The sequence below is a fragment of the Thermoanaerobacterium sp. CMT5567-10 genome (genome assembly GCF_030534315.2).
Taxonomy (GTDB): domain Bacteria; phylum Bacillota; class Thermoanaerobacteria; order Thermoanaerobacterales; family Thermoanaerobacteraceae; genus Thermoanaerobacterium.
The window spans coordinates 576,715-634,385 of the sequence record NZ_CP130558.2 but is presented as its reverse complement, the minus strand read 5'-3'; the positions used below and the strand labels follow the sequence as shown (position 1 = coordinate 634,385).

61 protein-coding genes and 3 pseudogenes (1 of these 64 running past the window's edge) are annotated in these 57,671 nt (G+C 31.0%); 54 read left to right on the top strand and 10 right to left on the bottom strand.

Translation table 11 applies throughout. The features are described 5' to 3' along the window. Positions 1 to 194 precede the first annotated feature (194 nt). The 29 genes and pseudogenes from Q2T46_RS03370 to Q2T46_RS03245 all read left to right on the top strand — a co-directional run bounded on the left by Q2T46_RS03370 (position 195) and on the right by Q2T46_RS03245 (position 28,944). Positions 195 to 1,157: a hypothetical protein gene (locus tag Q2T46_RS03370; protein WP_303264261.1), complete on the top strand. Its 963-nt coding sequence runs from the start codon at positions 195 to 197 to the stop codon at positions 1,155 to 1,157. Positions 1,158 to 1,222: 65 nt separating this feature from the next. Further along, positions 1,223 to 2,770 carry an LA2681 family HEPN domain-containing protein gene (locus tag Q2T46_RS03365; RefSeq protein WP_303264262.1) on the top strand — a complete coding sequence of 516 codons (1,548 nt, stop codon included), beginning with the start codon at positions 1,223 to 1,225 and terminating at the stop codon, positions 2,768 to 2,770. A 283-nt stretch (positions 2,771 to 3,053) separates the two neighbouring features. Next, the gene (locus tag Q2T46_RS03360; RefSeq protein WP_303264263.1) at positions 3,054 to 4,517 is read left to right on the top strand and encodes a TIGR02710 family CRISPR-associated CARF protein; all 1,464 of its coding nucleotides are present in this window, start codon (positions 3,054 to 3,056) and stop codon (positions 4,515 to 4,517) included. A gap of 19 nt (positions 4,518 to 4,536) precedes the next feature. Next, positions 4,537 to 5,493, top strand: coding sequence for a type III-B CRISPR module RAMP protein Cmr4 (gene cmr4, locus Q2T46_RS03355; RefSeq protein WP_303264264.1), 957 nt, complete (start codon positions 4,537 to 4,539; stop codon positions 5,491 to 5,493). Continuing rightward, complete coding sequence (gene cmr5, locus Q2T46_RS03350; RefSeq protein ID WP_303264265.1) at positions 5,486 to 5,929, top strand: type III-B CRISPR module-associated protein Cmr5; 444 nt, start codon at positions 5,486 to 5,488, stop codon at positions 5,927 to 5,929. The genes cmr4 and cmr5 overlap by 8 nt, the downstream gene beginning before the upstream one ends. Further along, positions 5,907 to 6,683, top strand: coding sequence for a type III-B CRISPR module RAMP protein Cmr6 (gene cmr6 / locus Q2T46_RS03345; protein ID WP_303264266.1), 777 nt, complete (start codon positions 5,907 to 5,909; stop codon positions 6,681 to 6,683). Before cmr5 ends, cmr6 begins: the two co-directional genes overlap by 23 nt. A gap of 1 nt (position 6,684) precedes the next feature. Beyond that, complete coding sequence (gene cmr1, locus Q2T46_RS03340; protein WP_303264267.1) at positions 6,685 to 7,812, top strand: type III-B CRISPR module RAMP protein Cmr1; 1,128 nt, start codon at positions 6,685 to 6,687, stop codon at positions 7,810 to 7,812. Beyond that, positions 7,809 to 10,526 (top strand): type III-B CRISPR-associated protein Cas10/Cmr2, encoded by a 2,718-nt coding sequence (cas10, locus tag Q2T46_RS03335; protein WP_303264268.1) that lies wholly within the window; start codon positions 7,809 to 7,811, stop codon positions 10,524 to 10,526. The genes cmr1 and cas10 overlap by 4 nt, the downstream gene beginning before the upstream one ends. 3 nt (positions 10,527 to 10,529) lie before the next feature. Further along, positions 10,530 to 11,597 carry a type III-B CRISPR module-associated protein Cmr3 gene (cmr3, locus tag Q2T46_RS03330; RefSeq protein WP_303264269.1) on the top strand — a complete coding sequence of 356 codons (1,068 nt, stop codon included), beginning with the start codon at positions 10,530 to 10,532 and terminating at the stop codon, positions 11,595 to 11,597. After that, positions 11,594 to 12,739: a putative CRISPR-associated protein gene (locus Q2T46_RS03325; protein ID WP_192403798.1), complete on the top strand. Its 1,146-nt coding sequence runs from the start codon at positions 11,594 to 11,596 to the stop codon at positions 12,737 to 12,739. The genes cmr3 and Q2T46_RS03325 overlap by 4 nt, the downstream gene beginning before the upstream one ends. 399 nt (positions 12,740 to 13,138) lie before the next feature. Continuing rightward, positions 13,139 to 13,600: a type VII toxin-antitoxin system MntA family adenylyltransferase antitoxin gene (locus tag Q2T46_RS03320; protein WP_303264270.1), complete on the top strand. Its 462-nt coding sequence runs from the start codon at positions 13,139 to 13,141 to the stop codon at positions 13,598 to 13,600. Further along, positions 13,572 to 14,006, top strand: coding sequence for a type VII toxin-antitoxin system HepT family RNase toxin (locus Q2T46_RS03315; RefSeq protein ID WP_303264271.1), 435 nt, complete (start codon positions 13,572 to 13,574; stop codon positions 14,004 to 14,006). Before Q2T46_RS03320 ends, Q2T46_RS03315 begins: the two co-directional genes overlap by 29 nt. Before the next feature lie 165 nt (positions 14,007 to 14,171). Next, positions 14,172 to 14,258, top strand: coding sequence for a hypothetical protein (locus Q2T46_RS03310; RefSeq protein ID WP_303265820.1), 87 nt, complete (start codon positions 14,172 to 14,174; stop codon positions 14,256 to 14,258). 190 nt (positions 14,259 to 14,448) lie between these two features. Continuing rightward, positions 14,449 to 15,381, top strand: a complete 933-nt coding sequence (locus Q2T46_RS03305) for a hypothetical protein (protein ID WP_303264272.1) — start codon at positions 14,449 to 14,451, stop codon at positions 15,379 to 15,381. A 299-nt stretch (positions 15,382 to 15,680) separates the two neighbouring features. Further along, positions 15,681 to 20,303, top strand: a complete 4,623-nt coding sequence (locus Q2T46_RS03300; RefSeq protein ID WP_311062326.1) for an AAA domain-containing protein — start codon at positions 15,681 to 15,683, stop codon at positions 20,301 to 20,303. A 287-nt stretch (positions 20,304 to 20,590) separates the two neighbouring features. Next, on the top strand, positions 20,591 to 21,046 hold the full coding sequence (tnpA, locus tag Q2T46_RS03295; protein ID WP_303264274.1) for an IS200/IS605 family transposase: 456 nt from the start codon (positions 20,591 to 20,593) through the stop codon (positions 21,044 to 21,046). A gap of 557 nt (positions 21,047 to 21,603) precedes the next feature. Beyond that, the gene (locus Q2T46_RS15500) at positions 21,604 to 21,756 is read left to right on the top strand and encodes a transposase (protein WP_399388526.1); all 153 of its coding nucleotides are present in this window, start codon (positions 21,604 to 21,606) and stop codon (positions 21,754 to 21,756) included. After that, positions 21,689 to 21,883, top strand: a complete 195-nt coding sequence (locus tag Q2T46_RS03290) for a hypothetical protein (protein WP_303264275.1) — start codon at positions 21,689 to 21,691, stop codon at positions 21,881 to 21,883. The genes Q2T46_RS15500 and Q2T46_RS03290 overlap by 68 nt, the downstream gene beginning before the upstream one ends. Before the next feature lie 269 nt (positions 21,884 to 22,152). After that, entirely contained in the window at positions 22,153 to 22,866 is a 714-nt protein-coding gene (locus Q2T46_RS03285; RefSeq protein WP_303264276.1) for an ABC transporter ATP-binding protein, read from the top strand. Further along, complete coding sequence (locus Q2T46_RS03280; protein WP_303264277.1) at positions 22,863 to 24,461, top strand: putative ABC exporter domain-containing protein; 1,599 nt, start codon at positions 22,863 to 22,865, stop codon at positions 24,459 to 24,461. The genes Q2T46_RS03285 and Q2T46_RS03280 overlap by 4 nt, the downstream gene beginning before the upstream one ends. Before the next feature lie 82 nt (positions 24,462 to 24,543). Continuing rightward, a complete protein-coding gene (locus Q2T46_RS03275) occupies positions 24,544 to 24,675 on the top strand; it encodes a hypothetical protein (protein ID WP_303264278.1) in 132 nt (43 codons plus the stop codon). 163 nt (positions 24,676 to 24,838) lie between these two features. Beyond that, positions 24,839 to 25,624, top strand: a pseudogene (locus Q2T46_RS03270) (LuxR C-terminal-related transcriptional regulator). Positions 25,625 to 25,821: 197 nt separating this feature from the next. Then, a complete protein-coding gene (locus Q2T46_RS03265; protein WP_303264279.1) occupies positions 25,822 to 25,986 on the top strand; it encodes a hypothetical protein in 165 nt (54 codons plus the stop codon). Between the two features lie 46 nt (positions 25,987 to 26,032). Next, positions 26,033 to 26,488: pseudogene (locus Q2T46_RS15495) on the top strand (radical SAM protein); the annotation flags it as partial. 279 nt (positions 26,489 to 26,767) lie between these two features. Beyond that, on the top strand, positions 26,768 to 27,100 hold the full coding sequence (locus Q2T46_RS15490) for an inorganic diphosphatase (RefSeq protein WP_399388523.1): 333 nt from the start codon (positions 26,768 to 26,770) through the stop codon (positions 27,098 to 27,100). Between the two features lie 25 nt (positions 27,101 to 27,125). Next, positions 27,126 to 27,242, top strand: a complete 117-nt coding sequence (locus Q2T46_RS15485) for a TfoX/Sxy family DNA transformation protein (RefSeq protein ID WP_399388519.1) — start codon at positions 27,126 to 27,128, stop codon at positions 27,240 to 27,242. Positions 27,243 to 27,334: 92 nt separating this feature from the next. After that, a complete protein-coding gene (locus tag Q2T46_RS03255; protein WP_303264281.1) occupies positions 27,335 to 27,778 on the top strand; it encodes a hypothetical protein in 444 nt (147 codons plus the stop codon). A 23-nt stretch (positions 27,779 to 27,801) separates the two neighbouring features. Next, positions 27,802 to 28,413 carry a DUF6518 family protein gene (locus Q2T46_RS03250; protein ID WP_303264282.1) on the top strand — a complete coding sequence of 204 codons (612 nt, stop codon included), beginning with the start codon at positions 27,802 to 27,804 and terminating at the stop codon, positions 28,411 to 28,413. 60 nt (positions 28,414 to 28,473) lie between these two features. Then, positions 28,474 to 28,944 carry a hypothetical protein gene (locus Q2T46_RS03245; RefSeq protein ID WP_303264283.1) on the top strand — a complete coding sequence of 157 codons (471 nt, stop codon included), beginning with the start codon at positions 28,474 to 28,476 and terminating at the stop codon, positions 28,942 to 28,944. 119 nt (positions 28,945 to 29,063) lie between these two features. Here the strand turns inward: Q2T46_RS03245 and Q2T46_RS03240 are convergent, their stop codons facing one another. Then, positions 29,064 to 30,308: an IS110 family transposase gene (locus Q2T46_RS03240; RefSeq protein WP_303264284.1), complete on the bottom strand. Its 1,245-nt coding sequence runs from the start codon at positions 30,306 to 30,308 to the stop codon at positions 29,064 to 29,066. A gap of 284 nt (positions 30,309 to 30,592) precedes the next feature. Here Q2T46_RS03240 and Q2T46_RS03235 point away from each other — a divergent pair, with 284 nt between their 5' ends. The 18 genes from Q2T46_RS03235 (at position 30,593) to Q2T46_RS03150 (ending at position 43,641) form a co-directional block, all read left to right on the top strand. Beyond that, positions 30,593 to 31,237, top strand: a complete 645-nt coding sequence (locus tag Q2T46_RS03235) for a hypothetical protein (RefSeq protein WP_303264285.1) — start codon at positions 30,593 to 30,595, stop codon at positions 31,235 to 31,237. Next, positions 31,224 to 31,847, top strand: a complete 624-nt coding sequence (locus tag Q2T46_RS03230; protein WP_303264286.1) for a hypothetical protein — start codon at positions 31,224 to 31,226, stop codon at positions 31,845 to 31,847. The genes Q2T46_RS03235 and Q2T46_RS03230 overlap by 14 nt, the downstream gene beginning before the upstream one ends. Then, the gene (locus Q2T46_RS03225; RefSeq protein WP_303264287.1) at positions 31,834 to 32,577 is read left to right on the top strand and encodes an AAA family ATPase; all 744 of its coding nucleotides are present in this window, start codon (positions 31,834 to 31,836) and stop codon (positions 32,575 to 32,577) included. Before Q2T46_RS03230 ends, Q2T46_RS03225 begins: the two co-directional genes overlap by 14 nt. Before the next feature lie 65 nt (positions 32,578 to 32,642). Beyond that, positions 32,643 to 33,491 (top strand): 4Fe-4S binding protein, encoded by an 849-nt coding sequence (locus Q2T46_RS03220; RefSeq protein ID WP_399388516.1) that lies wholly within the window; start codon positions 32,643 to 32,645, stop codon positions 33,489 to 33,491. Between the two features lie 44 nt (positions 33,492 to 33,535). After that, a complete protein-coding gene (locus tag Q2T46_RS03215) occupies positions 33,536 to 33,694 on the top strand; it encodes a hypothetical protein (RefSeq protein ID WP_303264289.1) in 159 nt (52 codons plus the stop codon). A gap of 73 nt (positions 33,695 to 33,767) precedes the next feature. After that, positions 33,768 to 34,148 carry a hypothetical protein gene (locus Q2T46_RS03210; RefSeq protein WP_311062322.1) on the top strand — a complete coding sequence of 127 codons (381 nt, stop codon included), beginning with the start codon at positions 33,768 to 33,770 and terminating at the stop codon, positions 34,146 to 34,148. 162 nt (positions 34,149 to 34,310) lie between these two features. Next, entirely contained in the window at positions 34,311 to 35,195 is an 885-nt protein-coding gene (locus Q2T46_RS03205) for a MerR family transcriptional regulator (protein WP_303264291.1), read from the top strand. A 332-nt stretch (positions 35,196 to 35,527) separates the two neighbouring features. Beyond that, positions 35,528 to 35,740, top strand: a complete 213-nt coding sequence (locus Q2T46_RS03200; RefSeq protein ID WP_303264292.1) for a helix-turn-helix transcriptional regulator — start codon at positions 35,528 to 35,530, stop codon at positions 35,738 to 35,740. Then, positions 35,730 to 36,149: a DUF2178 domain-containing protein gene (locus Q2T46_RS03195; RefSeq protein ID WP_303264293.1), complete on the top strand. Its 420-nt coding sequence runs from the start codon at positions 35,730 to 35,732 to the stop codon at positions 36,147 to 36,149. Before Q2T46_RS03200 ends, Q2T46_RS03195 begins: the two co-directional genes overlap by 11 nt. Positions 36,150 to 36,306: 157 nt before the next feature. After that, the gene (locus Q2T46_RS03190) at positions 36,307 to 36,546 is read left to right on the top strand and encodes a hypothetical protein (protein WP_303264294.1); all 240 of its coding nucleotides are present in this window, start codon (positions 36,307 to 36,309) and stop codon (positions 36,544 to 36,546) included. A 375-nt stretch (positions 36,547 to 36,921) separates the two neighbouring features. Then, positions 36,922 to 37,296 carry a GntR family transcriptional regulator gene (locus Q2T46_RS03185; RefSeq protein ID WP_096231806.1) on the top strand — a complete coding sequence of 125 codons (375 nt, stop codon included), beginning with the start codon at positions 36,922 to 36,924 and terminating at the stop codon, positions 37,294 to 37,296. A gap of 1 nt (position 37,297) precedes the next feature. Next, the gene (locus Q2T46_RS03180) at positions 37,298 to 38,164 is read left to right on the top strand and encodes an ABC transporter ATP-binding protein (protein ID WP_303264295.1); all 867 of its coding nucleotides are present in this window, start codon (positions 37,298 to 37,300) and stop codon (positions 38,162 to 38,164) included. Next, the gene (locus tag Q2T46_RS03175; protein WP_311062321.1) at positions 38,145 to 38,816 is read left to right on the top strand and encodes an ABC-2 transporter permease; all 672 of its coding nucleotides are present in this window, start codon (positions 38,145 to 38,147) and stop codon (positions 38,814 to 38,816) included. The genes Q2T46_RS03180 and Q2T46_RS03175 overlap by 20 nt, the downstream gene beginning before the upstream one ends. 97 nt (positions 38,817 to 38,913) lie before the next feature. Continuing rightward, positions 38,914 to 39,537, top strand: a complete 624-nt coding sequence (locus Q2T46_RS03170; RefSeq protein WP_311062404.1) for a TnsD family Tn7-like transposition protein — start codon at positions 38,914 to 38,916, stop codon at positions 39,535 to 39,537. A gap of 117 nt (positions 39,538 to 39,654) precedes the next feature. Beyond that, positions 39,655 to 40,638, top strand: coding sequence for a hypothetical protein (locus Q2T46_RS03165; protein ID WP_303264297.1), 984 nt, complete (start codon positions 39,655 to 39,657; stop codon positions 40,636 to 40,638). A gap of 17 nt (positions 40,639 to 40,655) precedes the next feature. Then, complete coding sequence (locus Q2T46_RS03160; RefSeq protein ID WP_311062320.1) at positions 40,656 to 41,591, top strand: S-4TM family putative pore-forming effector; 936 nt, start codon at positions 40,656 to 40,658, stop codon at positions 41,589 to 41,591. A 51-nt stretch (positions 41,592 to 41,642) separates the two neighbouring features. After that, positions 41,643 to 42,608, top strand: coding sequence for a hypothetical protein (locus tag Q2T46_RS03155; protein WP_303264299.1), 966 nt, complete (start codon positions 41,643 to 41,645; stop codon positions 42,606 to 42,608). A 793-nt stretch (positions 42,609 to 43,401) separates the two neighbouring features. Continuing rightward, complete coding sequence (locus tag Q2T46_RS03150; RefSeq protein ID WP_303264300.1) at positions 43,402 to 43,641, top strand: hypothetical protein; 240 nt, start codon at positions 43,402 to 43,404, stop codon at positions 43,639 to 43,641. Between the two features lie 91 nt (positions 43,642 to 43,732). Here Q2T46_RS03150 and Q2T46_RS03145 read toward each other — a convergent pair whose 3' ends face one another. After that, positions 43,733 to 44,713: a hypothetical protein gene (locus Q2T46_RS03145; RefSeq protein ID WP_303264301.1), complete on the bottom strand. Its 981-nt coding sequence runs from the start codon at positions 44,711 to 44,713 to the stop codon at positions 43,733 to 43,735. Between the two features lie 281 nt (positions 44,714 to 44,994). Here Q2T46_RS03145 and Q2T46_RS03140 point away from each other — a divergent pair. Beyond that, positions 44,995 to 45,391: pseudogene (locus Q2T46_RS03140) on the top strand (UPF0236 family transposase-like protein); the annotation flags it as partial. A 344-nt stretch (positions 45,392 to 45,735) separates the two neighbouring features. Here the strand turns inward: Q2T46_RS03140 and Q2T46_RS03135 are convergent. The 8 genes from Q2T46_RS03135 to Q2T46_RS03100 all read right to left on the bottom strand — a co-directional run bounded on the left by Q2T46_RS03135 (position 45,736) and on the right by Q2T46_RS03100 (position 52,568). Next, entirely contained in the window at positions 45,736 to 46,539 is an 804-nt protein-coding gene (locus tag Q2T46_RS03135) for an ExeA family protein (RefSeq protein ID WP_013296615.1), read from the bottom strand. Between the two features lie 21 nt (positions 46,540 to 46,560). Next, the gene (locus tag Q2T46_RS03130; RefSeq protein ID WP_303264302.1) at positions 46,561 to 46,983 is read right to left on the bottom strand and encodes a Mu transposase C-terminal domain-containing protein; all 423 of its coding nucleotides are present in this window, start codon (positions 46,981 to 46,983) and stop codon (positions 46,561 to 46,563) included. Between the two features lie 176 nt (positions 46,984 to 47,159). Next, positions 47,160 to 48,179 (bottom strand): site-specific integrase, encoded by a 1,020-nt coding sequence (locus tag Q2T46_RS03125; RefSeq protein ID WP_303264303.1) that lies wholly within the window; start codon positions 48,177 to 48,179, stop codon positions 47,160 to 47,162. Continuing rightward, positions 48,166 to 49,131, bottom strand: a complete 966-nt coding sequence (locus Q2T46_RS03120; protein ID WP_303264304.1) for a tyrosine-type recombinase/integrase — start codon at positions 49,129 to 49,131, stop codon at positions 48,166 to 48,168. The genes Q2T46_RS03125 and Q2T46_RS03120 overlap by 14 nt, the downstream gene beginning before the upstream one ends. Next, a complete protein-coding gene (locus Q2T46_RS03115) occupies positions 49,128 to 50,384 on the bottom strand; it encodes a site-specific integrase (RefSeq protein ID WP_303264305.1) in 1,257 nt (418 codons plus the stop codon). The genes Q2T46_RS03120 and Q2T46_RS03115 overlap by 4 nt, the downstream gene beginning before the upstream one ends. A gap of 113 nt (positions 50,385 to 50,497) precedes the next feature. Continuing rightward, positions 50,498 to 51,298 (bottom strand): DDE-type integrase/transposase/recombinase, encoded by an 801-nt coding sequence (locus Q2T46_RS03110; RefSeq protein WP_303264306.1) that lies wholly within the window; start codon positions 51,296 to 51,298, stop codon positions 50,498 to 50,500. A gap of 231 nt (positions 51,299 to 51,529) precedes the next feature. Beyond that, a complete protein-coding gene (locus Q2T46_RS03105; protein ID WP_303264307.1) occupies positions 51,530 to 52,102 on the bottom strand; it encodes a DUF6431 domain-containing protein in 573 nt (190 codons plus the stop codon). Positions 52,103 to 52,346: 244 nt separating this feature from the next. After that, positions 52,347 to 52,568, bottom strand: coding sequence for a hypothetical protein (locus Q2T46_RS03100; protein ID WP_311062319.1), 222 nt, complete (start codon positions 52,566 to 52,568; stop codon positions 52,347 to 52,349). A gap of 67 nt (positions 52,569 to 52,635) precedes the next feature. Between Q2T46_RS03100 and Q2T46_RS03095 the strand changes: the two genes are divergently transcribed. From Q2T46_RS03095 to Q2T46_RS03070, 6 genes are all read left to right on the top strand, one after another. After that, positions 52,636 to 52,800: a helix-turn-helix transcriptional regulator gene (locus Q2T46_RS03095; RefSeq protein WP_303264308.1), complete on the top strand. Its 165-nt coding sequence runs from the start codon at positions 52,636 to 52,638 to the stop codon at positions 52,798 to 52,800. Between the two features lie 216 nt (positions 52,801 to 53,016). Continuing rightward, entirely contained in the window at positions 53,017 to 53,517 is a 501-nt protein-coding gene (locus tag Q2T46_RS03090; RefSeq protein WP_303264309.1) for a DUF1648 domain-containing protein, read from the top strand. Beyond that, complete coding sequence (locus Q2T46_RS03085; protein WP_311062318.1) at positions 53,514 to 53,663, top strand: hypothetical protein; 150 nt, start codon at positions 53,514 to 53,516, stop codon at positions 53,661 to 53,663. Before Q2T46_RS03090 ends, Q2T46_RS03085 begins: the two co-directional genes overlap by 4 nt. A 352-nt stretch (positions 53,664 to 54,015) precedes the next feature. Then, the gene (locus Q2T46_RS03080; protein WP_303264310.1) at positions 54,016 to 56,406 is read left to right on the top strand and encodes a BglG family transcription antiterminator; all 2,391 of its coding nucleotides are present in this window, start codon (positions 54,016 to 54,018) and stop codon (positions 56,404 to 56,406) included. A gap of 21 nt (positions 56,407 to 56,427) precedes the next feature. Continuing rightward, on the top strand, positions 56,428 to 56,739 hold the full coding sequence (locus Q2T46_RS03075; RefSeq protein WP_015311257.1) for a PTS fructose transporter subunit IIB: 312 nt from the start codon (positions 56,428 to 56,430) through the stop codon (positions 56,737 to 56,739). Positions 56,740 to 56,773: 34 nt separating this feature from the next. Next, positions 56,774 to 57,671 carry the 5' portion of a PTS fructose transporter subunit IIC gene (locus Q2T46_RS03070; protein ID WP_303264311.1) on the top strand. It continues 182 nt past the right edge of the window, so 898 of the gene's 1,080 nt are visible here — the first part of the coding sequence; it begins with the start codon at positions 56,774 to 56,776; its stop codon lies beyond the right edge, outside the window.

Below are 57,671 nucleotides of genomic sequence, written 5' to 3'. Positions count from 1 at the left end.
GAAAGGTAGAAAAGTTAGATGTTCAGACATATTTTCATGCATGTAATTATGGGTACAGTTTACAAGTTTATATAAAATAAGCAGAATAAAATTAAGGTTTTAAATCATTATAATCTATACAGTGCGGTAATTTAATAAAATGGTCAAAGAATTATTCTAAAATAGTTAGTTATTGTAAAGGAGTGAGTGGGTCTATGGAAATAGTATTATTAGCACGTGCGATTTTTTTTGGTTTATTGTTTGTTTTACTATCTTGTGTACTTTTACATCATTTATATATAATAATCTCTGAAATTATTAAAGAAATTAAGGTGGGGTTTCTGGAACTATTAATGAGTTTCAAAGAGCAAACTCATAATGAGTTATTCAAAAAGTTTTGTGGCATAAGAAACTATCGTATTAAGTTAAAAAAGATATTGACAGTATTTGATTTCTATATTGAAAAAATTATTCATAAACCTAAATATCTTTTAATAATAGATGGTATAATATTATTTTTGTTTTTGCTACAAATTATGAAATTAAAAATTATTCCCACAAGTGTTAAAAGCATTATAAAGAATATTCTTGTACTTATATATTTAATTGGAATGATATTGGTTACGGTAAAGCTAGCGAAGGAAGATTCTATATTATCAAAAATTCAGTCGTTTCTAATATTGGCAGTATTCGTACTTTCTTTTGCGTTAATACCGGTTATTTTATTTAGCAAATCCAAAATAGGCTTACAAGAAATTGTGGGCGCATTTATAATGTTCCTTAGCATGGTATTTTTTTGTGTTTTTGTAGCAATTAAATATTATTACAAAAAGATGGCATTTTTTGTTGTAATATTTGCATATTTCGTAATACTTTTCTTTGGATCAATTGCTTTTGGTGAATTTTACTGGAATAATTATCCGATAAAATTTTCTGAACTAATATCTCAGCTTAATAATCTTAATAATACTGATAATATATGGTCTGAGATTATGATAGTAGCAAAGATGGGTATAAGAGGTTTTTTTGAATTTCCATCTCAAGATACATTATGTAAAATAACTGTTTTCCAATTTATGATAGGTAAAATTATGGATTTAGTATTACTAGGATATATAGGAACTCAGATTTTGAAAATTAAGAATTATACAGAGAAAGCTAAGGAAAAGACTCCCTAAAATTAGGCTCAAAGAGGGAGAAAAGTGATAAAATTATAAGTATAAAAGTATAGGAGATAAAAACTATGGAATTATATGAATTACATAAAGAAATATGTAATCATATCGATAATGGTGAATTTGATAAGGCCATGGAGAAAATTGCTTTACTAGAAGTAGCAGAAGTAGATCCAAAATATAAAAGCTATATTTTAAGCGGCATTTATATAGATATCGGTTCAATAAAACATGATGAGGATTTGGTTAATAAAGGTATTGGCCTTATATTAGAAAACCTAAATGAATATGAACAACAAGAAAATATATTGCAAAGTGTATATTACAATTTAGCTAATGGATATTCTGCACTGTTTAATTTGAAGCGAATAAATAACTTAACGTATGGATTTATGAAAACTGATACTGAAGCACATAAGGCAATAAAATATTATAAAAAGTCCTTAGAATGTAGAAAGAAGTTAACTGACATAACAGTGCAAACTTATGTCAATTTAGGAAATACGTTTGATTCTATTGGAAGAAATTTAGAAGCTCTTTATTATTATGACAAAGCTTTGGCAATAAATCCGTATTTTGGAATGGCCTTGGCTAACAAAGGGTTGGCGTTGAAATATTATGCGGGAATAACAGGAGAACACTGGAGGATGTACTATATAGAAGCTTATAACTTTATTAACCTTGGCTTAAAGTATGGCGTACATAGTGAAGCTAAAAAGGAATTTTTGAGAAACTTACATGAAATAAAAAAATATGTAAATAATGTTGAACTAAGTGATTTAGAGAAGCCAAAAATGGATACTCAATCAGATTTTGAAAAGTTTTTAGTTGAATTTTGCATAAAACATAAACTATATTTAAATTTATGTAACTTTTGTCAAAAATGCCAGCTTTCTTTAGGGGATGACATTGTCATTAAAAATATGATAGTTGATATAGCAAAATCATCAGAAGACGATACATATCTGAAATTATCATCGTTTTTGAATGAAATAAAAGAAAATTACATTGCTGCAAGATTTTTACTTGTACAATCCGTTTATAGAGATAATGACTTAAGTTTTGCTGACAAAAATGTTGCTATTATAGATACTTTAGATTATGTAGAACATAATATTTTTATCCAGCTATTGAAATTTGCTTTTAGAAATATGTATGATATTTTAGATAAAGTCTCAATATTCTTAAATGAATATCTTGAGCTTGGTAAAAAAGTTGAAAACATTGATTTTAATAATATCTGGTATGAAAAGAAAGAACAAAATAAATTTAATATTAACAATAAAATTATAAAAACAAAAAATTATGCTTTAAATGCACTTTTTAATATACATTTGGAATTTAAAAATGGTGAATATAAAGATTTAAGGGAAATTAGAAATGCTTTGACGCATCGCTTTTTAAATGTATATTGGATGGGAAAATACAGTTTTGAAAATATGAATGAAGAGTATTTGGTTGATAAAACAATCCAGATTACACAAATAATTAGAAATGTGATTATATATTTGATTAGTTTTGTTTATATGGAAGAAGCAAAGAAGGGGAGAAAACTAAAAGGTAAACTAGTGACTCTAAATGCGTATACTATCCCAGATCATTTAAAAAACTTATAAGAGATTAGTATATAAACCTGAATCCTTTTGCTGGCAAGAATTTATATATGATAAAGAGATTGTGTAAGAAAAGGCAAACTTGCTTTAAGGACCATACTTAAAAGAGCGGAAAAACTGCATGGAGGACAAAAGCCTGTCCCATATTAACTTTACAGTATAATAATGTTACATACAGGGGTTATCTCAAAAGTAAATATAAAGGTCATAAAATAAAAGATGTGGCGGCCTGTGATGTGAGACAAATTTATTGTCTTTAATAATAATTATACGAGGAGGGTTAAGATTGAAAGAGGAATTAAAGTTAAGTAATGACAAAATTGAAAGTTTGCTAAATGAAAAAGCAAAAATTTGGGAGACAATGCAAGCAAAAAGAGCTGAAGAATATTATTATGACGAAATATTTCCACTGGTAGTAAATAAGTTTCACTTAAGCATCAATAATGAGTTCTACGGTAAGTACGAAAATCTAATATTATCTTTAGGTATGTCATTTGAACCGTTAGTTTTAACTATTAAAGCATTAAAGCCTAAAAGGGTATTGTTTTTATACACAGAGGATTCTTTGAAAAATTTAGACGAAGTAATAAAATGGACAAATTTGCTGCCATCACAATATGTTGCTGAAGAAATAGTTAAAGATGATCCTGTTGATATTTATCGAGTATTAAAAAAGGTATATGTTGACAGATGGGGTTCTCCTGGCAAAACGGCTATTGATTTTACGGGCGGTACTAAATCGATGTCTGCTGGTATTGCTATGGCAGGTGCTTATTTTAAAATTGATTTGATTTATGTGGCTAGCGAATACAACAGTAAAATGAGAAAGCCAAAACCAGGGACAGAAGAGCTAAAATTTGTAGAAGATCCATACCATGTTTTTGGCGATTTAGAAAAAGATAAAGCAATAGCACTTTTTAACAAAAATGAATTTGTATCGGCATATAATATTTTTTCAGATTTGGAGGAAAGAGTCGCTGATAGAGATTATATATTCTATAAATTGTTATCTAATATTTACAGATTATGGGATTGTTTATATTTTAATGAATGCATTAAAGAATTCGAAAAATTGTTCAGTATTATAAAAGCTTGGAGATATGTTGAAAAAGACTTAGCCGCATATAAATATTATGAAACTTTGTATAATCAGTATAGGCTCATCAAACCGTTAGAATCGATTAATCTTAACGATAAAAATGAAGAATGGGAATATATTACTAATAAAGAGCTTTATATACCTCTTATGTTTTCAATATATACAAATGCATTAAGGAGAAGTGAAGAGGGAAAAAATGATGTTGCTATCTTATTGCTGTATCGTGTTTTAGAGCTGATAGCCCAGGTTAGATTAGCAAAAAATGGGTTTAATGTTTCGTTGCCCGATTATTCGGTTTTTAATATTGATAAACATGAGCTATTATCGAGAATGAATGAAAATATAAAGCATTTTAAGAATTTTAAAACTTATGCTGAGTTACCTAATAACAGCATAGCACTTTTTGATGCGTACGTTATACTAAAAGCGATTGAAGATGAATTGATTGAAGGGATAAATATCGGAATGATATATTCAAATGTGAAATTAAGAAATAAATCCATATTTGCCCATGGATTTGGAATCCTTTCAAATAATGACTTTGATAAATTTCATGAAATAGTAAGAAAAATTTTTATCCGTTTTTGTGACCTTGAAAGTATAAATTTTAAAAGCGTTTGTGGCAACTATAAATTTATTTTATTATCTTAAAAAGAAAGGATGAATATGTATGTTTAAAAAAGCTAAACCATTTTTTATTTACACTGAAACTCCGACTCACGTAGGGAGTGGTTCGGAATTAGGGTATGTCGATCTCCCGATTCAGAGGGAAAAGCACTCCAATTTCCCCAAAATTGAAGCATCAGGTTTAAAAGGTTCTTTTAGGAGTGTATTTAACTCAGATCCCCAACTTAAGGATAAAGTAAAATATATATTTGGACCAGAAAATGGTGATGATCATGCAGGAGGATTAGGTTTTTTAGATGGACGTATCTTGTTATTTCCTATAAAATCTGTAAAAGGTATTTTTGGCTGGGTTACATGTCCATATGTCATTTCCAGGTTTAAAGAGGAAATGAGCTTGTGCGAAGGAGTAAATTTAGAAAAATTAGATGGTATTGAAACTATCAAGCCTTATTCTATAGTTGAGAATTCAAATCTTAAGCTGGAAGATAATGATGTGGTTATACTTGAGGAATATTCTTTTAAAGTTCAAAAGGATGATAAACTTAAAAAGTTTTCAGAGTGGTTATCGGATATAATATTTCCAAAGTTGCAAAATTCATCAGGAGATGTTTATCGCATATTTAGAGAAAAGATGCAAAAAGATATTGTGGTTCTTTCCGATGATGATTTTAGGGATTTTACAGATATGTCGACAGAGGTTATAACGAGAACCAAAATCAATACTGAAAAAGGTACGGTTGAGGATGGAGCCCTCTTTAATGAAGAATATATTCCTGAGAATACTGTATTTTATTCGTTAGCTTTAGCTTCTGCTCTATTTGTTGATGAGAAGGAGAAAGAATCCATAAAGAAAATCGATAAAACCGATGAGGATTTTATACTAGATTATTTCTTTAGCGGTATAGAAAAGTACGATATAATTCAAATAGGTGGCAATGCTACAATTGGCAAAGGTATTGTTAGAATTGTTACACCAGAAGGAGGCAATGATAATGCCTGAAATAGAGTCTATAAAAGCTACAGTAAATAAGAGAGCAAAATTTGCATATGAGTGTGTAAAAAATGTGAAAGAAAACAAAGACAAAAAAGTCGGAAGTTATTATAAATCAAATTCTAAAAGGTTAATGGCTTTGATAAAGACAAATGGCCTTGCGATGACATTGGCTTTTATGAAATCATCTAAGAACAAAAGTAACGGCGAGGCTGGCGAGGCTTATAATCTATTATATGGGGATATTGATAATTGGCTCAAATCCCCTGATTGCCCTGTTAACGCTTTATATAACAAGTACCAAGAAAAAGATATGGTAGAAAGAGTAGTATCTTTTGATAGTTATTACTACCGCATCATAACAAAAGAAGTCATGGAATTTATAAATTGGGTTAGGAGATTTGCTGAAGGGATGATAATTGATGACTCAGATTCAAAAAATTAAATTGCCATCTGATACTTGTTCTTTTTTTAAAAATCAAAATATTTATGATATTGAGAATTTCAACTTATTGTTAAACAAATACGCGGAATTTGAAGACAATATGACAAGAAATTTACCAGAGATAGATAGCAGTAAATTTAGCAGTTGTATTCAATTTATAAAAAAACAAAGATATTTAATTGAGAGATACAAATCTCAAGGATATGATGTGGATACTTATATATTCAGGCCTGATGGCAGGATTGTGGTGGGACTGGGGCAAGAATCGGTGAGAGAGGTTTCTATGACGCTTCACTGGATATACGGAATTCCATACATTCCTGGACAAGCTGTAAAAGGTGTAGTGTCCAACTGGATCATTTCAGAAGGCGGAGAAGATGATGAGAATTTTAAATTGATTTTTGGAGATGAGGATAATAAAGGCAAAGTTATTTTTTTAGATTCATATCCTGAAAATAACAGTTTTTATATAAGGAAAGATATAATGAATCCGCACTATACAGATTATTATACAAAAAAGGACTTTTATCCGACTGATTGGCAGGATCCTAATCCTATTTTCTTTTTAACTCTTGAAAGAGTTGTTTTTAACATTTACTTGATTTATTTGAAAAAGGACATAAGATATTTAAAAATTGCGGGGAAAACGCTTGAAGAATGGATGATAGAGGCTTTTAAATATGGAGGAGTTGGAGCAAAGACATCTTTAGGCTATGGGACAGGCCAATTAACTTTAATTGGAGGAAATATGTGATATGTATACGGTTGAATTTGATCTTAAGTTATTGACACCTCTTTATATGTTTGGAGCGGAGCCAAATTATCTCGAATTAAAAACACCGGAATTCAAGGGGATGATTCGCTTTTGGTGGAGAGCATTGAAATGCTGCAAAAACGTAAGCAAATTAAAAGAAAAGGAAGAAGAAATTTTCGGTGGTACATCTGTTAAAGCTAGAAAAAGTGAAGTTAGAATTATGATAAAAGATTCGAGAATTGATAGGAACATCGGTAGTGATTTAAAAAACGACTATAGACTTAATTGGCGTTACGACAGTGAAAATAAAGTCCTAATTGGAAAAGACAGAGGCATAGGTTATTTGTTGTATTCTGTGGTTAGAAAAAAATATTTTAAACCTGGAATTACTTTTAAGTTTATTTTATACAGTAGGGAAGAGGAAGCTTTAAAGAATACCGTGGCAGCTTTTTGGTGTGCTGCCAATTTAGGTGGGTTTGGCTCAAGGGCTAGAAGGGGTGCAGGCTCCCTAACTGTTGTTAGTGTTGTGGGTGATACTTATGGTCTGGATTTTGTGCCGAAAGGTAACAATAGTCAAGAGTTAGCACAGTGGATTTTAGAGAATGTTAGCAAAGCATCTGATATTATAGGGCCAATAAATATTGATTGTAATGATTATACTAATATTATTTCTTCATCGTTTATTGTATCAAAAGAAAGTTACAATACATGGCATGATGCATTATCGGATATTGGTGAGATGTACATGAATTTTAGAAATGGAATGAGAAATAACATACAGAATGGTATTTTTGGACTTCCAGTTGTACATTCCAATAAAAATAGAGTAATAGGAAAGAGCGATAAATATGACAAATATATAATAAATAGAAGATCATCTCCACTATTATTTAAAGTCCTAGAGTGCAATGGCAAATATCATTGGATGGCATTAAAACTAGGAGGATCTTTTTTGCAAGAAGATATGTATTTGGCGTTTGTTAAGGAAGAAGAAATCAATGGACGGAAGGAAATAACGGCTTTAGAGAATGCAAAACCGAGTTATGCTTTACTAGATAAATTTTGGGATGAAATAAAGAAAAACAATGATGGTGATTATCGCTTTAATATACGAGGTGAGAATCTATGAGTATGCGAGAAAAGCTATTTGAAAGAAAACTCAAAGCCTTTTTTCATGATTCTCCAGATAAGCCATTTATTTTACTAACAGGTGAAAATCATGAAATGCGTGCACATGAGATATGTGAAAAATTAGGAATTGTATATGACGATAGTAAAGGTTCTGATATTGTTGCATCTTCAATGGAAAGGTATTATCTACCAAAAAATGCTAGCAGAAACAAAGAGTTACAGGTCGCATTTCAAAATGAACCGGAATTTGTTCATCCACTTTCGGGTAAAAAATATAGTGGCTTTTTAAACATTCGAAAGGATGTATTTAAAAAAGCTGTAGACGATGCTACATGGGAATTATCACAAAAAAATTTTAATAATAATTTTGAAAAATTTGTGTATATATGGCGCTATTTAAACGAATATCTGAAAAAATATACACCTATTGAATATAGAAAATATTGGGATATAGTTCCGGCTGATACCAGATTTCCTAATCATACTATTTTTGAACATTTAAAAGTAACATCTTCAATGAATGCTGATTTATACAATAAAATTAACTTAAACAACATGACATTGTTTATTTTTACTATAGGACCAGTACAAGAATATATAGCACAGGCAAGGAAAACTCAAGATTTGTATTGGGGAAGTTACATCTTGTCATATCTAACATGGGTAGCAATAGAAAAAGTCATAGAGGTATATGGCCCAGATTCTATAATTTTTCCTGATCTTATGGAACAACCGTTGTGCGATTTTTGGATAGAGAAGTTATTTAATGACGAAAAAACTGATGTTGGAGATCTTAAAACGCCAAGCATTCCTAATAGATTTTTTGTCATATTGCCGACAAAAGATATTCAAGAGATTAGATCATTAAACCTTGAAAAAGTAGTAAGAGATGAATTTATAAAGATAGGAGATTACGTCATAAACAGTCTTTTGATTTGTGATGATATTCAAAAGGAAATATTTAGAAATCAATTAAAGGATTTTCTAGATGTGTATTGGGTGGCGTTACCTCTGGAAAATGGTAATGTAGATAAAGCTGACTGGAAAGTACAAATTGATATGATTCGAAATTACTTTGCTGATGATGAAATTGAAGAGATAGAAAAGTTGCTACAATTTGTTGAGAACAATGGGGAGTATAAACCTAATATTGGGAATATCTATGGTTTACTTTATTCTTTTATGGAAAAGATGATAGGTGCAAGAAAAGCCATAAGGAATTTTAGCCAATATGAAGAAGAAGGTCGTAAATGTTCCATATGCGGTGAACGCAATGTTATAGTCTACAGGTGCACAAATGATGAAGATAGAAATATTAAAAAAGGAAGAGAAAGCCATAAAATCAAGATTCTTAGGAAACAGAATGCAATAATCAGAAAAAGCGACGATAAAGGCATTCCATATAAATATATATCACAAGGTGAGGGGTTGTGTGGCATATGCTTGGCAAAAAGAGCTTCAGAACTTTACTTTAAATCAATTATTGGCGATAACAATGTAGAATGGAACTTTCCGTCAACTGCAGAGATAGCATTATTGGATATAATAAATAATCCAGATGATAAACTTAAATCAATGATTTGTGATTACATAGATATGGTTAAAAGCTGCGGAATCAACTTTGATTATGAGCTTTTATATGAGGAAAACCTCAATGAGGCTTATTTTGAGAAGTATAATTTCCCCTCAGATAAATTGCCAGAACTTAAAAAACTATTAAAGTGTATCGATGATATGATTAATAATCTTAAGTTAAACAAAAAGAAATACTATGCCATTATCAAATTTGATGGCGATGATATGGGGAAATGGTTATCTGGAGTAAAGGCGCCCGATATGTTGGATATGTATCATAGCAAAATTCAAAACAATTTGCCAGATGATTTTAAGCAGATAATAAAAAATAAAAGACGATTAATGACACCAGATGTTCACTCTTCTATAAGCAAGGCTCTAAAAAATTATTCTGTAAAGTATGTGAGGAAAATAGTAGAAGAATCAGGAGCGGGAAAAGTTATATATTCCGGTGGGGATGATGTACTTGCTATTGTAAATCTGAATTCATTAATTGATGTAATGATAAGACTTAGAGCAGCTTTTAGCGGACACTTAAATGTTGAAAATGGGATAAAGCCAGATTTTACAATTGATACGGGATTTATAGATTATAAAGATAGAATCGATATACTTATGGGTTATAAAGTTACAGCGTCAATGGGTGTAGCCATAGCTCACTACAAGGAAGATTTAAGAAATGTTGTAGAATCTGTAAGCCAAGCAGAAGAATGTGCGAAAATGGTGGATGGGAAAAATGCATTTTCAATAAAGCTTATCTTACATTCGGGTGAAAATTATATTGCCACTGCAAAGTGGAATTATAATGATATTAGTGACAGAGAAGGAACAATAGGTATATTAAAAAATATACTTTCGTTTTTTGCAAATGAAAAAGTAAGTACTTCTTTTGTTGAAAAATTAAAAGATTCTTTAGATAAATTAAATTTGGGTGATCTTCCACATGGCATTTTTGACAGTGAAGTGAGAAGAAATATTATACGGTCATTAAACAAAAACTTAAATAGCAATGAAAAAGAAAAAATTGTAAATGATTTGCATAACTTGTTAAGCTTGCTTTATAAAGAACTTGATAATGATAACTTTATTGGTCTTTTATTTATACTTACTTTTATAAATCGGGGAGGGGAAAAGTAAATTATGTTATTTAAAGTGTCTCCTTTGGACAATGTATATTTTGGCAGTGGTATGCCTTTTAGTGCTGGATTTGAAAGCATAGGTAAAAGTATATTTCCACCATCGCCTTCGGTTTTTTATGGTGCATTTGCTACTTATTATCTTTCATTGAATGGGATGAATTCCCAAAATATAGCTTTTGTTAAAGAAAATTTGCGAGTAAAAGGGTTGTATTACAAGATTGGTGGAGCATGGTATACATTGGTACCTATGGATCTTGTAATAGGCGAAGACGCGAAAAATAAAGAGGAAAATGAAGTTGAATTTTTACAAATGTGTAAACCTATAGTAAAGACTGACTTAGAAGACGAGCAGATGGATTTGTTGTATTCTGTTGACAAGGTTGATAACGTGAAGGGTTTAATTGACGATGAGGCTATGAGCTATTACCTAAAAGGTAAGAAGGAATGTATAACTTTCATACCCTTTAAAGACTTTGTTAAAGCAGAAGATAAAATAGGGATAAAAATAGACGATAGAAAATGTTCAGTGAAAGAAAGCTATTTGTATAGAATAAATTATATAAGAATGGCCAAAGACGTAAAAAATTTTTTGGATTTCGCCGTGGATGTTGAATGTAGAGGCTTTTCATTTCCAGACAGTGGATTAATAAAATTAGGTGGAGAATGTAGAGTTGCAAATGTTAGTAAAATAAATGAGTTGCCCAAATTTTTAGATGAAACTTTTGTTGAAGAAATAAAAGAAATTATTGAAAAAACTAAAATGTTTAAATTAATATTAATAAATCCTGCTATATTTAAGAGTGGATGGAAACCGGATTTTTCTGATTTAAAGACTCGTGTAAAACTCATTGCTGCCGCTGTTGGTAAACCGATTAGAATAGGAGGCTGGGACTTAGAGAACAAAAAGCCTAAGGTTATGTCCAAAACAGTACCAGCTGGTAGTGTTTATTACTATAAGATATTAGACGGTCCGATTGATGATTTAATAGAAAAGGTATATAACAATGGTATTTCAGATAGCAGATCCAATGAAGGATTTGGTGTGTCTTTATTAGGAGGGATAGTGTGATTAAGTTAATAACAACTGTTGGAACATCGCTTTTTGAGAATTACTTAAAAGAGAAAGAAGATATAAAGACGTATTATAAGCAGATAAAGGACAAAAATTATAGAGAATATGAGGAATATTTTAATCCGATAGAAAAAGTAAAAAGAGCAATTTTGAATTTCTACAGCAAGAACCGCTCGGAGGATATTTCAGCGGAGATAAAAAGTGTAAAAAAAATTAGTGAGTATTTGAAAGAAGATATAGACGTATATTTGATTGCTACTGATACTATTGTTTCATCTGTTGCTGCTGACATTATAAAAAAATTTTTAGAAGATGATGGTTTCATAGTAAAATTTAATCCTAATATTGATATTATTAAAGGTTTGCAGGTAAAAAATAAAGAACAATTTATAAGTGAAGGATTGAGTAATTTAATTAAAAGGATTAATGAAATATTAAAAGAAGAATATTACGGAAATGCAGCTTTTAATATATCGGGAGGTTATAAGGCTATCATACCATATTTTACAATGATGGCTCAGATAAATGGATGTGATACTTATTATATTTTTGAAGATACTGAGGAACTTATAAGTATACCCGCTGCACCAATAACTATTGATATTGAGATGTTTGAAAAATATAACAGAGAATTTACAGAGTTGAGTTCATGTATTGACAATTATAGTAAGTGGAGAGAAAACCATTATGAGTTCGTTAATAAAGCTAGATCATGCATTGAAATTGCTGATAATATAGCATGTTTATCACCTATTGGTGAGATTTTGTGGGGAAATTACAAAAGTAGATATAACATATTCTTTGCAACGAAAAATGTTATAGAAAAAATTAAAAACAACAAAATTCTTGCACAGAAAGTAGTCAAGTTTTTAAGTGAAGATAATATACGCGATGAGAAAACCGAAATAAAAGGTTTAAAAATTAAGCATAAGGTGTATGATGATGGAAATAACAACTATAGAATTGTTTATGATCAAAGGGATGATCAGATTTACATCTATGCGATTTTTGACTATGAACCGGATGAAATAAAATTTATAAATGATCCTAAACAAAGTAATAGAATAGAAGATTATGATTTTATACAATACAAAATTGATAAACAATCATTAATGATTGATTTATTAATACAGAATTAAGTTATGCAGAACAGAAATTTTGATCTCTTTAATGCGTACTAGAAGGTGGAGAAATCTAGTGAACATAAAAATAAGAGAAGCATTATTTAATGATTATGAAAGTTTAGGTATGATGACAAAAAATAGAAGAATGAAATTGTAGATTTAAAGATGTTTTTATTAGATTATTTAAACAAATTGATTATTTTGAGGGGAAATGCTAGAATCAAATTACAGTTTGTAGGGTTTTGGATCAAGATATAAAAACATACGCACAACATGGCGTATAAAGAGAGAGATAGAGAAAGGGAAGCACTGGATAGAGTATATGAAATTGCAAAGTCTTGTAGCATAAGCATAGTCAGTAGGAACTTACATTAAACGAGTTTATTGAGGATATATTTTCAGAGGTGTATTAAAGTGTTACAGAAGGATATTGATGAAGTCGAAAAAAAATTTAAGAGTGTATTGGATGAACTTAGAAAAAATTATGATATAAAACTGATTTATGTATTTGGATCATATGCAAAGGGCAATAACACAAAGAACAGTGATCTAGATATTGCCGTGCTTTTTGGCAATGATTATGATTATATGGATAAGCTTAATTTGATTGGAGATTTAATTTCTATATTTAAAAGAGATGATATAGATTTGGTAGTATTAAATTCTGCGAATCCGGTATTGAGGCATCAGATAATTAAATTTGGTAAACTTATTTTTGAAGAAAATGAAGATATAAAAGTTGAATTTGAAGTGAAAACCTTAAGAGAATATATGGATATGGAACCTTTCAGGAGGACTCAGATGGAGTTCGTCAAAGAGTGGATAGAGAATGTTTTGGAGGGAGATTATGACAAAAAGCATATTGGAAACAATTAATAATAAAATAAAAGAGCTTCAAAAAAATTTAATATTGCTGAAATCAGTGGCACAAGATGTTAGTGAAGAAAACATAAAAGTAGATATGATTAAATATTGGGGAATAGAAAGAGGAATTCAAATATCAATTGAGTGTGTTATTGATATTGCAAATATTATAATATCTGCTCTCGGTATCGAAAAACCAGATACATATAAAGAAAGTATTTTAGCATTGAGTAAAGTTGGTGTTTTGCCGCAAACATTTGCAAGAAATGTATCAAATATGGTTTCTTTCAGGAATATACTTGTACATGATTATATGAAAGTTGAGGAAAAAATAATTGTTGATATATTGAAAAATCATTTGGATGACTTTGTCAAGTATATAGATTATATTAACAAGTGGATTGATGAAAATTATTGAAAGTAACAATAATAGCACAATAAATAAATGATATGATAAGATTAATGAAAGAGCTGATATGGACCCAATATCTTTAGAGGACATAACAAAAGAAGTAGAGGATGTTAGAGGGAAGAGGTATTATATACGATAAGATAACTGATTGTAAGAGACGAAAAGGATAATATGATACTTGAGGAAGCTGTTTATGGAAATGCAAATTATATAATAACTGGTGATGATCTGCTGATTTTAAATTCTTTTTATAAATAAAGTGTCACATCATGTCCATAACATATTATAAAATAAAAGTTAGGATGTAAAAATTAACTGTGATATGTAAGGAAAATTTAATTGTCAATAATATATGACAATTTGCTTTGCAAATCTCATATATTGATTTAAATGTATTTTTGGTTCTAAGGGGATATCAAAAAATAAATTTAATATGGGAGGAGTTGCTGTGTTAAATCACATAAAAAATATTCGTTTTATTTCATTGATAATATTATTGTTTTTTATTATTTTTTTCACTAGTTGTAAAGATAATAAACCTAATAATCTAAATAACGCTGTCACTTACACTGAAAAATCTGCAAACGACCCAAGTATATCGCATGAAGCTGATAAAAATGAAGAAATAGATAGTTATTTAAAGAAAGCAAAGGAGCTTTATAGTTCGGATATTAATGAGTCTATACGATATTACTTTAAAGCAAATAGCCTTGGATATGATCTATTAAATGACAATGAGTTTGGCAGCGAATTGATGAAATATGCAAAAACTGTGCTATATAAAAATAATAAATCAATGGATGATAAACAATTAGATGACCAAATTGCTATAGGAGATCTCAATGATGACAGTAAACCTGAGATAGCTATATTTAATGATCGATATACACTAGATGATTTAACTTCTAACAAAAACAGCATAGATATATATTGCTATAATAAAGATAATTATACTTTAATTTCTTCTTATAAAGGAAAATATATACCGGAGCATTGTATTAAAATAGTAATAGGTAAAATTGCAAAAAACAAAACTGGTATTGTAATGGAAGGCTTGAATGGGGCACACGGAGGACAAGCTTATGTTTATATATTAAATGATAATAATTTAACGTTTGCTATTGATGATATAGATTTTGAAAAATTATATGGCGTATATCCAACGGAGATTAAAGACATAGATAATGATGGCATTTTAGAGTTTTCTGGCATGGAAATCGATCCTAATTCTTCTGATCAATCAATGGTGTATTCAGATAAAATTATAAGGTGGTACAAGTGGAATGGGACCAATGGAATTATTGAATGTAAAGTTGAAAAACGAATTGACAGACCAACAGGGCAAAACAACAACAATAATATTCCAATAGATTATAATTAAGATAACAACATCTCTAATTTGGAAAGTACCAGATGTAATACAAAGTGAGTTTGAATTAGCATAATGAAATCAAATTTAGATTTATTTTTACAAAAATATTAGTGTTGCTTATGACACTTGAACTATTATTATGTATTTATATTTTATCATGCAAAATTTTTTTATAATATTGAAGGAATTTAAGAATGCAATGTGGAAATATAAAATATAATTTTTGAGAATAATGTGAATATGGTTAACAATGTAATAAATATTATATAAAATATAATGTGATGAAAATATGAGAGGAGCGGAGAAGATTGAGGGAGGTTTTGAAGGAAACCACACAGGGAAAAGGAGCAAAAGAACAGTCATCCATTACTGATAGAGTAGTAGAATTAATTCAGAATTATTTACGCAATAAAGTTCAAGATGAACCAAATTTAGAAGAATTTTTAGATTATTTATCAGATTTTAAACCAGATATAGCTGAGACTGTTACAACAAGGACAGTAGAACAATTGTTCGAAAAAGAGATAAAGAATATTAAAAGGAAAGACAATTTGGAAAAAGGTAATGGTAAAAAGGATAATGTTTCTTTGAATCATCCAGAAGCAGATAAAGATACTAATTCAAAGCTTATTAAACTCTTTGAATTTCTTAAAGCATATCGCTCAAAAATGGAGGAACCTGTTAGAAATATATCAAATTATGAAGAAGTAGTAACTTGGTATAAAGATTTACCTATAGGAGATGGCTGCTTTGTTCTTGGTGATGATCATGATTCCTGGTTAATAGTAAAAAAGCAGGATATACCTAATCCGCCAGACCCGCCTGAAGAGGTCAGAGAATGGCTCGATGGGCGATGGGACGATCCTTTTACAGAACCAAAAGTTAGAGAATCTAAAGTAATTATAGAGAAAGAAATCGATGAAGAGCATAAAGAAAAAGCAGATAAAAATAAAGTAGAAAAATTTGAGGATGATACAGAACGTGTTAATATATGGAACTTATGGCTCAACAAAAAGTGGATTCCTTGGTCTCTAAAAGCGCAACCAAAAGTTAAGATTAAAAAACTATATAATAAATTGTTTTTATTAAGTCAGCGTTTAGAGAGAGAACAAGAGGATTTGGAACTTGTATGGGGACATGGCATGCTCTATTGGAATTTGAATGGCTACCTAATCCGTCATCCTCTTCTTACAACAAGAGTTTTTATTGATTTTGACGATTTGCATGGTGTAATAAAAGTATCTCCAGGGATGTTGCCAACCACATTAGAAGTTAATTTCTTGCAGGGAACAGATCCACAGTATGTCAGGTTGTTTATGAAAATGCAAGAACAGCTTTCACAGGACCCTATAAATCCATGGGATAAAGGGGCATGTACAGAATTTTTTACCCGAATTGTAAATCAATTGAGCTCTGAAGGAAAAGTACTTTTTGATGCAAATGATCTTTCTATTAATACAAATGCGGTCATAACATATGAGCCTGTGATCTTTATAAGAAGAAGAAAAATGGGATATGTTCAAGATATTGAGACTATTTTAGAAGGGCTCAAAAACGGTAATAAGGTACCCGCACCTATAAGGAGCATAGTAGAAATAGATGATACTTTTGATGAGAATAATAGTGAAACAGATTATACATCTAGTGATGAGATATTACTTCCGCTGCCATCGAATAACGAACAGTTTCAGGTAGTAGAAAGATTGGCATCACACGTGGGAGTCACTGTACAGGGACCACCAGGAACAGGTAAAAGTTATACAATAGCAAATCTTATATCTCATCTATTGGCACTTGGAAAAAGAGTCCTTGTAACAGCAAAAGCAGAAAGACCTCTTAAGGTGCTCCGTGAAAAAATTCCTGAGAATATACGACCACTTTGTATTACTTTATTAACTGATGATGCTGGTTCTTTTACCGAGTTAGAACAGGCTGTAATGACGATGACAGAAAATGTTATTTCACTTGATAAGCCTGCTGCTAAAAGTACTATCAAAGAATTAAAGGATAAATTAAGAAAGATTAGGATGGAGATCTCAAATTTAAAACAGCGCATTAAAGAGATTTCAAAAAGAGAGACGATTACTTATTCAATATTTGGAAAAGAATATTCTTTATCAGAACTTGGCAAATGGCTTGCTGAAAATGAAGAGGAGTATGACTATATTCCTGATGAACTGGATAAAGATGCAGAACTTCCTCTTTCTTTGCAAGAGCTAAAAAGGCTATATGAACTGGCAGGTATAATTTTAAACAAAGATAGAGAGATGTTAAATTACAAACTGCCAGATATTGAGAAATTGCCTTATAGCATGAGCATTAGGGAGATAAAAGAGAAAATTAATTATTATAAAGAAAAAATAGATCCTGATTTTTTGAAGTCATACAATATGCCTTCAAATTTGAGCATTGAAAGGATAAATAGTTTACTAAAAGAATGTACTTTTGCATATGAAGAAGCAAAAAAATTTTCAAGCAATCCATGGATGAATTTAATTTTTCAAGATGTGGGTAAAGGCGATTATCTCTATGAAAGTTGGGCAAATTTTTATGAGCGAATGACAAGTCAAATTGAGGAACTAATAAAGCTTAAGCAATACACAAGTAAGTATGAAATAGTATTGCCTTCGGATTGTGTTTTAACTGAATTGAAAAATGATGTAGAAGATATGCAAAATTATCTTGAGAAATCAAAGAAGATAAATTTTATTGCAAAATTGTTTAATCCAAAGTTTAAGAAAATTATAAATAGTTGCCGCCTAAATAATGCTTTTATAACAACTAAAGAGGATACGTCAGTATTACTAGCGGAAATCGAACAACGTATAATAAAAAATAATATATCGAATGAATGGAAGAAGTTTGTTACAGTTTTAGATGGGCCAGAATTGGATACTGCCAATCCAAGATTTGAAGTTTTGTTACATGATTACTTAAAACTTATTAAAGATGTTTTTGATTGGCATCAAAACAAATGGAAACTTTTAAAATCTTGTGTTGAAGAAGTAGGTTTAAGCTTTAAAGACAACAGCCTTGCTTCTATAGAAGTGGTTATAAATCAATTAACAAACATCTTAAATTATTTGTACTACAAAGATTTCAGTGAAAAGTACAATGTTATTGAAAAATATTTAGAAGAAGAGATCGAGTCAAATGCGGATGTTTCTTATTTGTGGAGAGAGTTATTTAAAGCATTAAAAGACGAAGACTGGTCTAAATGGGATTCTATACTTGACAATATTAGAAGGTTAAAAAAAGTTGAAGTGCTAGAAGATGAATTTAAAAAATTAAAAGAAAAACTTGACGGTGTTGCACCTCGATGGGTAGAAAAGATTTTAAAAGATGGTGGCAATGGGACACCGCTAACATTACCTGATAATGTAATGGATGCTTGGAAATGGCGCAAGGCAGAAACGTGGCTTAGAAAATTATTGTCTGATGATGTCGTCAGTTTAACAAAAAAGTTAGAAAGTCTAAAAAATGATGAGAGCAGAATCATTGTTGATTTAGTTACTAATTTAACATGGCTCAACTTGTCAATAAATGTTACGGAAGAGCAACGCAGAAGCCTTATAGCATGGCAACAGCAAATGAAGAGAATAGGAAAGGGTACAGGAAAATATGCTTTACGCCGTAAACAAATTGCTCAAGCAGAAATGCAAAAGGCGAGGAATGCCGTCCCTGTATGGATTATGCCTATTAATAAAGTGATAGAGAATTTTTTACCGTGGGATAAACCATTTGACGTTGTTATAGTTGATGAAAGCAGCCAAGTAGATATTTTTGGAATATTGGCTATGTTTAGAGCTAAAAAGGCGTTGATTGTTGGAGACGATAAACAGATAAGTCCGCAAGGAGTCGGCATTAACCTAGGTGAAATACATGATCTCATGGATGGATATCTAGATGGAGTGCCTCATAAAGAGCTTTATGAGCCTCAATACAGTCTATACGATTTAGCTAAACAGATATTCCCAGGAACTATCATGCTGAAAGAACATTTTAGGTGTTTACCAGAGATAATTCAGTTTAGCAATGATCTCATGTACCAAGGTGAAATATTGCCACTTAGAGAAAGAGAGGCAAAGTTAGGTGAAGATTGGCAACCAATAGTTCCTATAAAAGTGGATAATGGATATAGAATACCGGGAACCAAGATAAATGAGCCAGAAGCTGAAATGTTGGTCGAAAAAATTTTGGCATGTTGCAATGATCCAAGATACAAGGATATGTCGATGGGAGTAATATCGCTTTTGGGAAAAGAGCAAGCGGAATTTATAGAAACAAAGCTTTTAGATAGCCTAGGGCCGGAAGAGATGCGAAAAAGAAAGATACGCTGTGGTGATGCTTATTATTTCCAAGGCGATGAAAGGGATATAATGTTTTTATCATTGGTAGAAGCTAAAGGGGAGCATAGATTAGCTGTTTTAAATAAAGAGGATGACCGGCGCCGCTTCAATGTTGCAGTAAGTAGGGCTAGAAGTCAATTGTTTTTATTTTATTCTATTGATCCTGACGAATTCCATCCAGAAGATGTAAGATCACGCTTAATAAGGTATTGTATGAATCCGCACAGATTTGTGGAGCAATATGAAAAACTGGAGGATGCATGTGAGTCAGAATTTGAACGCAAGGTATTGAAAGACCTTATTAGCTTAGGATATTCTGTTAAACCGCAGTATAGAGTAGGTTATAAACGTATAGATTTTGTTGTGTTTGGAATGAATGAAAAACTTGCAATAGAGTGCGATGGTGACGCATATCATGGTCCAGAAAGATGGGAGGATGATTGGAACAGACAACTTATTTTGGAGCGCTTAGGATGGAAATTCTTCAGAATCCGTGGCAGCCAATATTTTAGAGATAGAGAAGGTACTATAAAGCAGTTAGTAGAGACATTAAATGAAATGGATATAAAGCCACTCCTATAACACAATGATACAAGAGGACGGTTCTGTTGTGCTATAATACCTTTGGCAAATATAACAGATGAAGAAAGAGTACATGCAGGAGAGTTTTTAAGGCTTTTGAAAGAGTAAAACAGGATTATTCCTGTTTTTTTTATTCGATTGGGCTTTAGCCTGTTGAGCTCGCAAAGCGAGCGAAACAAAAAACCACCCGCTATGCGGGTGCGCGACAGAAGTTATACAAAAAATCACCTTTCCGTTATAATAGAGTTGTTCAAGCTACTATATATAACAAAAGGAAAGGTGATTTAATGGCTAATAAACGAGATGAAATGGCACGCACAAAATGGATGTGCAAATACCACATTGTGTTCACTCCTAAGTATAGACGAAAAATAATATATAATCAATACAAAGAAAGTATAAGGGATATATTAAAAGAACTATGTAAATACAAAGGAGTGGAAATAATAGAAGGACATCTAATGCCGGATCATGTACACATGTTAGTGAGTATACCACCAAAAATTAGTGTATCTAGTTTTATGGGATACTTAAAAGGGAAGAGTGCATTGATGATATTTGACAGGCATGCAAATCTAAAGTATAAATTTGGCAATAGACATTTTTGGGCGGAAGGATATTATGTAAGCACTGTAGGACTAAATGAGGCAACAATAAAGAAATACATTCAGGAACAAGAAAAGCGAGATATTATGTTGGACAAATTAAGTGTAAAAGAATATGAGGACCCCTTTAAGGGGTAGCCCGTAGTACATTTGTCCCTTTAGGGACGAGCAAAAGTGACAAATGCATGGTGGCTTGAACAAAGTGAAAGCCAGCGCCTTTAGACGCTGGCTAGTAATAGAGGCTTATAGCCTCAGAGCAAACCACCCGTTTTACGGGTGGTTATGATTGTAAATAATTGACGAAATATTATTGATGTTTAAATAAAAACGTATATCACTATGCAGTAAATGTAGTAATTCCTGATAAATAAAATTATTTATTCCAAAGGGCAATCCATTTTGTATTATCGCTTCAAATTTCTCAACTTGCTTATTGTTGATACCTTCTCAGAAATATAAAAAACATTAAAAAGAATAAAAAATTAAAAAAAGATATGAAACCCGCTAAATTTTGTAATGTATAAAAGTAATTAGAACAAAAACTAAAAAACTACAAGGGAGTATCACTATGACTATTATACCATAACAATGAAGTGAAGTTGAAAAACATATACCAGATGAAGAACTTATGTAGTAACTCGAAAAAGAGAAAATAAAAAGGTAGAGATTGTCCGATTAGAGTTATGTGAAACTCAATACTTGCCGGTATTGTTTATCAATATAACTCCATTGAAAGTTTAAGATGGGAATTACCAAGAAATGGACAACTAAGATTTATGTGTGGATTTAATAGCCAAAAAGACGTTCCCAGAGCAAATAATATTCAAGATTTTTCAAAAAGTTTTTGAAAAAGAAAATTTAGTTAATGGAATATTTAGTAAATTAGTAAATAAACTTGAAGAAATATTACCAGGCTTCAGTAAAAATCTTGTAACTGATGGAAATGCAATCTTCCTTTTCAAAGCACGAAAATAAAAACAGGAAGAAAGATGGTCGTAGAGACACGGATGTAAATAAAATTTTGTATTGACATTCACAAAGGTATTTAAAATTCTTTGTAGAAATAATTTATAAAAGGATTTTGCTTATGATGTATAATAGAACTATATGAGAAGGTAGAAGATGGCGCAAGAGGTGCAGCCATAGCAGCATTTAACATAAACCCTATACAAAAGTATAGTGGAAATTTAAAAAAATTTATAGTAATATTAAAAATTAAGAGAAAATGATAATGGAGGTTCATGATGAAAAGTGTTTTATCTCTTAAAAATGTAAAAAAATATTATGGCAAAGTTAAGGCTGTAGACGGTATATCCTTTGAAATATACCCCGGAGAAGTTGTAGGGTTGATAGGCCCAAATGGCGCTGGCAAAAGCACGACATTGAAGACTATAATGGGGCTCTTAAAAAAAACTGAAGGGGATATAAATGTTTGCGGATATGACAATAGAGACCCGCAGGCTAAAAGAAAACTTGCATACATACCTGAAACGCCAGACATATATCCTTTGCTTACGGTGTGGGAACACCTTAAATTTATAGGGCTTGCATATAATATTGATAATTGGGAAAATGATGCATTGAAGTATCTTGAGGCATATGACCTTCTTGATAAAAAGGATGAACTTGGCGGCAGTTTATCAAAAGGGATGAGGCAAAAGGTTATGGTCATATGCGGCCTTTTACATAGGCCAGAAGTCATGTTGTTTGACGAACCTTTTGTAGGACTTGACCCTAAAGCTATAAGAGAACTTAAGGATACTATTGTTGAACTAAAAAAAGAAGGAAAGGCTGTCCTTTTAAGTACACATATGTTAGATTCTGTACAAAATCTTGGCGATAGAGTGCTTATTTTAAAAACGGGAAAGCTTATCTACGAAGGCATTCTTGATGAATTGATGGAAAAAGCCGGCCCTGGCGGTACACTTGAAGATGTGTTTTTGGAGGTTACAAAATGAGCGATATAAAAGCACTGTTTGTACTTGATATGTTAAAATTAAAAAACTTTATAAAAGATATAATAAAAAAGCCTACAAAAATTTTTATATATTTACTGCAGTTTGTGTGGTTTTTATTTATACTTATACCTGTTTTTGCAAACAGTGGTAAAACATTTAGTGAAATAAGTTCGATAAAATTTTCGTATCTAAATAGCGGTATAATCGCTTTTATGCTTTTGACTGTGCTTTTAACATTATATAGTTCATTAAAGCAACCGGGTATCATTTTGGGAGAAGGTGACAATGCATTACTTTTGTCATCACCCATAAAAGAGAGGGTCATATTTCTTTGGTATATAATAAGAGCAAGCTTTAAGAATTTATTCTATGCGCTTTTATTTAGTCTTTTTATTCCCTTTTTAAGTGTTTCTATGGAAGTCAATAAACATTCAAATAATTTAATTTTTGGATATATAGGAATATTTACATATTATCTTACATTAACACCGATAGGCTTTTTGGCATACTCAATTTCAATGAAGTTTAATGCAAAGAAAAAGATAAAATATTTTTTAAATGGGTTAGTTGCTTTAATTGCTGGATTTGGCATGTACTTTATGTATAAAGAGGAATCGATATTTGGTTTATTTAATTATTTTAATTCAAATACATGGAATTATGTTCCGATTATAGGACCTTCGAAGCAGTTAATACTCTCTTATTTTACTGGAGTTACCCAATATAATATTGAATTTATAGTTATACAAATAGTTGCAATAGCTGTTATTACTTTAATTTCGGTGTATTTTGCAACAGATTATTATGAAGAAGCGATATTCTATACAGAGAAGTTTATATCGATAAAAACTAAGGCTAAAATAGAAGATTATCACGCGGATTATACGGAAAAACAGCTTGTAAAGAAAAAGAAAAAAATTGACGTGAATTTTGCACCAAAAGGTCCGTGGGCTTACATATGGCTTAAAATGGTAGAAAACAAGAGAGAAATGGGATCTATTTATTTTAATTATTATAATCTTGCAATTTTAGTTGTATCAATTGCTCTTGGATATTTCCTTCCCAAAAATGATCCGATGAAAATATTTGCATTAGCTTTTATTTATGCATACATTGGCTGGCTGACAAGCTTTATATCCACAATAAGTAGAGAATTAAATAAAATGTACATTTACATAATTCCGGGAGAGGGAATAGAGAAATTGATAGCTGTAAATGCTGTACCTATATTAAAGTCATTTATAACAGCATTGCTTCTTATAGCACCTGCTTCAATACTTATAAAATGTGGTATATTAAATGCTTTAACAGCAATACTCTTTATATTAGGTTTTACAACTTTAGCTAATTTTTCGAGTTCGTTTTTAAATACGCTTTTACCTTCAAAAGCTGATTTAAAAGCGGTATTGCCACTTTTCAAATTATTTGCTTTTGTTATTGTTCTTGTACCTGTAGGTGCTATATCTGTTCCATTAGGCATTGTAACTAAGAGTATGACGATAGGAGTTTTATCAGCAGACATTGCAATGTTTTTGATGTCGGGAATATTTCTGCTATTTGCAAATTTTACTTTTGAACGTTTGGAGTTAAAGTGAGGACTATAATAATTATGAGAGTTTTAACAAATAATCTCAATAGGTATATCCAATTTCCAGAGACCAAAATCTGAAATAATTTGTGACGCTTGCAAAACTTGAACAAAGTGAAAAAGGAACAAAGACGATAGAAGCCAGAAACGGTACAAGCAGAATTAAGATTGTAGGCAACGGGTCGACAATTTTTGAAACAAGAATAGTAAACTATAACTAAACAAAAAGCACTGTATAGATTGTACAGTAGCTTATTTTTTTACAAATAAAAGACTTTGCAAATAATACTAATTTTTTCAAAAACATAGAAGGAATATGAAATATTTTGTAGAAATAATAAATTGTATTGTAACGTGTGTGAGTATTTAATGAGGTGAGTTTTTGTGGAAGAATTACAAATATATAATGAAATACTTTCTTCATATAAAAGATGTATGGAGATAGGCCTTATAAGCTCAATACCGTCTCCTGTTATAACTTTAAAAGAAGAAGATTTACAAATCAGATTAAATAAAAACATAGGACTTATCAATGTATTTCACAATTGTGTTGATAATATTTTAAATCTGACTAAAGGAGAATACATATTTTTATTAACTGATGACGATGGTTATCTTCTAAATATAAGATGTAATAAGAAAACACGTAGTTGCATAGATAAATCGGGTTTTAGAATAGGTACGTCTTTTAAAGAAGAAGCCGTAGGGACAAATGCCATATCAATGGCGATGCAATTAAAAAGATTAGTATATTTAGAACCTCAGCAACATTACTGTGACATTTTGAAAAAGTGGTATTGTATTGCAGCGCCTATCATTATAGATGAAAAGATAATAGGATATCTTGATGTATCGACGATAGAATATGGCATGGCAGATGAAATGACTATAGTTTTAGAATTGCTTGCAGATAAAATTGCCGATGAATATAAAACCAATATAAAAGAGCAATAACTAAATAACTGCAATATAAATTTAACTGATAATCAGATAGAGATATTGCTAATGCTTGCAAAGGGTTATAAAGAATTGGCCATATCGATAGAGCTTGGAATTAAACCAGTTACTGTAAAATATCATAAGAGGAAAATAATTGAGAAGCTATGTGTAAAAAGCATTCAGGAAGCAGTTACAAAAGCGGTTAAATTAAATTTAATAGATATAGATTAAATTTTAAGACTATACTTTTGTATAGTTTTTTTGCTTTTTATGTAAAAACTATACAAAGATATAGTAGACATTGGAAATATATCAATATAAAATAAAAATGTATAAAGGCATGATTAAATAAATAGAAAAAATAAAAAGATTTTGGATAAATCCATTAAAAATATTTGTGGTTCTAATACTAAGAAAGTGGATTTGCAATGGATATATACTCTGATTTTAATAGTCATGGGAATATTTTAGTAGGTCCGCATGAACTTGCTTTTGATATAACAAATAACTGCAATTTACGATGTTTACATTGCTATAACGCAAGTGGTGAAAATAATGTTATCAATAATGAATCTAAAGAAATGAAAATCTAAATTTTACTTTATAAAATGTTTATCTTGACAATGTCGGTATATAAATATGTGGGAGGGATTAATTATAATTAACGCAATGTATCTGTCAGCTCCATTACAATTTGTTATTAATATAACTAACAAATGTAATTTAAGATGTCTTCATTGTTTCAATAATAGTGGTAATGATGACGATATAACAGAAAAAGAGTTATATAAACTTATAATGAATATATCTCAACTAAAACCTTATAATGTATGTTTTTCTGGAGGTGAACCACTTTTAAAAAAAACCGAATTAATAAATTGTACAAGAATATTAAAGCAAAATAATGTAAGGGTAAGTTTGGCGAGTAACGGGATGCTTCTAAATAAAGAAGTGATTTATGAACTTGCAATATCAGGCGTTAGAGAAATTAGTATAAGTTTAGATGGACCAAATAAATATGTACATAATTATTTAAGAGGGGATAATTTTGCGTTTACTGAAACATTTAAAAATTTAATGTTACTTAATAATCTTAAAATAATTGATTTTGAACCTACAATAACCATTAATAAAGTTAATATAATAAATTTTGAAGAATTTGTAATATTAATGATAAAAAATAATTTTAAAAAAATTGGTATAAGAGTTATATTACCATTAGGAAGAGCTTTAAATAATAAAGATGTTCTAATGTTAAATTATGAAGATATAAGATATATAAGTAAAATAGTAAACAAGTATAAAAATGATATACAAATTATATTTAATGATTCAATTAATCATTTATTATATTATAGAAAAGGAGAGAGTATAATGCGTGAATATTTGAATAAAAAGGTTAAAGTCATTGTTGATAGGCCGTTATGCTCAAAACACCCAGAGCATGAAATATATTATCTCCTAAATTACGGATATATACCTAACACAATCTCTGAAGATGGTGAAGAAGTTGATGCTTATATTATAGGAGAGTTTCAGCCTCTAGAAGAATTTGAGGGTGTTGTAATAGCAATAATTCATAGAAAAAATGATATTGAAGATAAATTGGTAGTATCAAAGCATCCACACAAATACAGCAAAGAACAAATACAAGCGCTGGTGGAGTTCCAAGAACGATTTTTTGATTCAGAGATTATAATGAGTTGATATACATTATTGAAGTAGTGCTTGCATAAACAGGTTATATGCTTTAGAAGGTGCCATTCGGAATATAAGATGGCATTACTTATCACAGGATATTAAGGATGAATTAAAAGCATTTTATTTATCGTTAAATGTCAAGCAATAAATATTGGAAGTTTTTTAAGATTTATTGATTACAAATGATGATATGGGATTAAGTAATTCTACAATTCAGTTTATTAGAAGGGATAGATAATTTTGCTTTTTAGCAGTGAACAGGTTAATAGAGGCAAGAAAATTGTAAATACTGGTACAATTATTTTAATTCTTCTTTTACTCGCAGATTTTACTTTAAGTTTAGTATCTAACGGTACTAAAGGATTAACAGGAAAAATCTTTATTAGCGGAATGATTTTATTTAACATATTTTTGTATTACAAGGGCAATAGAATAGCGTTTAAAGTAACTATGTTTTTGCTGTCAGGAGTTTATATTTTTATCTTTGGTTTACTGCCTGTTCATTTGGTCTTGGGACTGCTGCGTATGCTAAATATTTTAGATGCTTATGGCGGTGCTTTATATTTAGTTGTCCCAGTCATAATTATTACAGCAGTAAGCATTTTGGTATTTAAAACAGGATTTTATGAGGATGTTTTGGCTTTTAAAAACTACTACGATAAGATATATAAAACAAGAAAATAAAATAGAAAATGGGGAATGATGCCATGCCAAATATCAAGGGAAAAGCAATCCGAATTATATTATTTTTTATTTTAGGAATCTTTTCTGGATTCCTGGCAAAATATGTTGATACTATACCTTCTAATGGTGCAGTTGGCAGTTTAATTAACATAATTAGCAATATAAGTTCAAGAATTGGAATATGGGTTTTTATTGCTGCTATTATTGCTGCATGGAGCAGAACACCTAAAGTGGGAGCAATTCATGTTTTTACCTTTTTTGTGGGAATGCTGCTGGCTTATTACATATATTCAATGAAGTTATTTAACTTCTTTCCCGTATATTATTTTGTCCGTTGGGGATTAATTGCCTTTGCATCCCCGCTGGCTGCCTATGTTGTCTGGTTTAGCAGGGGGAGTGGATGGCTTGCAGCACTGTGTGCTGCTCTTCCTATTGGGATGCTGGTTTCAGAAGGGTATAACTTTCTTTATACATTTTCCCCAGTTTCAGGATTTTATTTGATTGCTGCTATCATACTGTTTTGCACTTTACCGAAAAACAAATATCAATATTTAAAGGTATTGATATTTACAATATTAACATCAGTATTACTCAGTAAATTTGATGTGTTGTCATATATAATTGGTGGATTATAAAAGAAATATGCAATGTATAAAAATTAATAAGACTAAAGGAGGCTTAAAGGAATAAATATTATGATGAAGAAAGTTTGCTTGCAAGACTGGATACTTAAAATAGATGTTGAAAAAACAAAAGAATATTATGATAGCATAACAGTTGAAGAAGGCTGTAACTGTGATTACTGTAGAAATTATATAAAGAATTGTAAAACATTTTCGCAAGAAGTGCTGGACTTTTATACAATGTTAGGGATTAACCCTCAAAAAGAAGGGGAATTTATGGAGTTTGAAACTGATACAGGTAAGCATTTATATATGGGTTTTTATCATTTGGTGGGGGAAATAGTTAAAAGACCTGATGCTGGAACTAGGAAGTGGGATGATTTAAATATTATCAAAATTGATAATGTGAAGTTTACATTTACTGATAAGTTAAACCTTGTACCAGATAATTTTCCAAAACCAGTTATTCAATTGGAATTTGAAGTTATGCTGCCGTGGCTGCTGGAAGAAAAATGCAGTAAGAAAGATGAAAATATAGAATAGAGAAGGAAGGTATAAGGTTGAAATTAAAAGTACAAATTGCAATAAGAATAAAATGGCATAGCAAACAAGCCATCTTTTGATGACTTTTTAAAAATTAAATATCGAAGTAAGTGTTAATGCTAAATAGCTGGCTTTATTTTATAGCCTTGAAGTTGAGCTAATAGTATAGCTTGCTCAACCGTAATCTCGCGTTTTGCGGGAAAAGCATCAGATTTTTTATATAATTCAGCATTATATGGTTCTTTCTTCTTCAACATGTTGTATAATGCTGTAAGAAGCATTCTTGCAATAGCAATGATTGCTTTCTTGTGGCCGCGACGCTTTTTGATGCGCAAATAGCGGTTACGAATTTCAGGATGTTTCTCGCTTTTAACTACAGAGTTAGCACACTGCACAAGAAGCGGCTTAATGTAACATCCTGCTTTGGAAACCCGGACAGATTTTTTCTTGCCTGCACTCTCATTGTTAGTTGGAGTGAGTCCAGCCCATGAGCATAAGTGTTTCGCTGAAGGAAAAGCCTCCATATTTACGCCGATTTCAGATATTACAGTAATAGCCGAGAAAATATTTTTAAACGATGGAGCGGTTAGAATTATGTCTAGTTCTTGTTGATAAGGCGCAGCGAGCGCAAGAATTAGTTTTTCTAACTCTGCTTTCCGGGATTCCAAATCTTCAAAATGTCCTTTGATGATCTTTAATTTTCCAGCTTGTTCAGGTGTAATATAACCATCAACAGCGAGTTCCAGCTCAGGGAGTTTTTTTAGCATAGAACCATGAATTAAAGATCCAATATCAAAGGAAGTATCAAGAGGATTTTCTAGAAGCTTATCAATTATCTTTTGAGAACTTTTACCGAAAGTATCTGAAACAATGTTTCCTAACTGTATGTTAGAAACCGTGAGACAATTTTGGAGTCTGTTCTTTTCGCTAGACATAAAGCAAATAAGCTTAAAGCGATAGCGCATTAAGTCACGAAGTTGTCTAATATCAGCGGGAGGTATAAAGCTAGCGGCAACAAGATCATGCTTAAACAGGTCAGCAATCCATTTTGCATCTTTCTTGTCAGTTTTTTTACCACGAATAGCCTTAACATATTTAGGATGTGCAAGTATGATGTTGCAGGAGCTTTCTAATATATTAAACACAGGAATCCAGTATTTCCCGGTAGATTCCATGCAAACATCCTTGCAGTTATTGTCCAAAAGCCATTGTAACAGCTCTCTTAAACCCTTCGTGTAGGTAGAAAAGCGATGGCTTTTATAGGTGGTAATTCCATTAGAATTAGTGGAAGCAATACATGCAACCACAAAGGTTTTGTGTACATCAATTCCACAACAGATTTTATACACGATTTTTAAAGCCATAGGGAACTCCTTTCTAAACCGATAGGTTCTAAAAATTAAAGGGATAGACAGCATTGACTGATTGTCTAGCATTAAACGAGAATGTTTAAACAAAGATAAGGTTACGTGCTCAGTAGCACACTTATTTGTGCTTGGAAAGACAATCTACACATATAAAAATGCGGTCACTACGTAAGTGTAGCAAACCACTCACCTCCCCGTGATTTGTAGTTTACTGGTATCCCTATGACATAATTATAGAACAAAATTAGCTCGAAGTGGCACATTTCATTACGTTTTGTGCCTTGAGCGAAGCGAAAGGAATGATTATAAAAATGAAACTATTAAAATCAATAACGAAAGATGAATTTAATGGAATAAGAAAAATACCTGTAAATCATGAAGAAATAGAAGGCTGTTTTAAGAAATATACTCATGGATTTTTAGATGTGTATGACCACTGTTTAACTTCTGAAGAAGCAGATAAATTAATGAATTCCTTTGAAGAACATAATCTTAAATACGAAGATAGATTTGTAGAATTTATGCAAGCAGTTTATAAAATGAATAAAAGTCAGCCAGTTGTTGTAGAACTTAACCTAAATGAATTAAGCAGCGTTGAGGTGCTAAATATTTTATTCTGTCTGGACTATAAAGATAAATTACTTTTTATTGACCAGATTAGATATTTAAACGGTGATTCACATATGTTTTTAGTGGAAGATGAAGAAATCATAACTTTATTAACCAAATTATCAACGAGGGAATTAATCTTTGCTATATTTCATTTCATACAAGTTCCTGTGTGTATCTGTGGCAATTTTGATTTATCTTTTCCAATGTTCTTTGTGGACAGTGATGGGTTAAATATTTATAGAGATATGGCAAGGGAATGCAGGCTTCATATAAGAGATATAAAAGTTATGGAGGATAAGTATGAGATGGAGTAAATTAAAGAAACAATTAGAGGATTTTATTTGTCCTTGCTTAAGAGGCAGGGTAGAATTTTGGGTAACAAATTATAGAAAGGCTCATGACCAGATGGGCAGGGCATATATAACGGTAGATGGGAAAGAAGTTATAAATATGTGTACTATCAAGAAGGAAATTGCCGTATTAAATGCAGAAAAAGAATTAAAGAACAATAATGAAGATATTTTTAAACAAGATGATTTTAAACAAAACAGGATATATGAGTTGTTAAGAAGGGAAGACTTTCCTGAAAAGATATTATCAGAAGTAGCCAGAAATAGAAGTATCAATGATATGGTACATAAAGAAGTAGAAAGACAAGATATCTTCGCACAATACGACTTCTTTGAGGCTGTAGAAAAATTCTTGAATTCTCCTATTGAAGAGTCATTGGAATCGGATAATGCAATTATCAATGTATTGGCACTAATTGATAGAAGAGTAGGAAAAAGAACTCTTAGTACCATTAAAAATTCCATTGAAAATAAAAGTAAACTTGTGCGTTATTTCTATCAATTAAGATGTGAAGCAGAAGAGAAAGTGTTTTGGGATAACGGGGGTGCTGATATTAGAAATGTTAGAGAATAACCAATTTATAAGGCAAATAGAACTTGACAGAAAAAGGGTGGAATCTTTTGAAAAATATCCATTCTCTCTGCCAGTTATTCGGGGATTATCAATTCTTGACCTGCACCCTAAAGTGACATTTATTGTGGGAGAGAATGGAACAGGAAAGTCAACCATTTTAGAGGCTATCGCTGTAGCCTGCGGGTTTAATCCTGAAGGTGGGAGCAGGAATTTCCACTTTTCATCAAGAGCGTCTCATTCTGAATTATATAATTATATCAGGATAATTAAAGGAATCAGAAGACCTAAAGACGGGTTTTTTCTGCGTGCAGAAAGTTTTTACAACCTTGCAACCGCAATTGAAGAACTGGATAAAAGCGGGAGAGGTGCAAGAATTATTGACTCGTATGGTGGACATTCACTTCATGAGCAGTCCCACGGAGAATCCTTTTTTGCCGTATTTATGAACAGGTTTAGGGGAAACTGGCTTTACATATTAGATGAGCCTGAGGCAGCATTGTCACCTACAAGGCAAATGTCGATGATTAGCAGGATTCATCAGTTGGTTAGGAAGGACTCCCAGTTTATAATAGCAACACATTCCCCTGTTTTAATGGCATATCCAGATGCAATTATATATGAAATAAAAGAAGGTATTAAAGTGGTCAAATATGAAGAAACGGAACATTACCAGATAATGAGAAGTTTCTTAAACAATACGCAGAAGATGTTAAACATACTTATGAAATAGTGCTATCAAAGAAACAGGTAATTTGCTTTTTAGTGGTGAACAGGTTAACGGGGGAAATGAAAAAGATGTACAGTGAGGTGGACAGGTTGGGGAAATTTAAAATACCGATATATATGCTTCTGATATTTATTTGCATATCAATTGGGCTGTGGATTTGGTCTGATAATGTTTTCTATCTCTTCAATTTCATGTATATAGGCATCATTGTGTCTTTAGGTATCTTCTTGCTAATAAAAAAATACAAATATTCAAGACAGGTTGTGCAGTTTGGCGTGGGATTATATATGCTTGTCTATCTTGGGCTTATATGCCGTGAGAATATGCAGATTGAAGGTTTCTGGTACTACTTGTTCATGGGGGTATTTCAAGCAGCAGTAATACATTATGCTGTAGCCAAAATTATTGGCCCGCTGTTATTTGGAAGAGGATGGTGCGGATATGCCTGCTGGACGGCTGCAGTTTTAGATTTGCTGCCTTACAGGATGCCTGAAAATCCACGCATAAAAAAACTTTCCTTTATACGGTATATCATGTTTTCAGGTTCTATACTATTTGTAGGCGTTTTGTTTCTATTAAATAATCCTGGCATTGAAGTTGTAATGTTTTGGAGTTTTATTGCTGGGAATATCATATACTATGCAGTTGGAATAATAATGGCTTTAATACTGAAAGACAACAGGGCGTTTTGTAAATACATATGTCCTATAACCGTATTTTTAAAACCAGCAAGTTATTTTTCACTGCTCAGGGTAAAAGCAGACAGCAAAAAGTGTATTTCTTGCGGAAAATGCAAAAGAGTATGTCCCATGAATGTAGATATTTTAGACAGCAAAAGAAGCAGGGAAAATGGAACAGAGTGCATTTTATGCATGGAATGTGTGAAAAGTTGTCCTAAAGGCGCTGTTTACTTTTAAACAGGATAAAAAGGGTGTTAAATTAACCAGGGATAAGGGAAAATATGTTAACGATGAACCAGAAATTGTATTTTGAATATAAATTTGTACTAAAAAATAGTTTTTTAAAAAGAGTATTACAAGTAACAAGGAATATAGACAAAATGGCTAAATCAAGTGATATGCCAAACAAAGGTAAAGAATTAAAAAAGCAATTAAAATAAGCAGGAGTGGAAATGTCTGGGCAGTTAATAGAGTTAGGGAGCAGGATAGCATTTAAAATAATATTGTATAAAAATGGATTTAAGTAGAGGTGATACCGTGGCAAAACATGAGTTTGGAATAATAGATTCCTTTGAGGAAAACAAGTGGTATAGCGATTATGAACCTAAAAAATATAATTGTATTTCTGTCAATGATGATTTAATAGAAGAATTAATTAAAAAGTATAATGAAGAATTAATGGCAATAAAAACATATTTTCAGGTTACAACTCAGCCAGGAAACGGCTTGGATTATTATGGGGTAACGCTCATCCCGCCAAAGTCACTTATACAATTTAGAGATGTTATTATCAAGGCAAATAGTCAATATCAATCCCAAGAACTTCAAGCCCTTATTGAAATGATAACTGATGCGATAAAAAAGGATAAATATTTAATTCACTATGGAATATAAGCAGTATTTACTGATAAGATATTGAAAGTTGATAAAGCAAATGTGAGGATTTATCGGATAAAAAAGTACTCTGTACATTGCGTATATTTTTGAACTTTATACAAAATAGGTATTGACTATCACCTTAGGGATTAGCCTATGATAATTTATGAGGTGATATGAATGTTAATTAAAGATGTTTGTAAAAAATGTAAAATGACGAAAAAAGCAGTTGAATATTATGAGCAGCAGGGATTGATTTCTCCAATGATTGAGGATAACGGTTATCGAAATTATAGCGATAATGATATTTCTGTATTAAAAGAAATTGGAGTACTAAGGAAATTAGATATCAGCATTGCTGATATCAAGAATATTCTTGCAAGTACCAATAAAGCCACTGCTCTGGCAAAATGTAAATACAAGATGGATTTAGAAGTTGAAAAATCAATGGCTAAGAAAAAATGTTTAGAACAGTTGATGAAAGATTATAATATTGAGCAAGCAATTACCTATATTGAAGAAGACATTGAGAAGCATTTCACAATTAAAGAAAAACTGTTGCAAGCGTTTCCAGGAGGATATGGAATGTATTTGTGCGTACATTTTGGACAGTTTCTTAATGGGAGAATTGATACTGAGGAAAAAGAAAGGGCATATAATAAAATTGTTGATTATTTGGATAAAATTCAAGAAACAGAATTTCCCAAAGAACTGGAAGAATTTTTGCAGCAGGGTCTTGGACAGAAGGAAGAAGCAGATATGCAGAGAATTAATTCATCTATAATAGATTCAGTAAACAATATAGATATGTATTTAGAAGAAAATAAAGAAGATATTGAGAAATATTTAGAATTCAGAAACTCAGATGAATATAAAAAATCACCTGCCTGTAAAATACAGCAATTATTATTGAAATTTCAGCAAGAGAGCGGATATTACGATATATTTATTGAAAATTTAAAAATATTGAGCGACTCATATCGGGAGTTTTTTGAAAAACTCCAGGCTGCAAATAAAGTATTTGTAAATAAATATCCTCAATTAGATAATATTTATAAGGTATAGTTGTACAATAATAATCTTATGCCATACAAACTTATCAAAAATTAAAGAATTAATAAAAGTCACGGTAAAATAAGAGTAAAAACCTTATTAAAACCGTGGCTTGTTTTTTTGGAAACAGTTAGGTAAAAATGGTTAATGCGAGAAGATGCAAGGTTTTAGAGATATTAGGTTTTCCCATGATTTTTTTATGTGAATACAACAGTAGATACAATATTAATGGGGTATAAGAATATTTTCGTACAAAATGGAAAGCAAACTTGACATTTACAGTTACCCATGATAATATATCACATGTAAAGTATGCTTGACATTTTGCGGAGGTGGTAAATAATTTGAAAAACAGGCTTGAAGAATTCAGAAAACTGCATGGACTGACTCAAGAGGAACTTGCTGAAAAACTTAAAGTTTCAAGACAGACCATCGGTTCACTTGAAAACGGAAGGTATAATCCGTCAATATTACTGGCATTTAGAATTGCCAATTTATTTGGTGTTTCTATTGAAGAAATTTTTATATATGAGGAGGAAAATGATGATGAAAAATAAATCATTGAATTACTGTATGTTGGCATTAATAGGAATGATACTGTTTTTAATTGGAGTAATTTTGATGAAAAATAATGCAGAAAAATATATTTATGGATTGTTTATGGGTTTAGGGCTTGGAATCTTTATAATTTTTGGCCGAAAAGCAGAAGGGTGGGCTGTAGAGAAAAAATATCCTGATATAAAGCGACACATAGAAATTGAAATAAATGATGAAAGAAATACAATTATAAGGGACAAAGCAGGTTCTAAAACGAATCAGATAATGAATTATCTTTTGCTAATTTTAACAATTATCTTTAATTTTATGGATGTTAGTTTGTATGTTGTTCTTTCAATGGTTGCTTTAATAATAACTCAGGGAGTTTTATTTATCATATTTTCAAATCAGTATGAACAAAAACTGTAATTAATAATAGTTATAGTTTTGTAGCAATAGGTTCATTTCTATATAAGATTAAGTTTTTTAAAAAAATATATCATAATAATTCAGTGCAATTATGATAGTAATTCATACCCGCTAGTAGTATATTATAAATTAAATTATAGGAAGGAGTTTTTGAGAAATGAAATATGTTCTATTGACAACGATATTTTTAGTTGTATTAGGTTTGATTGTAGGTTTTATTATTCATGGATTAAAGAAGGGTGCTTCAGGTTTTAAAGTAATGCTTTTAGGAATAAATATAACTTTATTTGGAGGAATAATTGCATTTGACCCTAATTCTAATCTTGGTGGTATTGAATATTTAATAGCGCTTTCAGGCTTATTAATTTCTCTTATAGGTCTTGAGAAAAAGGATTAATTTCTATCAAGCGGTCTTTTTATATATTATATGGTGAAATAAGTAAGGAAGTATTAGTTTTATCTGGACATGTTCATGGCAGACAAGTAAATAAATATTTGTTTAAGAGATAGCAAAAGTGAAAATAATGGGATTATTTATAAATGAGCCTGTAAAATATAGGTGTTAAACACTTTATGGGTTCATTTTTTTATGTGGAAGTAACTATAGCAATAGGGCTGAGGTAAGGAAGGTAAGATTTTAAGATGGTTGGCAGTATGACATGATTTTTAATTTATCATTTGTATTGACAAAAATAACATAAGTGTATATGATGTATATATACACCATAATATTTATACATAGTTTATATGCGGGAGGGATAAGAGACCATAGATGAATATTATTATTTCTAACTCTTCACAGGAGCCGATTTATGAACAGATTGTCAAACAGATTAAAAATATGATTATCAGAGGAGAACTTGCAGAGAATGAGATGCTTCCTTCTATACGGAGTCTGGCCAAAGACCTGCAGATAAGTGTCATTACCACAAAAAAAGCATATGAAGAATTGGAGAATGACGGCTACATAGTAACAGTACAAGGCAAAGGTTCTTTCGTGGCGGCTCAAAACAAAGAACTGCTAAAAGAAATGCGCTTAAAAATTGTTGAAGAAAAATTGGCAGAAGCAGTTGATGCGGGCAGGTCTATTGAGTTGTCTCTCGAGGAAATGCAGAAAATGTTAAAAATACTTTATGAGGAGGTATAGCATGGCACCTGTTTTAGAAGTAAAGAATTTAAAAAAGAAGTTTAAAGATTTTACTTTAAAAAATATAAATTTTACTTTGGAAAAAGGATATATTATGGGTTTTATTGGCCCAAATGGGGCAGGAAAGAGTACAACCATAAAACTTATTATGAATTTGCTTAAAAAAGATGATGGGGAAATTAAAATATTTGGACTGGATAATATTAAGCATGAGAAAGAAGTGAAAAACAGAATCGGATTTGTATTTGATGAAAACTATTTTTATGAAGAACTAACTGTTATGGAAATGAAAAGAGTAATAGCCCCTTTCTACAAAAACTGGAATGATAGTTTATTCAATAAATACATTAAGGAGTTTTACCTGCCTTCTAAAAAAAAGATAAAGGAATTATCCAAAGGAATGAAAATGAAATTTTCCATTGCCGTTGCATTATCGCATGATGCAGAGTTGCTAATAATGGATGAGCCAACTTCAGGGCTTGACCCCATTATACGGAGTGAACTGTTGGATATACTAACCTTGCTTATACAAGATGAAAATAAGAGCGTATTTTTCTCAACCCATATTACATCCGACCTGGATAAGATAGCGGATTACATAACATTTATCAACAATGGAAGTATTGTGTTTTCTTGTCCCAAAGATGATATCCTTGAAAAGCACGGATTGGTCAAAGGACCAAAAGAAATACTTAATGCCGATGTAAGGAAGTATTTTATTGGAATAAAAGAAAACCAGTTTGGATTTGAGGGACTTACAGAAAACAGGCAGCAGGTAAAAAGGATGCTAAGAGACAGGATTATTATTGATAAACCGTCTCTTGATGATATAATGCTCTATTATGCAAGTGGGGTACAAAGTGTTTAATCTAATTCTAAAAGATATATTAATACAAAAAAGGACTTTCCTTTTGGGGATAGTCTATATATTGATTATGATATTGTCTTTTCAACAATCTGGAAGTCCTATGTTTTCAGCAAGTGTTACTGCGTTTTCATATATTATGGTTCAGTCGGCCTGTGCTTATGATGACAAAAATAAATCAGATATTCTATTAAACAGCCTGCCGTTAAACAGAAATACTATAGTAATTGCAAGATATATTTCAACATTTATTTTTGCAGCAATTGCGGTTGTATATTATATTTTACTCACAGGTATCATAAAAATATTGGAACTGCCTTTTAAAGTATATCCTGTATCGCTTGAAGGCATTATAGGAACTCTATTTGCTTTAATTTTAGTTAGTGGGATATATTTTCCTATATTTTTTAAAGTGGGATACATAAAATCTAAAATTGTTAATTTTGTTTTATTTTTTGGGGTATTCATTGGAGGCGGAATACTTTTGCCTGAATTGATAGAAAATAAAAACAAAGCATTTATTCAAGGGGCTATTCAGTTTTTAAGCAACCAATCGGATATGCAGATAGCAGTTGAAATATTTGCTATAATGATTTTGTTACTTATTATCTCATATGTGTTTTCTTTGAAATTCTATCGAAAAAGGGAGTTCTAATCTGTAAAAAATTATATTTTTGTATTAAAATCTTTATTTAGTCTGTAGTGGGATATGACCATATAAAATAATATCTTTTTTTAAATGAGCCTGTAAAATATATCACTATAACGCTATTACAGGCTTTGAAAGTTTAGTCAATTATTCTAAAGGGGCTTCTGGTAATGATTACAATAAAAGGGATATCTATAGAAATGAATGGTTAAGTTTACTAAAGAATAATCCAGGCAAAGGGAAAACAGAATTGCGCCAAATGGATAAGGTTTTATTTACATGGCTCTACAGAAACGACAGGGAATGGCTAAACAACAACTCTCCTGCTAAAAAGAGAGTAAACAATGGGTATATTCGAGTAGACTGGGATAGTAGAGATAAAGAGATACTACCCAAGGTGGAAGGCGTAGTAAAAGACATGTTAAACTCAAAAGAGAAGCCTGAGCGAATTAGCATAAGTAGGATAGGGGGCAAACTAGGAATTAGGGCTTTATTGGAAAAGCATTTGGACAAACTTCCGAGAACGAGGGCTTACTTAGATTCTGTTAAAGAAAGCGATAAAGATTTCAGGATTAGACGGATAAAGTGGGCTATCCAAGAGTTAGAAAAAGAGGGACAAGAGTTGAAAGAATGGAGAATACTTAGGAAGGCTGGAATTAGGAAGGAGTATGTTAATAGTATTATTGATGATATAAAAATAAGTTTGATAAAATTCAACCAGTTCTAATAAAACCTGACATTCTTAGAAGGGAAAATAGAGATAAGTATAGAATAATAAAATAGGTATATTTTTTGATTGGAAGGTAGTATTCTACATACCTTTTGATTTAAGGGGGTTAAGTACATGTCTATTAATAGCGAGTTTAATAGATATATAAAAGAATATTTGGCTTTGTCACAGAAGGATATTACTACAAAAGTCAAAAGTAGAGAATGGCTTATAAACAATATAATTCGAAAAATAAAGGAAAAATCAGATTGTCCACAATTATATAAAGAAAATGGTCAAAAATATTTAACTTTTGGAAGTTATTTTAAAGGAACAAAAGTTTCAGACGTCGATGAATTTGATATTATGCTTATTGTTGATTCGAATGGTGGGGTGTTTAAGCAAGGAGGTATTCAAACGGGCGAAGGAATTGGTATTATAGACCCTAACCCTAAATACTTTCAAAAATATAGGAAAGACAACGACCCTGAATCTGTAAGCCCAAGGAAGATAATGAATTGGTTAAAGGATATTATTGATGAAGTATTAGAACCTTATGGTTGTGAACCAGGTGAGAAAAACGGACAAGCAATTACAGCATATATTAAAAGTAAGGATATCTCCATTGACTTTGTTCCTGGAGGTATTTTTAGAAAAGTTGGCTCTAACGAGATATTTTACACGATACCAAAAGGGGATGCAGATGGGGGATGGATTATAACAAATCCAAGAGTTGATAAGGAAATTGTTAATCAAACTGGCTCAAAGTATAAACAATTTAAAAATAGTATTAGACTATTTAAATATATTTTTAAAGAAAGTTATAACGTAAAGATATCATCTTATGCGGTTGAATCAGCCCATATAGACTTTGAAAGAAAAAACTATTTCTATGATGATTATAAATATGATTTTATCAATATTTTGAATCATTTTATAACGCTTGTACAAAATAAAAAAATTCCTGATATGAGGGATAACAGTATTAATCTTATATCAGACATTAACTATGATGCATGCTTGCAGAAATTAAATAGAATTAAGGAAAGATTTCTTGATTTAGATGAGAATAGTGTCATATTAAAAACTGATGTCGATGCTTTTTTAAGAAATGAGTAAACTGGCTGGTGATATATTTGAATGATATTAATGTAAAACAAAATAAGGAAGAAATTTTATTATATTTTTTTACTCAAAGGAAGTTATACTCAAAAGCAAAAAAAATTAATCTACTGCTATTTTGGATAGGAGTTGCAATTTACATATTAGGACTTTTACCTATTGTTAAAAGTAAATTTGATTATTATTATAATGTAGCAACTGTAGCATGGATAGTAATATCCCAAATCCTTAATGATAGAAGTGTATCGACAAAGTTGATGGCTGCTGAATATCAAGAATATATTGATAGAAGTTTGTTTGAGTTTCCAATAAATAACGATATTATAAGTAATCTAGATAAGTTAAGAAGATGCGCAATAGATTTAAAAATAAAACACAATAAAGAATTTAATGAAAAAGTTAAACCTAATGCCAAAGAAACTGTTTATAATTGGTATAGCGATGTATCAAATTTACCTATTGAAATTGCAAGGATATTTTGTCAAAATGAAAACTGCCATTGGGAAAATAAACTTAGAAGAGATTACAATAAGATATTATATTTTCTCATTATCACTGCAGTAAGTACATATGTTTATTTGTTAGTAAAGTATTATTCTGGACATGCAATTTTTAATTTAATATATGCTGTACCAATAAGTATTGAAATTATAAAGTTAATAAAGCATAATAATGCTATAGTAAAAATTTGTGATGAATTAGAAGATAGAATGAATAGGGTTTATACATACATTTCTGAGAAATTAGAAGATATGGATAATCAGTACCTTTATAATGAATCAATTGCTATACAAAGAAAAATATTTGAATACAGAAAAACCAATATTCCTATACCTAATTTTTTATATAACTTTTTGAGGAAAAGGTATCAAAAAGAATCGAATCAATTCATTAAGATGTTAAAGGACGAAATTTTAGAAAAGTATAAAAGTATTGTTATAGAAGATTAACTTGTTTTTTATAAAAAATATTTTAACTAATTTAGGTCTTGGAGGGATAAGGTGAATTTAAAGGATATACCCAAAAAACTATTAGGTCCTGAATATTATATGGAATATGAAAATAAAGATGTCAGGTTAAGCGTGAGTAAGATTAATGATTTTATTGAAACTTTAGGAGACTCAGCAGTATCACTTATATATTCCAACAAGGAAGAATATCATAATGTAGATAATAGATTATTAAACATAATTAGAAGAATACATACAAGACATGCTATTATTGATTTAAATAACTGCTTTGATATTTTACTCCAAGTACCTTGGTTTCATTATAGAATCTGGAAGGAATACAATACTGGCGGAAAGTACTGTAACTCGAAAACTCATAAAAGAAAATATGATATTATTAGAAATAGTAAAGGATGGGTAAATAAGGCTGAAAAAAGTTGTGATTATGATAAAGTTTTAAAATATCTTAATGATTGTGAAGATATTAAACTTAAATCGTTGGCTAATAGTTTTGAAAACTTTAATAAAGAGTTTAGGTTCAATGAACATAAATCTTATACAGTTAGAGAATTAGCAAATCAATTAAAACATAGACATAACATTAAGTTAAGGGAATTTTATGAACCTTACAACTTCAATTTAAATATGAATGGAGTAAATGTTAATTTAAAAGAAAGAAATCTTGGGGCTGAAATATGTACTAATTTTTATGATGAGGAAACTGGGAATGATTGTGGGAAAATTATTTTGAAATATAAAGATGATTTAATAGTCGATATAGAGTATTTATCAGGGGAGAAATTTTATGGCAAAGACTTATTAGATTTAACAGCCCTTTGCAGTATAGATGAAGTAATAGAAGAAATGATTGATTATTATAACCATATAATTGATGTTTATAATCAACTATATAATGTTGTAAAAGATGATATATTAATGAATCCTGTTATGAAAAAACCAGAAGTTAGGACAACCCGTGAGTATAATTTAGATGAATTTTTTAAGAATATCAAATGAACATCTATCAACAAATAAAAAACCTTGCTCCTTATCCCTTTTTACATATCCCTACTATGTATACCCCAAAAAAACTCGTGTCACGAATAAAAAAGTCGTGTTAAAAATAAAAGAGTCATGTTAAAAGTCATGGTGAAAATAGGGTAGAAAACCTTATTGGAGCCATGATTTTTTGTTAGGATTATTAGGGTTAAGGAGTAAGGGATAAGAATAAAGTATTGATTTTAAAGGATTTGAAGGGAGTATTGATAAAAGATATTGATTAAAACTTTTCCCTTTTCCCTTGAACCTTATCCCTATTCTTGACACGACTTTTTTATCTAAAATGAGAGGGAAAATAGGAAAATATTAGGCGATAAATACATGAGAATAGGGCGATTTTTGACATGACTTTTTTATCTGGAAAGAAATAGGAAAATAGGTTCAAGGCGAGAAGGGATAAGGGGTTGAGGGGGGTGGGGTTTTGACATGAGTTTTTTATGTGTATACAATATTACTGCTTCACGGAAAAACTTTATTACCTCCCAGAAAATGCCATGTAGATTTTATGCGGGTTTGAGCGATGGGAAATGGAAAGGGTTTTTTTTAAATTAACATAGTTAGGGGCAAGGAAAAAGGAGATAAGGATCAAGTTTAGAAATTGTTTTTAGCGGAGGTTTTTCCGTGAAAAATAAAGTCGTTCCAAAAAGGGAAAAAGTTTTTCCAAATAACTAAAAAAAGCTTTAACGATATCTTTACAAGGATAATGAGTCTTTGATATATTCAGTTAAGTTGTGGTAAGGAGGGATTATAATTGCCAAGAAAAATAATTTTTGCCGAGGACTGCTTGAGAGAAAGCGGGTTTTCAGATGAACAGACTATAAAACAATGGGTGAAAAATATTATTAATAAATCAGTTGACTACATAAATAAGATTACTGATGGGTCTAAAGGTGTGATTGTTGATGAGGAGCATAGAATATTTATAAAATTTTATGTTGCAGGAAAAGCCATATTAATAGATGAGATAAGAGAAGAAGTTTGTATTGTATAATAATTTTTATATGGGAGATTTTAGCCTATAATAAGTAATTTATTGCTTTCTTAATGTAAAGAAAAATGATTTTGTTTATAAGAGTAATATTTTAAAAATCAAATATGGATAATTGTCCGTTTATTTTTCTTTCTATTGGTAATTCTCTATTAGTATAGAATTGATTTAACTTTTTATATCTGTATTCAAGGCTTTGTTCATCCATACCTTTTAAATCTTCCTTGGGGAAAAACTGTACCATTTGTCTTTTATAGTAGTTATATCTGCTGTTAGGGTTATTAGGATTTTTAATAATTCGACTTATAATAGGAAAAGCACTAACTGTTAGAGAATATTTATTTTTACTGGTCGCATTTAAATGAAGACTATTTGCAAAACATCCAAGAATTATATCAATAAATTGGATAAACTGTGAATGCACAGGATCTCCGTCGGGTTTGCGGTGGTCGGAATTAATGAATTTTATATGGTTGTTGGCAAAATAAATTTTATCTTCTTCGGATTGTAACTTATAAATAGAGTGCCATGGGAAATATTCATGGTATTCAGCATTGCCTTTATCATGAAAAATATTTTTGACGATTATGTTATCATAATCTCTAAAATAAGTTTTCAAAGCCCTTTTTAGTGCAGTTCTAAAAAATCTATTGTAAATAGTTGAGTGTTTATCTTTTTGTTTTTTGGGGCCGAATTTATCCAGATCTAATTTTGTAAGGTTAATACCGAGTATGTAAAAGTAGATATTTTCCCTGTCGTCAAGCCAATACTTTACCCAATTGGAAGCTATCTTATATTTTATTGAATCATCCGTGTTTTGATAATGGATTTCTGTATTATTTAAATTGTGGTAAGGACAAGGCTCTGAGCAACTACCCCACGGTTTAGGTGGTTGTGAAAGACACCGTAAGTTTATCAAATCTTTGTAGAGCTTATCAGATATAAATTCTGGTACAATAAGCATTCCTATATATGTCCATTTTTCAAAAGTGTTAATAAAAGGTATTTTAAGAGGGTATTCTTTTATTTCATCACAGTATAAATTGAGTATAATACTTTTTTTATCTGTTTCCATATATATCCTTCCTTTTGAATTATTCACCATAATTATAACATTAAAGGGCAAAAAAATAGCAGCTAAAAATTGATTAAGAAAAAGGGAATAAGTGCTACGCCAGTAAAGACTTGCACACCTATTCCCTACATCCTTAAGCAGTATCTGCTTAATTATTGCCACTTCGACTTGTTTTACATAGTGTAAAATTATCGTAGGATATTTTAAATAAAAAAACAAGAGACAACCCCTGTGATAAAATAGAATTTGGAAACAAAATATCACAGAAAGGGGTGTCTCTTGTGAAAAAAAATAGTTTTGAAGATATTATACTACAAAATGCTCTAAATTTCACTAAGGAAGTAGTAAAAATTTTTAGTGATTTACTAAACAAAGGGATGAATATTACAGAACTTGTAGCAAGAATGAAAGAGACAACAGACAAACTGGGCAGAGAATCCATCGATAGGAGCAATAATTGAAGAATTAGATAAGATAATAAAAGAAGATAAGAGAAGGAAAGAAAAATGGGTAGTTGAGAGGAAAGACAAAAAGAGATTAACAACAATCCTTGGGGATATTGAATATGAGAGGATATATTACAAATCTAAAGAAGATGAAAGATATACATATTTAGTAGATGATGCATTAGAGATAGGGCGGCATGATAGGATAGAAAAAGGAGTAAAGATAAAATTAGGTGTTAAACAGCAAGATATCACATCCTGAAAAATAGAGATTAAATAAGCTGACTTATCCTAAAAAGTATAAAGATTAAACAATCACTAAACATTGTTTTTACTCAAAAATTCACATTATACAATCACAAGATTGTATAATTCTAAAATCATATACATATGTCTTCAAGTATATCCATTTTTGGGTTTTACGCTTTTTGGGTAAATGCCATCTTGAATGTACCTTCTCCCCCGGATTGAACCGGTAGAAAGTTGTTTTATGGCACCAACCCTCTCCGAAGTGCTCAGGTTGCACCCCTGCATTTCCCTATCCCCTCGGAGAAGAAGATACATTCATATATACAATTATTCTGTAATATTTATATCACTTTGAGCTCTAAATACTAGCTCACCATTTATAGTTTTTTGACTTTCTTTAGCTCCTAATATCATTGACATTTCTGCAAGTAAATTAATTTTTCTTAAATATCCATTTGTGCTTGAATATATTAATTCAATTGCGTCATCAGTAAATATTGTTTCATTGCATCCTGCACATTTTAATCTGGATGTTATATATTCTTTTGTTTCATCTTTGTTTAAACCCTTAAATGAATAATTTAAAACTATTCGCTGCCTTAATGCTTCATGTGCTTGTCTATTCAACTGTATAATTAATTGTGTTTGTCCTGATAATATAAGTAATGCATAATTTTTTGTGTCCATGTCAAAATTAAATATAATGCGCAAATCATCAAGGATTGAGTTGCTTATAAACTGGGCCTCATCAACGATGATAACGGGAGTTATGTTCTTTGAATGATAACTTAATATTACATCTTGTATCTGGCGAAACATATCACATTTTCTATGCTTCGGTATTAATCCTAGACCGTCGGATAAATACCTGTAAAAATCCATAACGGTAAGTGTTGATATTGGTATGTACACAACCTTGTACATATTAGGATTTAAAGAAGTTACAAAACATTTTAGTGTATATGACTTACCAGATCCAGGATCTCCTGTTATTAACCCAAATCCTTTTTTATCTTTTAAAAATTCTAATCTGCTCATTGCTTGTATATAATCCTGTGATTTGTAGTGATATTTCACATCACAGTCTTTAGAAAATGGATTAAATGTTAATCCATAATATACATTGAACATTGTTTTTCCTTCTTTCTTCATTTACAAAGAAAAGTCTATTTCTTTTCTTCTTATCTTAGAATTATCAATTTTGTTTACTGGATGTATTGTTTGTAAGAGTTTACCGTCTTCGCTAAAAATATATGCTTTATCAAGTGATTTTGGATAATATCGTATATTTACATAATCTCCGATATATTGCATTGGTACTTCAAATTTAATTTTTTCTATTGATACTGTGGCATCTTTAATTACACGCCTTTTGACTCTATAGAGAAATATGTTATCAAGATCTTCCTTAGAATTTATGAATTTCATCGTGTCTGTGTATTTAATGAATTTCTCTATAGGCTTCATATTTATTGATGAATGTACTGTTTGATGATATATTCCTTCAATATATTTATTCAAGTTCTCATTCAATTCGTCTATGGAAGATATTTTCTGCCAATCAAATCCATACATCCATTGATCTTTTAATGTCCTAAAAAACCTTTCAATTTTTCCTTTTTTATGTGAAGCTTCACATAAAAAAGGTTATGCTAAGTATATGATAATGTAAAGTAATATCGTGAAATATAGTATTAACGCTACATTCTTAGTGAATTTACTTTACATTATCATAACAATACAAAAGACGCTCAACGATTGAAGTTTTTCAACCATTCCAGAAGATTGTTGTTGGTCTGCCAAATAGGTAACTCTATCGGTGTTACATCGGTATATGCTCGCTCAATAGCTTCACGCTTTTGTTTGGAATCGGCACGGGCATATATTTCCGTTGTCTGTACAGAAGAATGGCCAAGAATGTCACGAATATATACTAAATTAACCCCCGCTTGCAGCAAATGCATTGCTTTGCTGTGACGAAGGCAATGACAGGTAAACTTTTCTGGAACCAAAGCATTGTTCATATTTCGAGCCATTTTTACGTATTTATCAAGAATATATCCGATGCCAGCCCGTGTAAGCTTCTCTTTTCGTCTATTAAAGAAGAGGGGGTATTGACCAGCAGCAGGAGTCAAAAGTCTTTCTTCTTCCATATACCTTTTCAGGATATGTGTTTCTTTTTCCATTAAAGGTACAATTCTGGCTTTGTTACCTTTACCGGTCAGTTTTATCGTACAAGGATGTTCAAAGCGAATGCATGAAGGAATGAGATCAACAATTTCTTGTACACGTGCGCCGGTATCATACATCAACGATATCAATGCAAGGTCTCGCCTTCCATCTCGAGTACTTACATCTGGCATTTCTAGTAGAAGTTTAATACCATCAACCGTCATGTATGTCATAATTCCCTTTTCACATTTTTTAATCGGAATAGACAAAATCCTCTGCCACTCCAAAAGGTAGTCTGGATTCTCATATTGTAAATATTTAAAAAACGAATGTAATGCTGCTAAACGTACGTTTCTGGTAGATGTGCTACAGTTTCTTTCAATCTCAATCCAATCAAGAAATTCTTCGATGATCTCTTTCTTTATCTTAACCAAAGTTATCTTTTCAACTGCAACATGCTTTTTATCCCGCATGAATTCCAGAAGTAACGTAAATGTATCTCGGTATGATGAAATTGTATTTACACTGGCACCGGTTTCGTTAGGTAGGTATTTGGTTAAAAACCCAGTCAGGTAGTAAGCAAAATCATTCGGTTTCATAGTTATTCACCTCCGGAAAAACATAGGAACAGATGCTGTTCATTTTATTCAGTATTCCTGGGTACATATTAGCTGTCAGACGCACATATTTGTCAGTAGCCTCAAGGGAATTGTGTCCTAGATATTTTGAAATGATAGGCAATGAATAATATAGATCTAGGCCATTTTCTGCCATAGCAGCCAATGTATGTACACTGAAACTATGCCGCAAATCATGAACACGCGGGCCTTTACCCTTACCTCCATGTGATATCCCAGCATGGTAAAGAATTCTGCGGAACCACCTATATACAGAATCGCTAGAGCATTGATCGCCATCCTTTTTCACAAAAAAATACTCGCTTGTGAATTGAAGCTGTTTCCGGTATTGCATGTATTTCTTCAATGCATCTGCAACAGAATCGGTAAATGGTAGTATGCGATCACAGTCGTTTTTTGTCTTCCGTATAACTATGTACTGCTCTTCTAGATTAACATCATCACATTTAAGAAAGAGTGCTTCATTTACACGAAGACCACATCCGTAGATAAGACGGAAAACTGCAGGAAGAGTTTGCGTGATTACTGAGTATCCTGTAATTGGAAGACTATCACAAGCATAGAAAAATTTCTGTATCTCAGCTTTAGTGAAAATGTATGGAACGAACGTAGATTGATGTTTAGCATTGTGAACAGAAACATACGACTTGTAACCGAGGCTATTAAGATATATAGAAAAGTTCCTGATGTCGTTTATCCTTTTGTAGCAGTTAACTTCAGTCTCGTTCGGTCTTCTGGTTCCCCACAGATCACAAAGCTCTTTGGTCAGACCAACAGTACTGCATTCTTGCTCCAATGTGAAACTGTCAAAATCCTTAAAAAGGTATTCCATCGAAAAGCAATAACCTAAGCTACGTTTGAATTCAATATAATCCTTGATATAAGGCGCATAAATTCCACAGAATTCTATCATTTAGATACCTCCGTTCCATAAAAGCTCTTGTTTAGTGGTGGCACTTCCAAGGCACACTGACGAAGTGCCGGCATATCAATTCTTAGATAAGATTTAGTGCTTTCTGTGCTTTCATGGCCTAAAACTTCTGAAATTACTGGAAGAGGTGTCTTTTTTTCAAGTAGAATTCCTGCAAGGCTGTGACGTAAAGCATGAAGGCCATGCTTTTTAATGGAAATATTTTTAATTCCGGCTTTATTCAGATAGGTACTTACTATGCTGTGAAGTGTAGGCTCAGCCAATCTATCATAAGGTGGATACAATTTTAAGAATATAAAAGGTGAGTCAGAAATAGGCCTACCATACTTCATATAATCAATAATTGCATTTCCAACTTCCTGAAGAATAGGTAGCTCTATTCGCTTCTTAGTTTTCTGTTGAATCAAAACAATAAGGTTTTGATCCCATATGATGTTTGCAAACTTGAGTCCGCAAATGTCTGAAGCTCTAAGCCCTAATCTGGCAGCCAAAAGTAACATTACATAGTCGCGTTTCCCCTTAGGATTACCGCGATCAACGGATGCCAGCAAATGCTCCACTTCTTCTTTAGTATAGCTTGTAGGAAGCTTAGCCTCCTTTCTGTAGCCATCCTTTGAAATCAGATAGGAGAGATCTTTTCCAAAAAGATGCTCATTATAAAGATACCGCAGAAATACTCGTAAAGCGCATAATGTACAATGAATGGTTGCTTTTGAATAAAAGCCAAGACTATTTACAAAGGAAATTAGCACTTGTTGATTCAATTCAGAAATGGTTTGGACTCCTTGACGTCTTAAATGCTCATAGAATCGCGATAAGTAGATCAAGCTGCCGGCAATAGTATCTTCAGAAAAGTTCCTCTTTCTACGATATTCCACAAATTTATAGATGGTATCACCAATTTCCCCAGTCAGTTCATATTTCTGCCGTTTAATTCTGTATGAAATTGCTCCAGTTGTCTTATGCTGAAGTAATGCTGTAGCAACCCTAATATAATCCTTTTCTAAGCGACTGATTGAATCATATTTTCGTCCATCGAGTATTGCATCGATATATTTATTGCATATATCAGCTGAATATGCTGTTGCCTGATACTGTTTGATGAACTCGGAAATCTGATTAATTCCCCTTTCATATAAGTTAATTCGTGATTGTGAAAATGGAATCTGTCGCAGATATAGCAAAAACTCTGTTGCTGATTTTTCAAACGAAATTATTTGTTTTGTTTCATTCATTTGAATTCCCCCTATTTTTAATTTGGCTGTCGCCAATATCAACTATAGAGGAATGATAATGTAAAGTAAAGCTTTATATTTTTCTTTATATATGCTGTGTTTATCGTATTACTTTACATTATCATATACTTAGCATAACCTTTTGATTCTGGCGAATACGGTTCAGCATAACATAAAGACGTTCCCAATGATGCACATATTAAATGCAATTGTTCGCTTTGGAATACTTTGCCGTTATCAACAAATAGTTTTTTAGGAACACCTCTTTTCGAAATGGCTTTTTTGAACGCATCAATAAGTGATATTACATTATCTGTATCATAAAATTCTGCATGTGTTATTAACCTTGATGAATCATCTAGAAAAGCAATAAGGTATGTTTTAATCTTCTTGTCGTTGATAACTAAGTATGGACCCATGGATATGTCAGATTGCCAGCAGTCATTAGGATACTCCATTTCAAAAGCTCTCCTGTCTTTTGTGTTTAATGCTGATGTAGATATTTTAGTTTTTCGAAGATATCTTTGAACTGTAGATAAGGATACTTTATCAAGCTCAATAAACTTTTTAACCAAAAGTTCCTGATAGATTGATTTAGCTGATCTTCTTGGATTATCAAGTTTTAGATTCTTAATATAGGCTTTAACATCATCAGTTAAAACTCTTGAAGCACCTTTGTCGCATCTACTTTTAGGATATAAACCTTCAAATCCATATTTTCTGTAACAGTAAAGCCATGTCTTAATTGTATTAGGAGAGAATTCTCTTTTACCTAATGAAGGCACATCATAAACTTTAGAAGTAATAACCTCCATATATTCTTTTGCAGTTTCCTGAGTGTAATTTTCATTGATAAGCGGTGCTATCAAAGAAAATTTAAAGTAAGCAATTTTTTGTTTAACATCATTATCCATGCCTAAAAACATCCTCGATTTAATTATCAGTATTATTGACTGGATAATGATGGTACATTCACAAAGGTTATGTGGAGAAATAAAATGCAAATTAAATAAATTTACATAGACAAATTCAGATTAAACATTTTTAATCGAATTAAAATAATTATACAGACAAAAACATCGGTAAATTATGATAAAAACATGGCTTTTGTAAAAAAAGCAAAAAAATTCTACCAAAAATTAAGTTTAAGCTTTTTTGAAAAAATGTACTTTCATCAAATCAAAATAGTGTAAATTAAACTTTAGCTTTTCTTTTGTATATTTACAAATATTGCTTATCAAAGTTCTAGGTGATAAACTGTTCATTGTTTCAATGTATTCTCGAAAATTAGCAAAAAAGCTGTGAACATAATTCAAAATCGAGAGAAATCTCATTTTGAAATAACTGATATTTTGCTGTTTTACGAAAAACAAATTAAACTCTTTAATGATTTCATCAGCAACATATGTAGTGCCATGTCCATCGATAAATATTTTTTTCAAAGAAGTTAGAATAACAGATAAAGGATAGATAAAATATGGCACAAGGAAATCCGGTATTAAAGCATGTGTCTTATGGCATACAGGACAAATAACTCTTGCTATGGTAATATCTATGCAATTATTGTCAATAAAGACACCCCTGCAGTAATAACCGTGCCTATACAATTTACCGTTGTAATTGCAATTAGGACATCCAGATGGTGTATCTATGTACAAATATGATTCATTTTCGATATATTCATGTATATTTTTAACTGGAAAGGCTATAATTATCATTGTGATACCTTTCTTGGGGTGGTAATTAATTTTACCGCCCCATTATTTTTCTATAATTGTAGGCAAGATTAACCAATCTTATACATGAATATGAAAATTAATTAACTTTACATAATGGATAAGGTTAAATTATTTTGCTTTTTATGGTGCTTTTTATATTGAAATAATTTGCTGTATAACAGCATAGATAAATCAGGTTTTAGAATAGGTATGTCTTTTAAAGAAGAAGCCGTAGGAACAAATGCTATTTCAATGGCGATGCAATTAAGAAGATTAGTTTATTTAGAACCTCAGCATCATTTCTGTGACATTTTGAAAAAATGGTATTGTATTGAGCGCCTATCATTGTAGATGAAAAGATAATAGGATATTTTGATGTATCGACGATAGAATATGTCATGGCAGATGAAATGACTATAGTTTTAGAATTGCTTGCAGATAAAATTGCCGATGAATATAAAACCAATATAAAAGAGCAATAACTAAATAACTGCAATATAAATTTAACTGATAATCAGATAGAGATATTGCTAATGCTTGCAAAGGGTTATAAAGAATTGGCCATATCAAGAGAGATTGAAATTAAACCAGTTACTGTAAAATATCATAAGAGGAAAATAATTGAGAAGCTATGCGTAAAAAGCATTCAGAAAGCAGTTACAAAAGCGGTTAAATTAAATTTAATAGATATAGATTAAATTTTAAGATTATACTTTTGTATAGTTTTTTGCTTTTTATGTCAAAACTATACAAAGATATAGTAGACATTGGAAAAACAGCGCTATAAAATGAAGATGTACAAGGGCATTACAGTTTATTAAATAGATAGGAATAATAAAAAGGTATTGAATAGAGAAAAGAACATTAACAACGGCTCAGATTAACTAAAAATTTATGAAAGGAATGAAAATTAAATGTATAAAAATAGGTCTATTTTAAAGTTAAAATTTTCAACATTTGAAAAAGTTATCGAAATAATAGTAATAATTAATCTCATTTTAGAATTATTACTATTTATTAGGTATTGGCCATATCTTCCAAATAAAGTTCCAATACATTATAGTTTATCTGGTAATCCATATTCTTGGGGTAGCAAAGGAACTCTTTTTTTAATACCTATAGTGAGCATTTTATTATATTTTATGTTTTCATATATAAGTAGATTTCCTCATATACTTAATTATATTCCTGAAATTACTGAGGAAAATGCAGAGCGCCAATATAGAAATGCGCGTACGCTTATGACTTGTTTAAAGGTAGAGGTTATTTTTTTGCTTTCGTTTATCTTATATAAAGATATATATATAGCTTTAGGGAAGTTTAAAGAACTTGGAATCGGGTCTATTGCTATTTTATTGATAATAATTTTTGTTACAATAGTATATTTTATTATAAAATCAATAAAACTAAGGTGAAAATTGTAGATAAAAAGGATACAGAAGTTTACAGATGTGAGCTTTTTAAAATAACAGGTAAAAGTTATAGGCTTGAGTACAGGCAATCATTTTTGAATGGACATATGGAAAAAATTCAGGAAAGTTATTTTCCGAAATTTATCTGAAAGTACTTGCCGTTTACAAAAAATGCAGAAATACTAATTATTGATGTGAGAAACGATAAAATACAAAAGAAAATAAAATTAAACAATTGCCTCTATTTTAATAAGATGCCATAATTTCATTTTGAATGTTTTATAAAAAATCAAAATAATAAACTATAACTAAACAAAAAGTACTGTGTAAATTGCACAGTGGCTTATTTTTTATAAATAAAAAAACACGCAGTTGCATTTAATAGAGAGTTGTTATATAAGTTCCTTTTTTAAAGGAACTTATTTGTTATTTTACATATTTGAACAATATGATATCCTATACTTGTGGGGCAGAGGGAGAATAAAAGAAAGGAGGTAAACGTTGATTAGTCTTACTAAACGCCAGATAGAATTTATAAAGTTATTATTGGAAGAAACAAATTATAAAACAATTAAAAGCTTTGCTGATTTATTAAATGCTTCCAATAAAACCATTCAAAAGGATCTAAGGGTGATAGAGAAATATCTGAATAAATTTAATATTATATTAGACCGTAAACGAGGTACAGGCATTATGATTGTAAATGCAAAAAATGCCAAATGGCTTTTACTTAACGATCTTGAGAGACAAGAAAGAAAGCATGAAAATATTTCAATCAAAGAACGCAGGATTGAAATTATTAAAAACTTGTTGATTAGTTCACATATGAGTACTTCTATACAAAAACTTTCCGATATGTACTACGTTAGTAAGACGAGCATAGTAAATGATTTGAATTATATTGAAAAATGGATATCACAATTTAACCTCAAACTGGAGAAAAACAAAAAAGGGACTAGGATAGTAGGAACAGAAAATGATATTCGAAGAGCTATTGAATCTCTCCTAATTGAATATTCGAAGGAAGTGGATAAAGATTGGACTATTGAAGAGCTGTCAGCGCGCATTGATGCATCTACATTAAATGCATTATTAGAAATTTTTGAAAAAGATAAGATTATTTATGTTAATGAACTTCTTGTTAAATTGGAAAAGAAATATAATTGCCTCTTGAATGATCCTTATTACATCAACATTTTAACTCATATTTTGATTTCATTGACAAGGGGGCTGGAAGGAAAGCAAATAGAGGTAGATGTTGCAAAAAAGTCTGATAATTTGAAATATGAAAAAGCTTATGAAGAGGCGAAAAATATTGTTAATCAAATTAACAAAGATTTTCAGACACAATTAGGAGAATCAGAAATTTACTATTTATATCAATATTTTATCTCTTCTGGATTAGTGAAAAATATGAGTGAGAATGCTAATGAGGTTTTAAATGAATTAAATCAAAGGGCGAATATATTTGCAAAAAAAGTGACATCTTTTATGGAAAAAATTATGAATATAAATATTTTAAATGATGAAATCGTAATGGAAGGGTTATTGATGCATATACGTCCTATGTTGAACCGACTCGACTACGATATTCAAATATCAAATCCAGTAATAGGAGACATTATAGAAGAATATCCGGACATTTTGAATATATGTAAAGCAGCTGTATTAATGGCAACATATGATTTAAAGTTAAAAACGATTCCGATGGATGAGATAGGATATTTGGCATTATATTATCAACTAGCATTAGAACGATCAATTGTTAAAAGACGTATCTTGGTTGTATGCCAAAGTGGTTATGGAACATCACAATTGTTAAGTACAAGGATCCGGAGGGCTTTTCCGGATTGGGAAATTGTAGATATTTTATCAGTTAGCATGTTAAAAGAACGTAACATGGATGATATTGATTTTATTGTATCAACAGTACCAATAGATATTAAAGAAAAACCTTATATCCTTGTATCTACGTTTTTAAATGATCAGGATATTAAAAATATATCCAAACTTTTAGTAGAAAAACCTGTGAAAACTGATAGAAAAAAAATAGGGACGTTATATATTAACCAATATCTTACAGAGGAAAATATTTATTTCAATAAGCAGCATGATGAGGTTGTTGAACAATTAAATAAAAAATACCATACCAATATCAATTTTCACGAAATTTCACTTGGTGATGACATAAAAGTGGAAATGGCATTCTATAGCAAGCAACCTATTTTAGCAATTGCATTGAATGATATCAAGAAACTGAAGAAGCAAATCGTATTCTATATAGCAATGGATAATACTGATATAATAACTCATTTATTATCAGAAATATATCATCTTCATACCTTTGAAGGGTCCATGTACTATTTAAAAAAATGTATGAATAGAAAAGATGTAAAGAGTTATTTTGAATTGAATGAAGGAGAAATGAAGATTATGGCAACTGATTTAGCAAAAGTAATTAAAATTGAAACAATCAAACTTGATATGGAAGCAAAAACAAAAGATGAAGTATTACGGGAATTAACGACATTACTATATAATGCAGGAGCTTTATCAGACAAGGAAGCTTTCTTGGATGATGTATATTACAGAGAACGTTTGGGTTCTACAGGTATTGGCAATGGGATAGCAATTCCTCATGGAAAATCAAAATTTGTTAGTAAAACATCATTAGCTATAGGTAGAACTAAAACAGACATTGAATGGGAAACATTAGATAATAAACCGGTACGCTTTATTATTTTGTTTGCTGTGAAAGAGGAGAACAGGGATAGTGCTCATATTCGTTTACTTTCACAAGTGGCGACAAAATTAGCAGATGATGAAGTATGTGAAAGGCTACAAAAAGTGAAAACACCTGAAGAAATTTATCAAATCTTTGCAGGAGAATAAATATAGAAAGGAGGAAGATTTATGAAGATTGTAGGAATTGCAGCTTGTACATCTGGAATTGCGCATACTTATATAGCAAAAGAAAAATTGGTGCGCGCTGCACAAAGTTTGGGACATGAAATTCACATTGAAACTCAAGGAACTATTGGAACAGAAGATGAACTTAAAGTAAGTGATATTGCAGAAGCTGATGTTGTAATCATCGCAGCTGATATCAAAGTAAAGGGCAGAGAACGCTTTTCAGGCAAAAAAGTCATTGATGTTCCTACTGAAGTTGCAATTAAGTCTCCAAAAGCACTGATTAATAAAATCCAACAGGAATTAGGATTATAAAAAATTATTAAAAACAGAGGGGAGAAGATCTAATATGTTAAAAAACTTACAGTTAAAGAAACATGCGTTAACGGGTGTTTCATTTATGCTTCCACTAGTTGTGGCATCTGGCTTATTAATTGCAATTGGCAATCTAGCGGGAGGAAATCCATCTATAATTAAAGATTACAAAGACTCCTATACGATTTGGCAGGCAGCTGTATCACTTGGTGTATTTGGTATGGGGTTAATTCCAGCAGTAATGAGTGCAGCAATTGCTTATTCTATTGCTGATCGTCCTGGCATTGCACCTGGCTTATTGATGGGTATGATTGCTAATGCTATTGGTGCTGGTTTCCTTGGTGGCATGCTTGGTGGATACCTTGCTGGCTATTTTGTGAATTTTTTAAAAAACAATCTAAAACTTCCAAAATGGGCACAAGGGTTAATGCCAATGATGATTATTCCATTACTTTCTTCAATTGTAATCGGTTTATTGATGTTTTTTGTAATCGGTGGACCTATTGCGTCAGCTTCAAGAAGCTTGACAAACTTCCTACGTTCTATGAATGGAGGCTCTAAAGTAATATTTGGTGCTATTATGGGTGCTATGGCTGCATTTGATTTTGGCGGCCCTGTTAACAAAGTTGCATCATTGTTTGCAGATGGTTTGTTAGCAGAGGGTATTTATGGACCAGAAGCAATTAAGATTTGTGCTTCAATGATTCCTCCATTTGGTGTGACATTATCATGGTTGATAAAAAAATCAAGATACAGTAAACAGGAAGCTGAGAACATCAAAATTGCATTCCCAATGGGTATTTGTATGATTACAGAAGGTGTTATTCCAATTGCGGCAGTTGATCCAATACGTGTCATTTTCTCTTGTTCTTTCGGCGCAGCAATCGGTGGTATCTTGATTATGCTATTAGGAGTCGGTTCTCCTGTTCCTT

Excerpts from the sequence above, each read along its gene's own strand:
- Q2T46_RS03090 (WP_303264309.1), top strand. The coding sequence starts at position 53,017 with ATGTATAAAAATAGGTCTATTTTAAAGTTAAAATTTTCAACATTTGAA.
- Q2T46_RS03130 (WP_303264302.1), bottom strand. The coding sequence starts at position 46,983 with ATGTATGGATTTGATTGGCAGAAAATATCTTCCATAGACGAATTGAAT.
- Q2T46_RS03230 (WP_303264286.1), top strand. The coding sequence starts at position 31,224 with ATGAGATGGAGTAAATTAAAGAAACAATTAGAGGATTTTATTTGTCCT.
- tnpA (WP_303264274.1), top strand. The coding sequence starts at position 20,591 with ATGGCTAATAAACGAGATGAAATGGCACGCACAAAATGGATGTGCAAA.
- Q2T46_RS03315 (WP_303264271.1), top strand. The coding sequence starts at position 13,572 with ATGACAAAAAGCATATTGGAAACAATTAATAATAAAATAAAAGAGCTT.
- Q2T46_RS03210 (WP_311062322.1), top strand. The coding sequence starts at position 33,768 with ATGGATTTAAGTAGAGGTGATACCGTGGCAAAACATGAGTTTGGAATA.
- Q2T46_RS03215 (WP_303264289.1), top strand. The coding sequence starts at position 33,536 with ATGTTAACGATGAACCAGAAATTGTATTTTGAATATAAATTTGTACTA.
- Q2T46_RS03120 (WP_303264304.1), bottom strand. The coding sequence starts at position 49,131 with ATGATAGAATTCTGTGGAATTTATGCGCCTTATATCAAGGATTATATT.
- Q2T46_RS03075 (WP_015311257.1), top strand. The coding sequence starts at position 56,428 with ATGAAGATTGTAGGAATTGCAGCTTGTACATCTGGAATTGCGCATACT.
- Q2T46_RS03225 (WP_303264287.1), top strand. The coding sequence starts at position 31,834 with ATGTTAGAGAATAACCAATTTATAAGGCAAATAGAACTTGACAGAAAA.
- cmr1 (WP_303264267.1), top strand. The coding sequence starts at position 6,685 with ATGTATACGGTTGAATTTGATCTTAAGTTATTGACACCTCTTTATATG.
- Q2T46_RS03265 (WP_303264279.1), top strand. The coding sequence starts at position 25,822 with ATGGATATATACTCTGATTTTAATAGTCATGGGAATATTTTAGTAGGT.
- Q2T46_RS03135 (WP_013296615.1), bottom strand. The coding sequence starts at position 46,539 with ATGTTCAATGTATATTATGGATTAACATTTAATCCATTTTCTAAAGAC.
- Q2T46_RS03185 (WP_096231806.1), top strand. The coding sequence starts at position 36,922 with ATGAATATTATTATTTCTAACTCTTCACAGGAGCCGATTTATGAACAG.
- Q2T46_RS03245 (WP_303264283.1), top strand. The coding sequence starts at position 28,474 with ATGATGAAGAAAGTTTGCTTGCAAGACTGGATACTTAAAATAGATGTT.
- Q2T46_RS03190 (WP_303264294.1), top strand. The coding sequence starts at position 36,307 with ATGAAATATGTTCTATTGACAACGATATTTTTAGTTGTATTAGGTTTG.
- Q2T46_RS03195 (WP_303264293.1), top strand. The coding sequence starts at position 35,730 with ATGAAAAATAAATCATTGAATTACTGTATGTTGGCATTAATAGGAATG.
- Q2T46_RS03145 (WP_303264301.1), bottom strand. The coding sequence starts at position 44,713 with ATGGAAACAGATAAAAAAAGTATTATACTCAATTTATACTGTGATGAA.
- Q2T46_RS03370 (WP_303264261.1), top strand. The coding sequence starts at position 195 with ATGGAAATAGTATTATTAGCACGTGCGATTTTTTTTGGTTTATTGTTT.
- Q2T46_RS03205 (WP_303264291.1), top strand. The coding sequence starts at position 34,311 with ATGTTAATTAAAGATGTTTGTAAAAAATGTAAAATGACGAAAAAAGCA.
- cmr3 (WP_303264269.1), top strand. The coding sequence starts at position 10,530 with ATGTTATTTAAAGTGTCTCCTTTGGACAATGTATATTTTGGCAGTGGT.
- cas10 (WP_303264268.1), top strand. The coding sequence starts at position 7,809 with ATGAGTATGCGAGAAAAGCTATTTGAAAGAAAACTCAAAGCCTTTTTT.
- Q2T46_RS03240 (WP_303264284.1), bottom strand. The coding sequence starts at position 30,308 with ATGGCTTTAAAAATCGTGTATAAAATCTGTTGTGGAATTGATGTACAC.
- cmr4 (WP_303264264.1), top strand. The coding sequence starts at position 4,537 with ATGTTTAAAAAAGCTAAACCATTTTTTATTTACACTGAAACTCCGACT.
- cmr5 (WP_303264265.1), top strand. The coding sequence starts at position 5,486 with ATGCCTGAAATAGAGTCTATAAAAGCTACAGTAAATAAGAGAGCAAAA.
- Q2T46_RS03095 (WP_303264308.1), top strand. The coding sequence starts at position 52,636 with ATGCTTGCAAAGGGTTATAAAGAATTGGCCATATCAAGAGAGATTGAA.
- Q2T46_RS03365 (WP_303264262.1), top strand. The coding sequence starts at position 1,223 with ATGGAATTATATGAATTACATAAAGAAATATGTAATCATATCGATAAT.
- cmr6 (WP_303264266.1), top strand. The coding sequence starts at position 5,907 with ATGACTCAGATTCAAAAAATTAAATTGCCATCTGATACTTGTTCTTTT.
- Q2T46_RS03115 (WP_303264305.1), bottom strand. The coding sequence starts at position 50,384 with ATGAATGAAACAAAACAAATAATTTCGTTTGAAAAATCAGCAACAGAG.
- Q2T46_RS03180 (WP_303264295.1), top strand. The coding sequence starts at position 37,298 with ATGGCACCTGTTTTAGAAGTAAAGAATTTAAAAAAGAAGTTTAAAGAT.
- Q2T46_RS03125 (WP_303264303.1), bottom strand. The coding sequence starts at position 48,179 with ATGAAACCGAATGATTTTGCTTACTACCTGACTGGGTTTTTAACCAAA.
- Q2T46_RS03310 (WP_303265820.1), top strand. The coding sequence starts at position 14,172 with ATGATACTTGAGGAAGCTGTTTATGGAAATGCAAATTATATAATAACT.
- Q2T46_RS03220 (WP_399388516.1), top strand. The coding sequence starts at position 32,643 with ATGTACAGTGAGGTGGACAGGTTGGGGAAATTTAAAATACCGATATAT.
- Q2T46_RS03285 (WP_303264276.1), top strand. The coding sequence starts at position 22,153 with ATGAAAAGTGTTTTATCTCTTAAAAATGTAAAAAAATATTATGGCAAA.
- Q2T46_RS03280 (WP_303264277.1), top strand. The coding sequence starts at position 22,863 with ATGAGCGATATAAAAGCACTGTTTGTACTTGATATGTTAAAATTAAAA.
- Q2T46_RS03250 (WP_303264282.1), top strand. The coding sequence starts at position 27,802 with ATGCCAAATATCAAGGGAAAAGCAATCCGAATTATATTATTTTTTATT.
- Q2T46_RS03165 (WP_303264297.1), top strand. The coding sequence starts at position 39,655 with ATGTCTATTAATAGCGAGTTTAATAGATATATAAAAGAATATTTGGCT.
- Q2T46_RS15490 (WP_399388523.1), top strand. The coding sequence starts at position 26,768 with ATGCGTGAATATTTGAATAAAAAGGTTAAAGTCATTGTTGATAGGCCG.
- Q2T46_RS03105 (WP_303264307.1), bottom strand. The coding sequence starts at position 52,102 with ATGATAATTATAGCCTTTCCAGTTAAAAATATACATGAATATATCGAA.
- Q2T46_RS03110 (WP_303264306.1), bottom strand. The coding sequence starts at position 51,298 with ATGGATAATGATGTTAAACAAAAAATTGCTTACTTTAAATTTTCTTTG.